Origin of the sequence: Novosphingobium aerophilum (assembly GCF_014230305.1) — a bacterium.
GTDB lineage: Bacteria > Pseudomonadota > Alphaproteobacteria > Sphingomonadales > Sphingomonadaceae > Novosphingobium > Novosphingobium aerophilum.
The window spans coordinates 57083-113109 of sequence record NZ_JACLAU010000009.1 but is presented as its reverse complement, the minus strand read 5'-3'; the positions used below and the strand labels follow the sequence as shown (position 1 = coordinate 113109).

Sequence of the window (56027 nt, the reverse complement as noted above, 5' to 3'; positions counted from 1 at the left end):
TGGCGACCATTTGCGGCGCAGCTTGCGCGATACTGTTCGTCGCAAGCCCGGGTGGCAAGCGAGCTTGCAGCGCTTCGGGCGCAGCGCACGATCCCAGGCCGCCTGATCCGATAGCGCGGCACGATACTGATCAACGCCGCCGTTACGGCCGACCTCTCGGCTAATCGTTGACGGCGCGCGGCCCAGCTGAACGGCAATCGCACGCAGCGAACGACCGGCGACCAGACCTCTGGATATCTCTTCGCGGTCGCTCAAACTGAGCGCACGACCGGATCGCTTCCGATCAGGTGGGCGGATCCCACCCGACGGCGAAAGCACCGAGAAGATCGACGAGCTCTCCCGCTCAAAACCGCGGCCGATCGAACTCATCGACTCTCCGCGCTGCCACCTGTCCCAGATCTCTGCCCGCTGGGCGGCCGAGTAATATATCCGACGACGCTGCTTCATCGCACCACTCCTCCTCATCTCGAGAATGATGCGTTGCGTCGACCCATTGAACCCACCCCTGATTGCGGACATCCAGATCCTCTCCGCACAGAGCACTCGACCACCGCCTTATCGTCGCCCCGGCCCTGAGCCGGGGCAGGGCTTGGTTCGCAACGGCCGGGTAAGAAGAGCCCTGTCCCGGGTCAAGCCCGGGACGACGATGATCTTTTTCGGGTTAGCACCGGGTTGGCCGGCCCCGTCCCCGTGCGCCCCATGGCAGCTCTCCACCCATGCCGGTCGTTCGTCCCACCCCACCCCACCCCACCCCGCCCCACTGCCACATCGATTGCCCTTCCCGCGGGCCCTTTCTGATTGTTACAAAGAGTGTTCGCGTCTTCCCTTTTTGGCGACGATGAATAGATTGAGGCCTTGGCCTTAGGGGGGGCGGCTGTCCGAACCAAACAGCCAGGGGATGGATCGCGCCTTGTACGATAACCAATTCGCCGTAACCCGCCTGATGCTGGTCGAGGATGATGGTCCCTTGCGGACCCTTATCACCCGTAACCTGCGCGAGCACGGCTTCGACATTTCGGCCGTGGCCACGGCTGCCGAATTGTGGGTGGTGCTCGAAAAGGAGCGCTTCGACCTGATCATCCTCGATATCATGCTCCCCGGGATGAACGGGCTGGACGTGCTGCGCCGGCTGCGCCGCACGCTCGATACACCGGTCATCTTCCTCAGCGCGCGGGGGAGCGAGGAGGACCGGATTGTCGGGCTCGAGCTGGGCGCGGACGATTTCCTGCCCAAGCCGTTCAACACCCGCGAACTGGTTGCGCGGATCGGGGCGGTCCTGCGCCGCCGCTCGGGCGAGGTCCTGTCCGAGCCGCGCGCCAGCACCGGAGACATCCTGTTCGACGGGTGGACGCTGGCGCGGGCCAGCCGTGAGCTGCGTTCGCCCAGCGGGGTCCTGGTCGATCTGACCACCGCCGAGTTCGATCTGCTCAACGCCTTCGTCAGCTATCCGCAGCGCGCCATTGGCCGCGAAAAGCTGATCGAGCTGTCGCGCACCCGGCTGGGCGATTCGTCCGACCGCAGCGTCGATGTGCTGGTCAGCCGGCTGCGGCGCAAGCTGTCCGGGCCGGACGGGTCCGCGCCGATCAAGACCGTGCGCGGCGTCGGCTACATGTTCACCGTGCCGGTGACCCGCCAGTGACGTCAGGCGAGGGCGCGCCCCGCTGGCGGCGCGAGTGGCGGGGGCTCAGCCTGACGGCGAGCCTGCTGGCGATCACCCTGCTGATCCTGATCGCCGATTTCGCCGCCAACTCGCTGATGTTCGAGCGGGCGCGGACCTTCGTGGTCAATTCCGAGGAGGTGGCCCATGCCGCCGAGCACCTCGTCGTGGCACGCCGCGTGCTGGCGGCGGAGGTTCCCGAACGGCGGCCGGCGGTAGCGCGCCAGTTGAGCACCAACCGGGTGCGCATTAGCTGGCATCCCCGCCGTCGGGCGGTCGACAGCCTGGCCGGGCTGCCTTCGCTGCGGGACGAGATCGTCCGGGCCCAGCGCGAGCTGGCGACGATGGACCTCCGGCTGGTGCTGGTTCCCCTGTCGCGGGGCGGCGGGATGGCCGGTTCGGTGCTCCTGCCCGACGGGTCGGAGCTGGAGTTCCGCTCGCGCCGCATGGTCTCGTGGTCGCTCAACTGGGATCTGCTGCTGCGCTTCTCGCTGCCCTCGCTGATTTTCTTTGCCGTGGCCTGGTGGCTGGTGCGGACCAGCATCGCTCCGCTGCAACGGCTGGTCGCCGCCATGCGCCAGGTCGGTACCGATGACATGGTGCTCCTGCCCGAGGCCGGGCAGAGCGAGGTGCGGCAGTTGATTGGCGCGTTCAACCGCATGCACGAACGGATCCGCCAACTCCTGGCCAACCGGACGCAGACCCTGCTGGCCGTGGGCCATGATCTGCGCACCCCGTTGGCGCGGCTGCAGCTGAGGGTCGACGGCGCAAACCTGGACGAGCAGACGCGGGAAGAGATGGGCGAGGATATCGCCGAGATGTCCGAGCTGCTGGCCTCGCTCCAGGCCTTCGTCGAATCCGGCCAGGAAAGCGGGCCGGCACGGGCCATCGATCTGGCCGCCATGGTTCGTTCGCAGGTCGACGGGGCGATCGATGGCGGTCTGGATGCGGTCTACATCGGCCCCGACTCGCTCGAGGTGCTGGCCCATCCGGCGGGCTTGCGCCGAGCCATCGCCAACCTGCTGCAGAACGCGCACCGCTATGCCGGATCGGCCGAGGTCAGCCTGCGGGCCAGTGGCGGGTGGGTGGAATTGACCGTGGCCGATCGCGGCCCGGGCATCCCGACCGAACGCCTCGATGATGTCCGCCAGCCATTCACCCGGCTCGACACCGCGCGGGGGCGCAACACCCGGGGCATGGGGCTGGGACTCGCGATCGTCGACCGGGTGATCCAGGCCGAAGGCGGGCGTCTGGACCTGGCCAATCGCGCCGGCGGCGGGCTGGCTGCCACGCTCTGGCTGCCCCAAAGGGCAAGCGACAGCAACAATTCGTAACAATCCCGTAACGCATTGGTCGCGTCCCTGCGGTACTCCGTTCACGTCCCGAGATACAGCGGACTTGCGGTGCTTGCCCTCACAGGTATCGCGGAGAGAACGGCGCTGGTCTCGGGACGCAGGAGGAACAACCCCAATAACCATGAGGGATTGTTCCATGAAGTCTATTGCTGCTGTCGCCGCCATTGCATGCGGCCTCGCCTTCGCCACGCCGGCCCTCGCTGAGGAAGCCGACGCGCCGAACGATATCACCATTTCCGGTTCGGTGACCCTCGCGAGCGATTACCGCTTCCGCGGCGTCTCGCAGTCGAACAAGGGCATGGCGATCCAGGGCGGTATGACCGCCAAGCACAAGAGCGGCGTCTATGCCGGCTTCTGGGCGTCCAACCTGGCCGGCTGGGGTACGTTCGGCGGCCCCAACGTCGAACTGGATCTGATCGCGGGTGTGGCTGTGCCGGTCGGCGGGCTGACACTCGACACCGGGGTCACCTGGTACAACTATCCCGGCGGTGCCGATCGCACCTCGTTTGCCGAGCCCTACGTCAAGCTGGGCGGTGCCTATGGCCCGGTCAACCTGCTGGCGGGCGTGGCCTACGCGCCCAAGCAGATCGCCCTGGGCAACTTCTCCAACACCACGATCAGCCGCGGCCAGAAGCAGGACAACCTCTATCTGTGGGCCGATGGCAGCACCGCGATCCCCGGAACCCCGGTGACCCTCAAGGCCCATGGCGGCTGGTCGAAGGGCAACCCGGGCCTGGGCCCGAACGGTACCAGCGTGGCGCCGACCGGCAAGTACTGGGACTGGTCGCTGGGCGCCGACGTGGCGGTGGCCGGACTGACCCTCGGCGTGTCTTACATCGACACCGACATCACCGACCGCGAGGCAGCCTATCTTCAGCCGAACTTCTCGTCGACCAAGAACGGCTCGTCGATCGCCGGCAGCACGGTGGTGGTCTCGATCACCGGTTCGTTCTGAGCCGATCTTGCTGACCAGTGGCGCTGACAGATCGGCGCCGACCGGCGGGACGGTCACCGGCCGTCTGCGCTGAATAAAGAACGGGGAGCCGCCATGCGGCTCCCCGTAGAGTGACTGAATCGAGGGTGGGACGTTCAGTCAGGGTGGCTGGCCCGCGCAAGAGGGTGGTCATCGGGCCTCAGCCAGGGCTGCCTCCTTCGGTGCCTTCTGCTCGATCAGCACCTCACGACAGCTCTTGGACTTGGTGGGATCAGGGTGGCAGCGCTTGCCGACGCGGATCGCGGTTCGCAGACGATCCTGCTCCGGCTGGCAGCCGGTGGCCTCGCCGGCCGCGCACCCGGCCAGCCCGGCGCCCCCGACCGGCGACAGCGTCGACGCGGTCACGGGCAGGGTCAGCAAGGCAACAAGCGTGGCAAGCATGGCAAGCTCCGGTGTGTTGGGATTGTTCTAACCCTCCGCAATTGCCCCGAACGCTCCGCTGCGTAAGGATTTGTTGCTGATCCGGGGGCCTGGCCTCCTGACAGTGTGGCCCGGCATCGCGTGTTTCGTTCACTTCGCCACTGGCTCTCTGTGGCAATCATTTGTAACACTGGGGTGGCTGACCTGAAATGCGGGCCTCCCTACCTGCGGTGCAGTGCAGCATAACCGCTGCCGGGTTGCTTCGGCGCCCGTTTTCGCCGTTTGGGCGGGCCCCAATCCGGGGTCTAAACCAGGAGAGCCGCAGATCATGGCACAGGACAGCGCAGGCCTGCGCGACGTGGCCGGGTGGATCAAGTTGATCCTCGGCCCCGATTCCGTGTTCGTGAAATTCGCGCTGGTCTATGGCGGCGCCATCTCGCTGCTGTCGCTGGCGACACCGATCTCGGTGCAGTTGCTGGTCAATTCGGTGGCCAATGTCGCGCTGAGTGCGCCGCTGTTCACGCTGGCGGGGATCCTGTTCGGCCTGCTGCTGATGGTCGGCCTGCTCAGCGCCTTGCGCATCCGCCTGATGTCGCTGTTCGAGCGGCGGTTGTTCGCCCGCATGGTGGCGGAGATCACGCTGCGCGCGGTCCACGCCAAGAACCCGTTCTTCGCCGATGCCGGCAACGGCCATCTGTTCAACCGCTTCTTCGATCTGATGACGGTCCAGAAGGCGCTGCCCAGCCTGCTGATCGGCGGCTTCACCATCCTGCTGCAAAGCGCGGTCGGCCTGGTGGTGACAAGTTTCTATCACCCGTTCTTCCTGGGCTTCAACCTGCTGCTGGTCACGGTGCTGGTGCTGATCCTGCAGTTGTGGACCCGGGGCGGGATCCGCACCGCGATCGCCAAGAGCCATGCCAAGCACGCCACGGCCTATTGGCTGGAAAGCGTCGGCGGATCGAACGGCTTCTACCAGTCGAGCCGTCACCTGGAATATGCGATCGACCGCAGCGAGGAATCGACCCGCGCCTACGTCAAGGCGCACGAGCGGCATTTCCGCTACACCTTCACCCAGACGGTCTGCCTGCTGTTCACCTATGCCCTGGCCAGCGCCAGCCTGCTCGCGCTGGGCGGCTGGTTGATCATCCAGGGCCAGCTTTCGATCGGTCAGTTGGTCGCCGCCGAGCTGATCCTGTCGGGCGTGTTCTATGGGATGTCGCAGCTCGGCAGCTATCTGGAATCGTTCTACGACCTGTCCGCCGGCGTCGAGGAGCTGGCGCTGTTCTGGGGCATTCCGCAGCAGGCCTCGACCGGGGACGAATGCCCGGCGGACGGAACGATCCGGATGAAGGGCGTGGAGATCGGGTCGCACCGGTTCAACTTCGCGATCGACAGCGGCAAGCAGATCGCGATCGTCGCCGCGCCGACCGCGCAGCAGGCGTTCATCATGTTGCTGAAGCGTCACGAGGCCCCGGAACAGGGCCTGGTGGTGGTGGGCGGTCAGGACATCAGCGCCTTCGACATGTTCCGCCTGCGCAGCGACATCCGCGTGCTTGACCGGCCGACCATGGTCGAAATGTCGATCCGCGACTACCTGCGCCTGGCCGCGGGAGGCGAGGAGCGTGATATCATGGCCGCGCTCGACGTGGTTGGCCTGACCTCGCGCCTGGTCGACCTGCGGGGCGGACTGGATGCCGTGGTCTCGGCGAGCGGCTATCCGCTGTCGGTGGGCGAGGTCATGGCGCTCAAGCTGGCCGCCGCGCTGCTGGCCCGGCCCAAGGTGTTGGTCCTGACCCCGCTGTATGATCTTCTGCCTCCCGCGCGGATGGAGGGCGCCCTGCGCCTGCTCCGCGACATGGGAACCACCGTGCTGCAGTTCACCCGCCGTCCCGAAGGGATCAAGCGGGATGGTTACCTCTGGTTCGGCCGCAGTGAACAGCGTTTCTGCATGAGCGAACCCGAAATGAGCGCCCTGGCGGCACAAGAGGAGAGCGTAAATGTCCGCCCGGCCTGAGCAACTGAGCCGCTTCGCGACGCTGCGCGCGCTCGAGCCGCCCCGCTTCGCTCGGGTGCTCTCGGCGATGATCCTGACCGGCTCGATTGCGGTGTTGATCATCCTGTTCGCCGTGCCCTGGGTCCAGACCACTTCGGGCTATGGCTCGGTGGTGGCGCTGAACCCGGAGGACCGGGTGCAGTCAGTGACCGCGCTGGTCCCGGGTCGGGTCGAGCAGTGGTACGTCCAGGATGGTGACACTGTTAACAAGGGCGATCCGATCGCCCGAGTGGTCGACAACGATCCCGATTTGCTGGCCCGTCTCGCTGCCGAACGCGCCCAGGTGGAAGCCGAGATCGGCGCTGCCGAGCAGGCCATGGCGGTGGCGCAGATCGACGTTGGCCGTTCGCGTCAGCTGCTCGCCGAAGGGCTGGTCGCCCGGCGGGAATACGAGGCGAGCCAGATCAAGGTGGCCGATTTCCGGGCCAAGCTGGCCGAATCCCGGGCCAAGCTCAATCGCGTCGATATCGCGCTCAACCGCCAGTCGGCGCAGGTGGTCCGCGCCCCGCGCGACGGGCGGATCCAGTCGATCAATGCCGCGGCGGGGGGGACCCTGGTCAGCGCGGGAGACGTGCTGGCCAACCTGGCGCCTGAACAGCCGATCCGAGCGGTGGAACTGCTGATCGACGGTCGTGACATTGCCCTGGTGCGGCGCGGGCGCACGGTGCGCATCGAGTTCGAGGGCTGGCCCGCCATCCAGTTCAGCGGCTGGCCGTCGGTCGCCTATGGCATGTTCGACGGCCAGGTCCGCTCGGTCGATCCCTCGGCCCGGCCCGACGGTCTGTTCCGCGTGCTGGTCGAGCCGCGTCCCGGCGCCCGCACCTGGCCGCGTGCCGACCAGATCCGGCTGGGCGCCAAGGCGCGGGGCTGGGTGCGGCTCGACACGGTCACGGTCGGGTACGAGCTGTGGCGTCAGCTCAACAACTTCCCGCCGGAGTTCGGCTCGCTGCGCAAGGAAACGGCCGAGGGCAAGAATGGCGATGAGCAGGCCAAGCCCCTGGTCAAGGTCAAGGCCCCCAAGGGTTCGGGCAAGTGATCCGCAGACTGGTCGTCCTGCTGCTGGTCTTGGTCGCGCCCGTGGCGGCCGGGGCCGCGCCGCTGACGCTGGACGAGGTCCTGCGATCTTCGGCGCAGCATTCCCCGGCCATCATCGAGGCGCTGGCGCGCGAGCGGGCGGCTTCGGGACGCGAGCTGTCGGCGAACGGCGCCTTCGACCTGGTGTTCGAGGCCGAGGCCCTGGCGCGGCCGCTCGGCTACTACGACGGGGTGGGCATCGAGGGAAAGGTCACCAGCCCGCTTCGTGACAACGGCGGCAATCTCTATGCCGGCTACCGGGTCTCGCGCGGGTCCTTCGCGCCCTATGACGGCAAGGGCTACACCAACGAACTCGGCGAGCTGAAGGTCGGTGCGCTGTTCTCGCTGATGCGTGATCGCCTGGTCGACGAACGCCGCACCGCGCTGGGGATCGCCGCCGCCGACGTCGAGCTGGCGCGGCTCGATCGCGAGCTGGTCGCGGTGGGCGTGCAGCGGCGCGCCATGGCGGCCTACCAGCAATGGGTCGCCGCCGGAAACCGCGTGGCGATCTACCGCGAGCTGCTGGGTCTGGCGACTGAGCGGCAGACCTCGATCGATCGCCAGATCGCGCTGGGCGCGCGGCCCGCGATCCTGGGGGTGGAGAACCGCCAGAACATCGTGCGCCGCAATGCCCTGCTGGTCCGGGCCGAACAGGACCTGGCCGTGGCGGCCAACGCGCTGTCGTTCTTCTGGCGCGACGACCTGGGCCAGCCCCGCGCGCCCGAGCCGGATCGCCTGCCCGACCGCCTGCCCAACCTGCGCCCGGTGGGGCTCGATCCGGCCAATCTGGTGCGACCGGATCGCCCCGACCTGGCCGCGATCTTCACCCGGCTCGACCAGCTCGACGCCCGTCTGCGCCTGGCCGAGAACCAGTACGAGCCCCGGCTGGACCTGCGGGTCGAGGCGTCGAAGGATATCGGGGCGGTGGGCCTGGGCGGTCCGACCCGTACCCCGACCGAGGGCTTCGTCGGCCTGCGCTTCGCGGTTCCGCTGCAGCGGCGTCAGGCGCAGGGCCGGATCGCCGAGGTCAAGGCCGAGCAGGAGGCGCTGCAGGCGCGGCGCCATCTGCTCGAGGATCAGATCCAGGTCGAGGTGAAGGGCCTGGCGGTTCAGGTCGAGGCCTCGGCCCGGCTGGTCACCCTGGCCGAGGAGGAATCCCGGCTGTCGGCCAGCATGGCCGATGCCGAGCGCCGTCGCTTCACCCTGGGGGCGAGCGACTTCATCGTGGTCAATCTGCGCGAGGAGGCTGCGGCCGACGCACGCCTGCGCCTGGTCGATGCCCAATTCCGCGAGAGCGCCGCGAACGCCGAACTGATCGCGGCCACGATCGACCTGCGCCAACTGGGGCTTTAGGCCGGGCGGGCAAGCCGAACGCCGACGAAGGGCAAGGTTGGGTGGGAAGCGGACAGGGGGCTATCGCAGCGCACGGAGTAGAAAGCGGACATCAATCGTGCAATGTTCGAAGAATGGACGATTTTGCTGCCCCTGCTTTTGGAGTGCTGTTGATGGCGGTGAGCGCGCCAGCCTTGGCCTATGCGTTGATCACCGGGCGGTTGTGGGTCGGCTTTTTTCCCCTCCCAGAGACTTTCTCGCCGGAGTTAATCAGGCGCTCAGATAATCCTCGCCGCTATCACTGGCACCTGTTCGGGCAGTGCGCCTGCCTCATGGCGGGACTTTACCTCTTGGCGGTTTGAACGCCAGATCCGGTGGCCAATCAGGGGAGACAGAAGACAGCCCCTGCTTGGCGACCTTTGGACGCAAAGTGCGGTGCGAACTTATCCGTACCGCCTCGTCCCGCAGCCCGTCGCTCCGGCGAGTCCCGGGACCTTTCTCCGGAATGGTTCTCGACGCCGGACTGGCTTGCCGTACCGGCCCGAGACGGCGGGTGAGGAGCGCTCATCCCACCATTGCGTCGGCGCCGCGTCTGTGGTCTCCGTGGGCCCGATGGGGGACACCTTGAGCGCAGCCACTCCGGCCGACCGGCCATTCGGCATCTGGACGGCCTCTTCGCTGGTCGTCGGACTGATGATCGGAGTGGGCATCTATGGCCTGCCGGCGCAGCTCGCCCCGTTCGGCTGGACCAGCCTCGCCGGTTGGGCGGTGGCCGCCATGGGCACGCTGGCCTGCGTGCTGGCGCTCAATGGCCTGGTTCTGGCCCGGCCCGGCGAGCACAGCCTGATGGCCATGTGCGGCGCCGTGCTGGGCGAGGGGGTGGGCGTGGCGATCGCCTGGTCCTACTGGGTCTCGCTGTGGTGCGGCAACGCGGTGATGGCCACGGTGATCGCGCAGTACGGCTCCAGCATGGTCCGCGGGTTCCAGCCGCCGCCGCTGAGCATAGGGGTGATCGGCAGCGCCGTCCTGCTGGTCAACTCTGCCGTCAACCTGCTCGGCGCGCGCGAGGCCGGGCGGATGCAGGTGCTGTTGACCGGGCTCAAGCTGATCCCACTGGCCGCCGTGGTGGTGATGCTGGCGCAACTGGCCTTGACCCCCGGTCGCCACTTCGCCGGGCTGCCCCTGGCGCCGCTGCACGTCGAGGGAATCGGCCCGGCGGTAACCCTCGCGTTCTTCTCGCTGCTCGGCTTCGAATGCGCCGGCATGGCCGCGGAACGGGTCCACGATCCGGCGCGGAACGTGGTGAGGGCGACCCTGCTGGGCATGGCCGCCACCACGCTGGTCTATGTGACGGCCTGCACCGGCCTGGTCATGGCCCTGCCGCGCGGGGTGCTGGAACAGGCGCCCGCGCCCTTCGCGCTGCTTGCCGGACAGGTCTGGGGACACTGGGCAGCCCTCTCGGTGGCGGTTTTCGCGGCGATCTCCGGACTGGGCGCGATGAACGCCCAGACCCTGCTGCTGGGCGAGGTCCCGCTCGGCCTGGTCCGCGCGGGCCAGCTTCCGGGCTGGGTCGCGCCGGTCAACCGCTTCGGCGTGGCCGGGCTGCCGCTGGTCCTGGGCAATGGTCTGGCCATCGCCCTGCTGCTCGGCTCGGCGACCGAGCTGGGTGCCGCGCTGCTGGCCTTCCTGCTCAAGCTGACCACTGTGGTCTCGATCTTCCTCTACCTTGGCACCTGTGCGGCGACCTGGCGCATCGGACGGGCGCGGGGATGGGCGGCGCTGGCGATCCTCTTCTGCCTGGCGGTGATCTATGGCGCGGGATGGGAGGCCGGAGGGCTGGGCCTGTTGCTGACGCTGGCCGGGCTGCCGCTCTATGCCCTGGCCCGCCGGATCGGGTCCGCTCAGTCCTCTGTGCCGTAGACCCGGGTCGGGATGCCCTGGTAGCGCTTGCCCGGCAGCAGGTGTTCCTGCTTCATGATCACGCTGTGCGGGCCGACATGGGTCCGCTCGCCGATCACCGCGCCATAGAGCGGCACGGTCCCGCGCCGAACCGTGGCGCCCTTGCCGATGCGCACATGGTCCACCTTCAGCACGCGGTCCTCGAAGGTGTGCGCCTGGAAGTTGGGGCTGGCGGTCGCGCCGTCCTCGATCGTGATCATGTCGGGATCGACCACCTGGGCGAATTCGGGCCCCAGCACCACGTTCCGGCCGATCCTCAGCCCGACCGCGCGCAGGTACCACGGCAGCAGCCAGGTTCCCTCCAGCCGCTGGAGGATCGCATTGGCCCACTTCTGCCAGGCGACATAGACGAAATCCCAGCGGCTGCACCAGCATGACCACAGGGCGTGCTGGCCCGGCTTGACCCGTCCGATCAGCAGCCACTTGAGCACGATCACCCCCAGGCACAGCGCGACCAGCGGCAACAGGGTGGCGGCGGGCAGGACGATCAGCGCATAGGCCAGCGGGCTGACCTCCTGGCCCAGGTTGACCACCGCGTACCAGGCCGCGCCCAGCAGCAGCGGCCACAGCGGCAGGGCGAAGCGCAGCAGTTCCCAGAACACGCGGTTGGCATAGCGGATCGCCGAAGGGTCGTGCGTCAGGCTGCGGTCGACTTCGACCACCTCGCGCCGCGGCAGGTCGAAGCTGGGCAGGCCGAAGCGCGCCCCGCCGGGCCGGATGTCCGCCCCTCGGGCGACCGTGGCGATGCCGAACAGGACGTTGTCGGGGAGGACCTCGCCCGCCGGGACCACAGCGTGATTGCCCAGGAAATTGCTGCGCCCCAGCGTGGTGTGGGCCAGGGTGACGACGCCGTCCTGCACCTCGGCGCAGCCCAGGTAGATGCCGTCGGCAAAGAAGGTCTCGGCGCCGATCGTGACCAGTTCGGGGACCACGTCGATGATCGTGCTGACCTCGCACTTCGGGCCGATATCCATGCCCGCCAGACGCAGCCACCGGGACCAGAACACCGTGCCGCTCAGCCACTCCCCGCACTGGCGCAGCATCGCGGTCTTGAGCCAGACCCGCAGGTGCACCGGGCTCCAGCGCGGGTAGGTACCGGGACGAACCCGTCCCATCCAGCGCGACAGCAGCGCGGTCCAGACCAGGGTGAGCGGCACCGAGACGAAGCTCAGCCCCAGCACCAGCAGCGCGACGCGGCCGGTGATCGTCGGGTGGTAGATCCAGCGCCACACCTCGGCGATCCCCACGCCGCCCAGGTGGCAGGCGAGGATCGTGAAGAGTTCGGCGGGCAGCGCGGCGATCAGGGCGAGGGCGGCCTCGGCGCCGAGCAGGGCGGTGTCGTAAGCCAGGGGGGACAGGCTGCGGCCCAGGCCGGCCACGGGTGGCGCCGGGGCCGGGCCGACCCGCTCCGCCGGAACCCCGCGCCACAGCTCTCCCGCGGGGACCGACTGCCCGGGATTGAGCACCGACAGCGCCGCCAGCCGCGCGCCCGCGCCCAGACTGGTCCCGCCCGACAGCCCGGCGCGGGTTTCCAGCACGGCCCCGGCGCCAACCGTCACCGGCGCGATCACCAGATCGCCGCGATCCAGCTCGATCAGGCCGAGCACGGCATCGGAATTGACCGCGGCGCCATCGCCCAGGGTCAGCAGGTCCCACCCGCCGCGCCGCAGCTCGACCCCGCGGGCGAGGTGGACCCGCTCGCCGATCGTCGCGCCCAGCGCGCGCAGCACAGCGATCTGCAGGCCGGTGCCCTGGATCACCGCCCAGGGGATCAGCCGGCTCGCCTGGAACACCAGCCAGTGCCGCGCGTAGAAGCTGCTGCCATAGGGCGTGCGGATCGCGCGGTAGCGGCCGATCAGCAGCCGCTTCATCCCCACCGCGAAGCCGACCGACAGCGGCAGGTAGAGCGCGAAGCCTGCGGCGGTCAGCACGGGCATCAGCAGGATGAAGCCGATCAGTCCCAGCCCGCTGAACAGGCGGGGCAGCAACTGGAAGGCCACCACCCAGCCGCCCCAGGCCGCGGCATAGATCATGGCGAGCAGCCACAGCGTCTGGATCGTGCCGGTCAGCAGGGGTTGCCGCCGGCCCTCCCGCTGCAGCGCGGGGCCGCTGTCTTCGCTGTCCGCACCCGCCGCGCGTTCGGCCAGGCGGGCGAGGGCCTGGACCGTGCGGGCTTCGTAGATGTCGCTGACGGTGATCCAGTCGGTCCGCGCATCCTGGCGCAGCCGGGTGACGAGCAGGGCGGCGGTCAGCGAATCCCCGCCCAGCGCCTCGAAGAAGTCGGCCGCTGCCGAAACCCCGTCGGGCCGTTTGAGGACCTGGGCCATGCCCTGCGCCAACAGGGTCGCGATCTCGCCGTCCGGCGTGACCATCTCGACCGTGGCGGCGGCGCGGGCCAGGGCCAGCTCGGGCAGGGCCTTGCGGTCCAGCTTGCCGCTGACCGTGGTCGGCAGCTCGGCCAGCACGCCGATGCCCTGCGGCACCATGTAGCGCGGCAGGGTCTGGCCCAGTTCGCTGCGGAGCCCGTCCAAGGCCGGCGGCACGGCCGGGTCTTCGGGCACGATCCAGGCGATCAGGTCCTGCGCCCCGTCCGGTCCCTGCAACCGGCACCCCGCCGCGCGCACCCCGGGCAGGCTCGCCAGCCGCGCCTCGATCTCGCCCAGCTCGATGCGATAGCCGCGCAGCTTGACCTGCGCGTCGATCCGGCCGTGGTAATGCAGATTTCCCGCCGGGTCGCGATGGACCAGATCGCCGGTGCGGTAGATCCGTCCCAGCGCGGGGTGATCGACGAACTTCTCCGCGGTCAGTTCGGGCCGGTTGCGATAGCCGCGGGCGACGCCGGCCCCGGCCATGCACAGCTCACCCCGTTCGCCCTCGGCCACCGGGTTGAGCGCCTCGTCCAGCACCAGCGCCCGCATGCCCGGCACGGCCCGGCCGATCGTCACCGGCTCATCCGCGCGCACGTCGCCGCGCACGCAGGTGACGGCGCATTCGGTCGGGCCATAGCCGTTGACCATCCGTCGTCCCGCGCTCCACAGGTCGGCCAGATCGCGCGGCAGGGCCTCTCCGCCGACATAGAGCAGGCGCAGCAGCGGCAGCGCGGCGGCCGGATTGCTGCACCCGCTGGTGCGCAGCAGGGTGGGTGGCGGGCAGAACACGGTGACGCGTTCGCGCTGCAGCCAGCCGATGATGTCCGGGCCCAGCCGCGCGGCATCATCGTCCATCACCACCAGCGTCGCCCCGCAGGCCAGGGCGAGCCAGGATTCCTCGATCGAACTGTCATAGGCCGAGGACGAACCCTGCACCACGCGGTCGCCGGGCCCCAGGCCGAACTCGGTCAGGTCGGAGGCGACAAGGTTGGCGATGTTGCGGTGCTCGACCATGACGCCCTTGGGCTTGCCGGTCGTCCCGCTGGTGTAGATCACATAGGCGAGGCGATCGGGCGCGACCCGGTCGGGCAGAGGGGCGGCCGGCGGCGCGACGGCGGCGAGCTGCGCGGCGTCCAGGATCAGGCCCTGCGGCAGGCCCAGCGCGTCCAGCTTGCCCGCGCCCGCCGCGTCGGTCAGCACGGCGACCGGATCGGCGTCCTCGATGATTTCGCCCATCCGCTCGGGCGGGAAGGCGGGGTCGAGGCAGGTGTAGGCCCCGCCGGCCTTCAGCACCCCCAGTTGCGCGGCGAAATGCAGCACCGAGGCGCGGGGCAGCAGCAGCGCGACAATCGCCTCGCCGGTGATCCGCCCCGCCAGATGGCGCGCGATCCGGTCCGACAGCGCGTCGAGTTCGGCATAAGTGATCGTCTCGCGCGCCGGGCGCCGCTTGCCGGGGGGCACGTCGATCGCCACAAGGTCGGGATGGTGCGCGGCGACCTCGCGCAGAAAGGCCTGCAGCGGCCAGACTGCCCGGTCTGCTGGCATTGCCTCCGTCATCGACCGCCTCCCGCCCCGCCGGGCCGCGCCTTATCCCGCGCGCGGCCGCAAACGGCGAAGGGGCGACCCTAAGGCCGCCCCTCCTGTCCGTCTCTGCCTCTGCCTCAGAAGTCCGCGCCGAAGCGCAGGCCGATGGTGCGGGGCTGGTTCGGCAGGATGTAGGGCCGGGCGGTGCACTGGCCGCACGAGATCGACCGGGTCAACTGCCCGCGCTCGTCGGTCACGTTCTGGACGAACAGCTCCATCATGTAGCCCTTCCAGTTCGCCCCCAGCGCGAGGTTGACCTGGCCGAAGGCCGGCAGATCGCCGATGGCCTGGGCGAACGAGACGCGCAGGTCGGACGTGGAGCGGCCCTGATAGGTGCCGTTCACCTGGGCATAGCCCTTGGCCTCGCCGATCGGGAAGGCATAGCGGGCGGTGCCGCTCATCTTCCACTGCGGGGTGATGGGCAGGCGCGTGCCGACCGGCGCATCGATGGCATTGCCGGCACCGGTGCAGGCAAAGGTCGGGTCGATCGCCTTGCACAGGTTGTTGCGCAGCTTCGCATCGGCATAGGCCCCGGCGAAGTTGATGGTCAGCGGATCGAGGTTGACCGTGGCGTCCACATCGAAGCCCTTGATCCGGGCGGTCGGGCCATTGACGATCACGGTGAAGCTGTTCGGCCCGAGGAAGCTGAACTGGAAGTTCTTCCAATCCTGCATGTAGAACGCGCCGTTCAGGCGGATCAAACCATCCGCTAGGGTGGTCTTGAAGCCCAGCTCGTAGTTCATCAGGTAGTCCGGCTGGTAAGCGCCGAAATCCCCCCGGCGGTTGATACCACCCGGGCGGAACCCGCGCGAGACCGTGCCGTACATCATCAGGCCGGGCCGGGGCTTCCAGGTGGCGTTGAAGCGATAGGTCGCGCCGTCCCCGGTGGCCTTGACCGGGTCCACCCCCGATCCGTTCCACACGCCCAGGTTGGTGCAGGGGCTGCCCGGGACCACGCCCGGCAGCAGCACCGCGGCACTGGTGCCCGTGACGTCGGTCAGCCGCTTGCCGCTCTGGGTGAAGCACTGGATCACGCCGGTTCGCGAACTGTAGGCCGCGTTGGACGGCGAGGCGGTGAACTGGCTACCCGGGTTGCGGCCGAAGCCGAAGAACCCGATCAGCGAGTTGTCGTAGCGGAACAGGCGGCCACCCGCCGTCAGCGTGACGGTGGGGGACAGATCGTAGCTGATTTCGCCGAACGCCGCATAGTCGCGGTCGATCCGGTGCTGCTGGGTCAGCCACAGCGTGCCGGGCGATCCGTTGACCGAAACCGCCGCTCCCAGGTTGGGGATCTTGTAGTCCTGGTGGATGTCGTTCGACTGGTACTGGTAGAACAGGCCGCCGACAAAGCGCAGCGGCGCGGTACCGGGCGAGGCGATCCGCACCTCCTGGCTGTTCTTCTTGAAGTGATCGCTGCCGATCACGTTCTGCCGCGGATCGATCGTCTTCCCGGTCGAATCGACATAGGCGAAGTAATAGGCCAGCCCACCCGCGCTCTCGTAGAGGCTGTCATAGGCTTCGGAGTAATCGGTGTAATCGCTCGACTGGCTGGCCTTGCGATCCAGGTAGGCGCCCGAATAGGTCAGGTCCCAGTTGCCGATCTTGCCCTCGATGGTCAGGGCCGCCTGGATGAAGCGGTCGCGCCGGAACTCGGGGTAGAAGCTCTGGACCTTCAGGTCGCCCACCTTGGGATCATAGAGGTAGCGGCCATGGCTGCGGGTATCCTGCACCATCAACTGCGGCGTGACCGTCCAGTTGTCGTCAAGGTCCACCTTCAACGCCGCGCGCCCGCCGGCGATCTCGGTGTCGTTGTAGTTCTGCTTCACGAACTGGTTGTTGGTGACCGAGATGCCGTCCTTGAGGCAGCCGATCGCCGATCCGCCGGCATTGAACAGGGTGGTGCCGCAGAAGGTCCGGCGACCGGCCACATTGTCGATGTAACCGGCGTCACGCTTGTAGTAGCCGACCACGCGCAGCGCGGCACGGTCCGACAGGGGGGCGTTGATGAAGCCTTCCAGTCGGCCACCCCAATCCCCGTTGGTGACCTTGTTCACCGTGCTGTCGACCCGGCCGTAGAAGCGGGTGGTATCCGGCTTGTTGGTGATGATGCGGATCGTGCCCGCTTCGGACGAGGCGCCGTACAGCGTGCCCTGCGGACCCGACAGGCTTTCGATCCGGGCGATGTCGTAGATGTGGACGTCCAGGTTGCCGCCCACCGTGGTCACCGGCTGCTCGTCCAGATAGACGCCGACCGAGGGCAGTGAGCCGGAGTGATTGCCGTCACCGCCCGAGGCGACGCCGCGCATGTAGATCACGTTGGTGCCGGGGCTGCCGAGCGACTGGAAGGTCACCGAAGGCAACTGCTGGGTATAGCTGTTGAAGTCGGTGACGTTGAGCTGGGACAGCTTGGCCGTGCCGAGCGCCTGGATCGAGATCGGGACGTTCTGGAGGTTTTCGCTGCGCTTCTGCGCCGTCACCACGATGACATTGGCATCGTCCAGCTCGGCCTCGGTGGCCTGCTGCGGTGCGGTCTGGGCCAGCGCGACGGCGGGAACCAGCGCGGTGGTGGCAAGCAGCGCGGCCGGAACGCTACGGCGGATAACATGGTGCATACGACCCCCCCTCTGGGAACGTTACTTAATGTTGCTAGCTGTGTTGTCCGGGCGCATCACGGTCAAGCGGAAATCGCCTGCAACCGATTAAACTTTCGTAGGGTGTTGCCTTGGTTCAGCACCCGGACGCCTTGCCCCGCCAATCCTCCAGCGCCGGGCCGAGCGCGGCGCGCAGCGGGTCCAGCCAGGCCGAAAACGGCTGCCAGCCGCTGGTGCCCTCGCGGTAGATCGGCTGGCGCACCTGCTCCGAACTGGCCGTGCGCACCGCCCGCTCGGTGCGGTGGAAGGCCAGGCAGGCCTCCTCGAACGGGAGGCCGCAATGGTCGAGCAGGGCCCGCACCTCGCGCTCGGTGTGCTCGACCATGTCCTCGTAGATCACGCGGTGGACCCGCCCGGGCATCACCCGGTCGAGGTGGTCCATCAGCCGCACATAGTCGCGATAATAGCGGCCCATGTCCTCCAGCGCATAGGAAAAGCCCTGGCCGCGCGCGAAGTGCTGCTTGAAGTTCGAGAAGCAGCAGCCCAGCGGGTGGCGCCGGGCATCGATGATCCGCGCGTTGGGCAGGATCAGCGCGATGAACACCGTGTGCGCCCAGTTGTTGGGCAGCTTGTCGATGAACAGGGGGCGCTCGGTCTTGCGCTGGATCCGCGTGCGCTGCAGGTATTCCTCGCCCAGGGCGGCGAGGTCGTCCCCCGTCAGGCCGGGCAGTCCGGCCGGATAGGCCTTGTCGCGCCGGGCCAGGATCGGAATGTCGGGCAGTTCGGACGTGCCTTCGACGGCCGAATGGCTGGCCAGGATCTGCTCCACCAGCGTCGAACCGGCGCGGGGCATGCCCAGGATGAACACCGGATCGCTGGCGGCAAACCCCAGGCCGGCCCGCGCCGCGAAGAATTCCGGCGTGGCCAGCGCAATGAGCTGGTCAACGAAGGCGGTCGTCTCGTCCGCGTCATAGTCCAGGCTCTGCCGCCGCAGCGCATTGCCTGCGGCATAGTGGGCGAAGGCCGCCTCGGCCTCGCCGCGATCCTCCAGCGCCTTGCCGAGCGCGAAATCGAGGTGGAAGCGATCGTCCGGCGCAATGTCGTCCCGGGCCAGTCCGGCGCGTATGGCCGCCAGATCGGCATCGTCGAAGCGCACGGTCTTGAGGTTGGCCAGGCTCCACCACGCCTCGCCCAGCGCGGGGGCGAAGTCGATCGCGCGGCGGTAGGCCGCGATCCCCTCGGCCTGGCGCCCGACGGTCTTGAGCATGTGGCCATAGCTCATCCACACGCGCGGCTGGGCCGGGGCCTGTTCCAGCACGCGCGGATAGAGCGCCAGGGCCTCGTCGAAATCGCCGGTCCGGCCATAGGCGGCCGCTTGAAGGTTGGCATGGCCCGGGTTGTCCGGGTCCTCGGCAATGACCCGGTCGAGTTCCTGGAGCGCTTCCTCCGCGCGGTTCTGGCGGTAGAGGACCAGCGCCAGGTTGGCCCGGGCCGGGGTGAAGGCCGGGGACAGCTCGAGCGCCCGGCGCAGCAGGTTCTCGGCATCGCGGTAGCGACCGATCCGCCCGGCCAGTTCGGCGAACATGCGGATTGCCGCGACATCGAACGGGTCCTCGCGCAGGTGCTCGCGCAGCAGGGGCTCGGCCCGGGGCAGGTCATTGTCGTTGAGCGCCAGGGCGGCCGCGATCAGGCGCGGGTGGTACTGCCCGGCACGGGCCAGCCAGGCGGTATCGGATCGGTCGAGGTGGACGCGGGCCATGGAGCCTAAGACCACGCGGCGCGATCGGGATCAAGCCGGGGATGGGACAACGGTTCGCCTCGCGTCCATCCACGGCCTAGTCCGCACGGGCCTTTCCTTTTGCGCCGAATTGGCTGATCTCGTCCCGGGGTATCGTACAGGTGGAGACACGATCGATGATTTCATTCCGTTCCGCGGTTCGCAGCACGCTGGCGCTCGCCGCGTCGAGCCTGGCCATCCAGGCCGTTGCCGCGCCTCCGCCGGTGACCCGCGATGCCGCCTTCGTCGACACCTTCCGCGAGATCGTCGAGACCGACAGCTCGATCACCACCGGCTCCTGCACGGCCGTGGCCGACAAGGTCGAGGCGCGGCTGCGCAAGGCGGGGTACACCGATGCCGAGATCACCCGCTTCGCCGTGCCGGACCACCCGAAGGAGGGCGGGATCGTGGTCGTGCTGAAGGGGTCGTCCAACACGGCCCGGCCGATCCTGCTACTGGGCCATATCGACGTGGTCACCGCCAAGCGCGAGGACTGGGTGCGCGATCCCTACACGCTGATCGAGGATGGCCGCCCGGGTTGGTCGCGGTCAGGGTAAGGCGGCTATTTCTACGGTCGCGGAACCAGCGACATGAAGTCGCTCGATGCGATCTGGATCGATACCATGGTCCGCCTCAAGGGGGAAAAGACCGGCCCCAAGCGCACGGTGAAGATGGCGCTGACCTGCGGCGAGGAGACCAGCGGATCGTTCAACGGGGCCGACTGGCTCAGCACCAACAAGCGCGACCTGATCGATGCCGAATTCGCGCTGAACGAGGGCGGGGGCGGCCTGACCGATGGCAAGGGGCTGTCCGAAGGCGGCAAGCTGACCGTGCTCGAGTTGCAGGTGGGTGAGAAGGCCTATCAGGACTTCACCCTGACCGCGACCAACCCGGGCGGCCATTCCAGCCAGCCGGTGCCCGAGAACGCGATCGTCTCGCTGGCGCGGGCGCTGGAGAAGGTTCACGCCTATCGCTTCCCGCTGCAGTTCAACGACACCACCCGCGCCTATTTCGCCCGTGCCGGGGCCATCCGCCAGGACGAGACCGGCAAGGCCATGGTGGCGCTTTCGGCCAATCCGAACGACGCTGCGGCCGAGGCGGTGGTCAACAAGGACAAGATGCTGCACTCGCTGCTGCGCACCACCTGCGTGCCGACCATGGTCGCCGCCGGGCACGCGCTCAACGCGCTGCCGCAGCGCGCCACGGCCAATGTCAACTGCCGCATGTTCCCCGGCAACAGCCCGGAACAGACCCGCGATGCCCTGGCCGCCGCGATCGGCGATCCGGGGGTCAGCGTCGAACTGGCCGTGCGCGACAAGCCGCTGGCCAAGTCGCCGCCGCTCGATCCGAAGATCACCGGCCCGATCGAGAAGCTGGCCGCGCGCTACTTTCCGGGCGTGCCGGTGCTGCCGTCCATGGCCACCGGAGCGAGCGATGCGGTCTACACCGGGGGCGCGGGCATCCCGACCTATGGCGTGCCCGGGGTCTGGGGCAACCCGGACGGGGACGGGGTCCACGGCCTCAACGAACGGATCGAGGTGCAGTCGCTGCTCACCGGGCGGGCCTATCTCTACGATCTGGTCAAGGCCTACAGCTACTGAGGCAGGCCACGCGGCGGCGAACCGGCGCGGCGGAACGGGGCCTGCCTGAGCAGAGCCTTTCCGCCGGGCCGCATTCGCCTTAGCATGGGCAGGCCAAGCGAGGAGAAGCCATGTCCGGACGGGTACTGGTGGTGGAGGACGATGACCGGCTGGCCGAGTATATCTCGCGCGGGTTGATCGAACAGAACTTCACGGTCGACCGTGCGGCGACCGGGCGGGACGGCCTGTTCCTGGCGACCGAGGCGCAGCATGACGTGGTCATCCTGGACCGGATGTTGCCCGGCATGGACGGCATGGCCGTGCTGAAGGCGATGCGCGCGGCCGGGGTCGGCACGCCGGTGATCGTCCTGTCGGCGCTGGCCGACACCAATGACCGCATCGAGGGACTGACCGCCGGGGCGGACGATTATCTGGGCAAGCCGTTCTCCTTCGCCGAGCTGCTGGCGCGGGTCCAGGCCCTTCTGCGACGCGACAAGGGCGGGGCGGCGCAGACCCAGGTTTCGGTCCTGCGCTGCGCCGATCTCGAGCTGGACCGCCTGACCCGCCAGGTCCGCCGCGGGTCGCGCAAGATCCCGATGCAGCCGCGCGAGTTCCGGCTGCTGGAATACCTGCTGCTCCATGCCGGCGAGGTGGTGACCCGCACCATGCTGCTCGAGGCGGTGTGGGACTATCACTTCGATCCCGGGACCAATGTCATCGATGTCCATGTCAGCCGCCTGCGCCGCAAGATCGACGACGGCGAAGTGGTGGCCCTGCTGCGCACCGTGCGCGGGGCCGGTTACATGATTTCGGCCGAATAGCCGGGCCGGGCGATGCTGCGCCGCCTGGCCTCGTCGACCGTGGCGCGGCTGATCGCCGCGATCTTCGTGCTGCAGGTGATCTCGGGCGGGGCGGCAATCGTGCTGCTTCGTGCCAAGATGCTGCAGGTGATCAACTCCGACCGCACGCGGCAGATCGTCGACCTGCGCAACGATCTGCTGTCGGCCTATTACGACGGTGGCTACCGTGAACTGGCCGCCTTCGTGGCCGAACGACGCGGAAGCGCGGCCGAACCGCTGATCTTCGTGGCCGTCTCGGGCCATGGCGCACCCGTGCTGAGCCATCTGGCCGAGGTCCCGAAAGTGGCGGCAAGCGAGCGGCCGGTGCGCGTCAGGGCCTTCCACGCCAGCGGTGGTCCCCCGTCCGAGGCGCTGGCCCTGGCTTCGGACCTGGCCGATGGCACCCACCTGGTGGTCGGCACCCTGACCACGCCCGACCGGCGCTTCGATCTGGCCTTTGCCGAGGCGCTGGCCCTGGTGGTGGTCCTGACCGCGCTGCTCGCCCTGGCCGGCGCGCTGCTGACCGGCCTGGTGGTCAGCCGCCGGGCCCATGCCATCGCCGAGACCGCCGAAGCCCTGGCCGCGGGCAACTTCTCGGCGCGGGTGGAGGGCAGCGGCTTCGGCGACGGCTTCGATCACCTCGGCAACCAGATCAACCTGATGGCCGAACGGATCGACCAACTGGTCAGCGAGCTGCAATCGGTGGCGGGCGGACTGGCGCATGACCTGCGCTCGCCCGTTGCGCGGTTGCGCGCCGCGATCGAGACCGCCCAGGCGAGCTTGACCGAGCGGGCCGCCGCCGAGGCGCTCCAGCTCGCCCAGTCCGATGCCGAGGTGCTCGAGGCCATGCTGGCCGCCGCGCTGGAGCTGGCGCGGCTGGAATCGGGAGCCATGCCGGATCGCCGGCAACAGCTCGACCTGCTGGACCTGGTCACCGACCTCGCCGAACTCTACGAACCACTGGCCGAGCAGAGCGGGGTGACCCTGGCGGCGAGCGGCCAGGCCGCCATGATCCTGGGCGATCGCGAGCTGCTGTCGCGGGCGCTGGCCAACCTGATCGACAATGCCCTGAAGTACGGCGGAACGGCCATTGCCGTGCGGACCGTGATCGATGACGGCATGGTGCTGCTCGAGGTGGAGGACGATGGCCCCGGCATCGCCGATGCGGACCGCGAGCGGGCGATGGTGCGCTTCACCCGGCTCGACAATGCCCGGACCCGTCCCGGGGCCGGGCTGGGGCTGGCCACCGTGGCGGCCATCGCCCGGTTGCACGGCGGCACGTTCGAGCTGGCGTCAGGCCAGGATGCCGGGCCGGGCCGGGGGCGGGGTCTGATCGCCCGGCTGCGCCTGCCGCGGGCCTGAGACCGGCGTGGCGGGGCCAGCCTCTCCGCCCGGGCTGGAGACCCGTCCGCTGCGCTCCAGCTTGCCCCAGCCGATCCCGACCCCGGCCCAGGCCGCGCCGACCGCACGGATCACCACGGTGTACATCACCTGGCGATAGACGAAGCGCTGGGCCAGCAGCAGCAGCGGTCGCAGCCGTTCCCCGCGCACGTCGAGCCGGTAGGCGACCCAGCCGCACAGCAGGTCGATCAGGGTGAAGGCCGCCCAGTAGAAGCCCATGCGCAGCACGTCGGTCTGCGTCTGGACCCAACCGTGCTGGAGCACCCGGATCGTCGTTCCGCCGATCGACACGGCCAGGGCCAGGTCGATCAGTGGCGAGACCACGGCAAAGGCGATCTGGAACAGCCAGGCTTGCGGCATGCCGACGAAGGCAAGGCCGCCGGGCTTGCCGCGAGCCAGGATGGCGCGGTGCTTCCACAGGCACTGCAGGGTGCCGTAGGACCAGCGGAAGCGCTGCTTGGCCAGCGCGGCGAAGCTCTCCGGCGCTTCGGTCCAGGCCACGGCCTGCTCGTCATGGGCGATCCGCCAGCCCCGGCGCTGGACCGCGATGGTCAGGTCCTGGTCCTCGGCCAGGGTATCCTCGGGATAGCCGCCCACCGCATCGAGCGCGGTCCGCCGCCAGGCCCCGACCGCGCCGGGCACGACCATGATCGCGTCGAACCGGGCGAGGGCCCGCCGTTCGATGTTCTGGGCCGTGACATATTCGACCGCCTGCCAGCGGGTCACCAGGTTGACCCGGTTGCCCACCTTGGCATTGCCCGCGACCGCCCCGATCCCGGGATCGGCGAACCAGCGCACCAGGCGGGCGATGCAGGCCCGCTCGAAATGGGTATCGGCATCGAGCGCGACGATGATCTCGCCCGAGGCCACGGCCAGGGCCCGGTTGAGCGCCGCGGCCTTGCCGCCGTTGACCAGGGTCAGCAGGCGGACCCGCGGTTCGTGCCCGAAGGCGGCGGACACGATCGCGCTGGTGCGATCGCGCGAGCCATCATCGGCTACGATGATCTCCAGGTCGGGATAATCGCTCTCCAGAACGCGGCGCACCGAAGCTTCGATCACGCGCTCCTCGTTGTAGGCCGGGATGATCACCGTGACCGTCGGCTGATAGGAGGCGTCGGGCGGGGCCGAGCGGTGGCGCTGGGGCAGCATGGCCAGCCCGGTCAGCAGCAGGGCCCGGGCCAGCCCCAGGGCGATGGCAAAGAAGAACATCCAGTTGAGCCCGGTCACGCCCGCCCCGATGGCGAGGAACAGGAAAACGTCGGCGCGCACCGCGGCCAGGTCCAGACCTTCCACCCGCGGCATCACCGTATCATGGTCGAGCCCGGCCAGGGTCGAGACCGGGACCAGCCGGTAACCGTCGCGCTCCAGCCGCTCGATGATGCGCGGCAGGGCGGCCACGGTCTGGGCGCGATCGCCGCCGCCGTCGTGCAGCAGCACCACATTGCCCGAGCGATCGGGTGCCGGATGTTCCACCGCGGCAATGGTCCGGTCGACGATGGCATCCACCCCGGGGCGCTGCCAGTCGTCCGGATCGACATGCAGGCCGACCACGGTGTAGCCGTGCTGCTGGGCGATCAACGCGGGCTGCAGCTCGTCGGCCGTGGTCGGTTCGGCGTCCCCGAAGTAGGGCGCGCGGAACAGCCGGGTCGAACGGCCGGTATAGGCCTCGATCAGTCGCTGCGTGGCGTTGAGTTCCAGCCCGATCCCGCTGTCCGCCTCGTCGGCCATGTTGGGATGCGTGTAGGAATGGTTGCCCAGCTCGTCGCCGTCATCGACGATCCGGCGCAGCAGCGAGCGTTGCGCCACCCCGTTCTCGCCCACCACGAAGAACGTCGCCGGAACGTGGTAGCGTTCCAGCACGTCGAGGATCTTCGGGGTCCAGGTCGGATCCGGTCCATCGTCGAAGGTCAGCGCCACCAGCCGCGGGCGAGCCCCGGTGCGTTGCACCTCGAAGGGGGTGGGCAGGGCGGTGAAGCGTTCGTCCGCCACCCGGTCGGTGCGCGGATCGTAAGTCACGGTGCGGTTGCCGGGGCGAGGCTCGGCGGCGACGCGCAGGATCTCGCCATTACCCTCGACGTCGACCGTCTGCTGCTGGCGGATCCGGCTGATCGCGGGATGGCCCAAGCCGTGCCGCCAGGCGGCCAGGGTCGGCCAGAAGCCGGGGTCCTCGGCACCGAGCCGCCACAACGCGACATTGCCGATCCCCAGGCGTTTCAGCACCTTCAGCTCGTTCCAGCTCGATGCGGCGTCGAGCATCCAGACATCGTGCCGCTCGGAGCCATCGGCATAGGAGAAGCCCGCGTTGCCGATCGCCGGGACGAAGGCCGGGCTGGTCTCGCTGTCCCGCGCCGCCAGCCAGGCCTCCTCGACGGTCATCGCATCGGCATGCCCCCCGTGCCAGTCGTAGGCATAGTTGCCCAGAGCGACGATCACCCGGTCGGCCGGAATCCCGGCGAGGCGCGCTTCCACCCGCCGGGCGAACCAGTTGTCCGAGGCGATCGGGCCGGGCTCTCCCCCCTGCCAATGCTCGTCATAGGCCATCAGCACCACCTTGTCGGCGGCGCGGGCCAGGGCGCGGACCGGCCAGTGCGGATCGTCCACCGGCAGGGTGACCGTCACCAGCTTGCCCAGCGGGGCCAGGCGATGGTGGGTGTCCTCGACCAGCCGGACCAGATCGGGCAGGGCCGGGGCAGGCAGGTTCTCCAGATCGAACATGATCCCGGCATCGCCGCTGGCGGTCAACTGGCGGGCAATCGCCTCCTCCAGGCGCCGACGCCGCGCGGGGTCGCGCAGCAGGCGGGCCGTGCCTGCGCCATCCCATGCCCCATCCCGGGCGTTCTGCAGCACCGGGACGATCAGCGGGCGATGGAGCGAGCCGCTGACCACGCGGCGCAGGGTCGGATCGTCATGGACCAGCAGGGTGCCATCAGGCGCCAGGTCCAGCAGCGTGGGGGCCACCCAGTCGAGCTGTTCGACATGGCGTTGCAGGGACGGTGCGCTGTCATCGCTCCAACTGGCGTAGAACCCCACCGTCAGCGGACGTCCCGTGGTCTGGGTGGACGCCACGGCGTGGGGGAGCAACTGGCCGACGCGGTGCTTGATCCGGCTCACCTGGGCGCGGAACGGCAGCGCGCTCATGCGCTCGTACCCGATGGGGAGGGGCAACGGCGTGGGCACCTCCAGCACGGTGCTGGCAAAGACCGCGCAACCGACGACGAGCAGCGCGAGGACCGCGAACAGCGTGTGCCGGGCCCGGCGCCGACGGCGACCGGACGGGTCGAAGAAGACCGGACGCGTCAAGGTCAGGTTCCTGCTGCTGGCTGAGGGGCGGTGCCGGGGTGACGGCCGGGCCCTGCCGCGCCGGGGCTGGTGCGCGACAGAACGCCGAACCGTCGCTGCCCGGTATGGCCGATGCCGGGCTGCCCCAGCGTGATCGAAGGGTTACGGTTTGGCAATGTGGGCCGCCGCAGTCCGGCGCGTCGGCCGGTCGCGGGCTTGCCTGGGGGGCCATTTCTTGGCAGGTCCACGTATATGCACGTAAATATGTGGCGATGGCTGGCACGAGCGCTGGCGCGGTTCGGCTGGCGGCTGCTCCTCGGCCCTCTGCTTGTCCTGGCGAGCACGGGAACGGCCTCGGCGGCCAACTGCAGCTACGCGACGGCGCAGGGCAGCACCGGTCCATCCAACTGGCAGACCTACTGCTGGATCGATTTCACCGGCTACAACGATGTCCAGGCCCGTTCGGCCAGCGGGCAGAGCTATGCCCTGACCCTGCAGGACGGCAGTGTGATGAGCTTTGTCCTGCGCGTGTCGGGCGCCGCCATCTTCGCGTCGGCCACCCCGACCTGGGGCGGGGCCGCCGTGGGCAACACGGCCTTTCTGGGGATTCCCGGGCGACCCGCGTTGTACCAGTCGTCCGCCGGGACGACCACCGTCAGCTTCACCGGCATCACGATCACGCCGCCCGCCGGCGTGGCGGCGGTGTCCAACTACATGTTCGTCGCGGGCGACGCGGAATCGAGCAACGAGACCGAATCGTTGTCGTTCCAGAGCAACGGTGGCGGCTGGGTGCTGCTCGACCAGATCGGGCCGATCAGCGGCGCGACCTATCCGACCGTGAGCGGCGCCGGCACGGCCACCTTCACCACCACCGGGGTGCCCGGCACGGTCGGCGCCTATATCGCCGGGTCGACCACGCCCACCACTGTGACCGCCACGATCGTCGGGGGCGGGCTGCAGGGGGCGATGTTCGCCGTGCGCTTCGCCTCGATCCGGCTCAACACCCAGATCAGCGGGACGAGGGCCAATCCGTCCGACCAGTTCACCTTCTCGATCAATGCCACATCGGGCGGGACCGTGCTGGCCTCGGGCACGAGTTCGGGCAGCGGGCTGGGCCCCTTCGCGGCCGCCGCCCTGTCCGTCGCGGCCTCGGTTCCGGTCACGGTCAACCAGACCATGGCCGCGGGCAGCACCAGCACGCTGGCGCGCTATCGCACGACCCTGACCTGCACCAACAGCAACGCCGGATCGGGCACCAGCCTGCCCAGCGGCCTGGTGACCACGTCCTATGGCTTTGCCGCACTGCAATTCGGCGATGCGGTGCAGTGCACCTTCACCGAGACCCCGTTCCCGCAGTTGACCCTGGGCAAGGCGCTCGCCGCTTCGGGGCGGCAGTTTGCCGGTGACCAGTTCGTCATGAGGATCGAGCAGGGCGGCAGCGTCGTCGCCAGCGCGACCACGACGGGCACCGGGGCGACCGTGACCACCGGCACCACCCCGCAGTTCCAGGCGAGCCCTGGCAACACCTATCGCTTCAACGAGACCGCGGCGGGCACCACCGTGCTCACCCAGTACACTTCCGCGCTCGCCTGCAGCAATGCCAACGCCGGGTCGGCAACGGCGCTGCCGGGCACGGTCGGCGGCACGATCACTCCGGCCATGGGCGACGTGGTGACCTGCACGATCACCAACACGCGGATCGCCGCCAATGCGCGCCTGACCATCGCCAAGGATGCGGCACCGGTCTCCGATCCGGTCAACGGCACGACCAATCCCAAGCTGATCCCCGGGGCCGTGGTCCGCTACACCTTCGCGGTCACCAACACCGGGCCGAGCGCGGTGGATGCCAATGCGGTCTGGCTGATCGATGCGGTGCCGCCGCAGCTCAGCATCGGCACGGCGGCCAGCCCGGTCTTCACCGACGGGTCGCCGGCCAGCGGGCTGACCTTCACCCCGGGCACCGACATCCGCTTCTCCAACGCCGCGACCGCCCCGACCAGCTTTGCCGGCTGCACCTACACCCCGGTCGCCGCCTACGATCCGGCGGTGCGGTTCGTCTGCCTCAATCCCAAAGGGATCATGGCCGGTTCGACCGGCACCCCGCCGGGCTTCACGCTGAGCATCCAGGCCCAGGTGCGGTAAGGGGGGCTCGGGTTGTCCGCAGGATGACCACGGACGCCGGGGTGGCGTGATGTCTGGTTCGCGGTGGGAAGCGGACGTTCTTCGATCCTCCCCCAGCGGGGGAGGGGGACCATCCGCAGGATGGTGGAGGGGCACCCCGCCTTGACCAGCTGCCGTGCCCCAAGGAGAGTGCCCCTCCACCACCTTCGGTGGTCCCCCTCCCCGTACCGGGGAGGAAACAAAGGTCCGACTTCGGGCAAAACCGGCCTTTCAACCCTCCCCACTAGCGCCGACCCAGCCCCAGGAACCCCAGTCCGTCGGCATCGAACTTCATCCGCAGGCTGGCGAACACGCCCTGGCGCGTCGATCGGGTCTCGGCGAAGTCGCGGTCGCGGTAGCCGGACAGGGTGTAGCCCAGGCTCAGCACCATGTCCTTCGTCGGGCTGATCGAGACTTGCGGGCCATAGGCCACGCGGGTGGTGCCATCGCCCAGGTTGCTGCGCAGCGTGGCGCTGCCGCCGATCGACAGGCGCGGGGTCAGGCCGATCCGCAGGTCGAGCCCGGTGAGCAGGGTGGTCCCGGCGATGCGCTGGTCGTCGAACCCGTCGAGCTTGGCCCGGACCGCCCCGAACAGGCCCAGCTCGAAGCGCTGGACCGCGTCCTCGCCGCGCCCTCGCCAGGGTGACCAGTTGGTCGAGACGCTGGCGATCACCCGGCGAGACCGACCGGCGGAACCGGCGCTGAACAGATCGCCGAGGGCGAGACGGTCCGCACCGGAGGCTGAGCCTGTCCCCGTCACGGCGGTATCGGCGCGCAGCTCCAGCCGCGACAGCACCGCCACGCGCGAATCCGCCGGGCGCCAGGCGAGGGCCACGGTTCCGTCGAGCAGTTCGCTGCGGCTGCCGTCGGCGCCGGTCGCCCGGGTCCAGGTCGCCCCGGCGCCCAGCATACGGCCCTCGCCGAGCTGGCGGATCGCCCCGAAGGTCAGGCCGCGGCGGCGGGCCAGTTCCCCGTCGCGCCATTCGCCGCGCCCGGTCACCGTCCAGCGCTCGGCACGCCAACTCGCGCCGAGGGTGAGCGCGGTGAAGCCTTCGGCCAGGGTGCCATCCCCGCCCAGGTGCCCGCCGCTCGACAGCGGCTGGGCCGGATTGAGCACCTTGGCCGGGGCAAAGCCCGACAGCACGCGGTTGGCATCGAGCGAGGCATCCAGGCTCAGGCGGCGGTTGACCTGCCAGGCCTGGGCCAGGCCGAAGGCGGCGAAGGTGCGCTGGCCGTTCTCGCCGATCCGCTGCCGGGCGAGGCCGCTCGTCGCCCGTCCGCCGCGCCACGGCTGGACCTCGAACCCGGCCCGCGCGGTCTGGGCGCGAACCGTGCCGAGCGCGATCTCGTAAGTGCCCATCAGCTTGAGCCAGGGGGTCACCGCATAGCCGGCCGAGAGCTGGTGGCGCGAGGGCAGGTCGGCGGCGGCGTTGCGGCCGAGGGCCAGGCTGGTGCCGGCGTCGACCTGCAGCTTGCCCCCCAGGTAGCGCCGCCCGACCCCGGCCTCGAGCTGGACCGAGGAGGCGCTGGTGCCGTCGGCCAGATGGTCCTGCAGCGCGCTGGCACCGATCCAGGCGGTGGTCGGGCGGGTGCGGTACTCGCCGCGCAGGCGCAGGGCCTCGCGGTGGCTGCCGTCAGTCAGGCTGCGATCGGCCCAGGCGCTGGCGCCGAGCGAGAGCGTGCCGCTCAGGGCGACCCGCGCATCGGCGCCCAGCTTGCGCCGGCCGGCCTCGGCGCCGTTGAGCTGGCCCAGCCCGAAGGCCGCATCGGCCGAGCGCGCATAGGCCAGCAGCGAGACCTGCCCGTCGCGCCGTTCGGCCTCGACCAGCCAGGCCGAAGCGGTCGCGCCCGCCCGGGCCGAGACCGCGCCCTCGGCCCGGACTTCGGTCCGGGCATCGGGCCGGAACCGCAGGTCGGTGGCGCCCAGCGTGGTCCGGGCGGCGTCGCCCTGGTCGGTCACCGCGGTTGCCCCAACCCGCAGGCGCCCGTCGCGGGTGGTCCAGTCGGTGCGCAGACCGGCGTTGAGGGCCCCGCTGGCCGAGCTGCCGGGATCGATGTCGTAATCGACCACGATGAACTGCGGATTGAGCGCCGGGTCGCGGCTCAGCACCGGCTGCTTGAAGGTGAGCGTGCCGGCCAGGAGGTCCACGTCGTAATCGAGGAAGCGGGCCAGGGTCCGGCGTTCGAGGATCACCTCGGAACGCAGGCGATCGCGCACCTCAAGCGTGACGATCTCGCTGTTGGGGATCACCGGTTCGCGACCGAGGCGGTAAGGGCCGGTGATGCCCGCGCCCTGCAGCTCGACCCGCCGGTGGCGTCCGGCGACGCGCGTCGCGAAGGCCTGGGCATGGAGCCGGCCATTGTTGAATTCGGCTTTTGCCCCCGTTGCAATGCGGTTGTACCGCGCGAGCAGGGTCTGGGCGAAGCCGGTTTCGAAATCGCCGAACAGCGCGGTGAAGGCGCGCCCCTCGATCCGCACGTAGAGCCGCTCACGGCTGGCCGCGTCGAAGCGCCGGGCCGAGGCATCGGCATAGACCGTGTAGTAGGCGCGCGGATCGATCGCGCCGAGCAGCGCCTGGTCACTGCGCTGCTTGGCGCTGTCATAGGCGAGGGTCAGCAGCGTCGCGCCCTTCAGCCGGCCCTTGGCATAGAAGGCGACCCGTGCGTTCCGGCCGAGATCGCTCGACAGCCGTCCGGTCCGCTCCATCTCGTCCGCCAGGCTGCGGGCGCCGACCGTGCCTTCGGCGAGGCCGACCAGGGTCCACGGCACCTCGCCGGGGACGATCCAGCTTTGCAGGGTGCGGCGGCGCGGGGCCTGCTGCTGCTGGCTGTCGGGGAAGACGAAATCCAGTTGCAGCGCCCCGCTGACCATGGTCGGCGCCAGCTCGACATAGGCCACGCCGTCGTCGCCCTTGACGGTCCAGTGCGGCGCGACGGCAGCAGCGCCCGACAGGGCCCGGGTCTGCCGGGCATCGGCCGCGTCGGCCGTTTCATAGGGGGCGGACAGCACGAACTGGCCCGACAGGCCGGCATGGACCGGACGGCCATGACGATCGACCAGCCGCAATGCCACGATCGGGCGGGTCCGCCCGTCGGCGACCAGCCGCGACCGCTCGGGCAGGAGCTGCACGTCGGCGGGCGTCTCGGTGAAATGCACCTCGCGCGACAGGTCGGCCGCCAGTGTGCCGTCGGCATTGCGGACCTCGGCGCGCAGCAAGGTGGTCTCCCCGGTCAGGGGCACGCCGCGCCACAGGCTGACTGCCCGGGTCCGGCCGGCATCGAGCTTCAGCCCGTCGAAGGCCACCGGGTCGACCGGCTTGCCGTCGCTCGAAAGGGTCACGGTCTGGTCGGCACGGTGGCGGATCGCGACCCGGATCGACGGGGCGCGGGGGTTGTGGTCAGGGGCGGGGAAGAGGATCGCGGGTGGCCCTTCGGCCTTGGCCAGCCAGTCGATCTCGGCACCGGCCGCAGTCTTGTCGCTGGGCGGTTCGGGCATCGGATCCGCCGTGATCCGGGCCGGCGTCCCGGCGGGCAGGCGCGCGCGGAAGTCGGCGACCACCAGACTGCCGCCCTGGCCCCGCACGAAGCGCGAGGTGGCGCTGCCCGCCGCGGCGGTCGAGCGCTCGCAGTCGACGAAGCGCCCGCCCTCGGGCAGGGTCGAGGCGGCGACCTGCACCACGTGACTGCCGGGAACCAGGCCCTCGAAATGGTATCGCCCATCGGCGTCGGTGACCGCGAAGCTGCCGTCCTCCAGCGTGACCCGCACGCCCGGAATGCCGGCTCCGGCACCGCGCGCCGCGCATCCGCCATCGGTCACCCGGCCGACCAGGGTCATCCTTGCGGTGAGCCCGTCCTCCTCCACCTGGACCACGGCTCCCGCGGCGGCGATCAGCCCGCGCGAATCGGTCGCCGTCGCCCGGTTCTGGGCGGCGCCGGGGTTGGCATCGGGACGCACCGAGGCGGCGTAAGTGATCTTGCGGCGAGCCCCGCCGGGCAGGGTGCCAAGCTGCAGGTCGAAGCTCGATCCGTCAGCGGCGATGCGGAGCGCGTCGCCGGGCAGTCCCCCGTCGATCCGCAGCGATCCGGGACGCAGGCGCAGGGCCGCGTCGGGCGCGTCACGCAGGCGCACCTCGCGCTTCGCGCGGCGAGCATCGGGATTGCCGACCACAATGGTGTAGAACACCAGATCGCCCGGCTGGACGCGCTGGCGCGACACGCTTTTGCTCAGCGTCACGGGTTTGCCGGGCCGGTCCACCGGAACGTCGACCCGCACCGCATCGGGCGAGTCGCGTGCAAAGGTTCCGCCGGTCGAGGCCGGACTGAGCGTGAGCGGCGAGCCGTCGGGTCGCAGCACTCCGGCAAGCTGCGTCGCCGTCGCGGTCGATGGGCTGACATAGGGGCCGGGAGGTTCGACGATCAGGCGGTACTGGCCGCGCGGGGCCAGCGGGAAGCGATACTCGCCTGGAGGCATGGGGTAGCGGTTCCCCGCGGCGTCGACGATGGGCTGGCCGGTGATGACCGTTGCCGGCCACCTTGTCTGGCCGTCGAAGGCGAAGACCCGGGCGGGCTGTCCCGTGTCGGCATCGACCAGCGTCACGCGCGCCCCGTCGATCGGGCTGCCATCCTCGCTGTCGAAGACATAGCCGAACGGATCGGCCAGAACGTCGAGATGGGCCGTGGCCAGGACGGCCTTGTCGTTGCTCTGGCGGTACACGATCGAGATCGAGTCCCCCTTGGCCACGCTGAGCTGGCAATCCTCCGCGCGCGCATCCGGCGGGATCGGCGCCGTGGGAACGCCACCGGCGAAAACCCCGCTGTTGGGAGCGGTTTCGAAGATTTCCATCGTCTCGCGATCGCCGCTGGTGGTCTCCAGCGTGGTTTCCAGCCGGTCGATGGCGCGGGGATCGAGGTTGGCCGCCGGGGCCGTGACGCGGAAGTAAAAGGGTTCCCCGATCCGCACCTTGGTGGCAGGCGTCACCCCGGCGCTGATGGGGATCTCGGCCGCCCCGTTGCCCGCGAGCATCGGCGTGTTGCCGCAGCGGGTGGGGGTATAGCTCAGCGACACCAGGCTTTGCGCCGAGGCGAAGGTCTCGACCGTCACCACCGATGACGTGACCTCGAAGGTCACGGTGTTGGACAGGGCGGAAAAGCTATCCCCGCCCTGGTTCCAGCTCGCCCGCGCGGTGTTGCTGATCGCCTGCGCGTGCGCCGGCGCCGCGAACCCCGCGAGGAGGCCACAGAACAGGGCACACAACAGGGCGCAGCAAAGCGCTCCCGCCGCCCGCAAGGGATGGCTGGCTGGCATGATCGCGGGCATGGCGCGGGCGATGCGCGGGTCCGGCGTCGCCGGACCCGGCACGCGGCGTCAGTTGATCGTCACGCGGAACCGCAGCGCCGACGACGTTCCGGCAGCAAGGTTGGTCAGCGTGCCGCTCACCGTCGGGGTCGGGGTGGCGGCGAAGGTGCCGCCGGCTGTCCCGCCGGAGCAGGTCGTGCCGGTGACCGTGGCGTTCACGAAGATCCCGAACGCGCTGTTGTACGTCACGGTCGAGGGCAGGGGATCGCTCAGGGTCAGGCCGGTCGCGGTCGCCGCGCCGGTGCCGTTCGCCACGGCCAGGCAGTATTCCAGCACAGCGCCGGGAATGGCCTTGGGGTTGGTCGTGCCGTTGATCGGATCGCTGATGATCGTGGCGTACTTGTTGACGCTGAGCACCGCCGCCGCAACCGTGTAGCTGCCCCGGGCCGAGAAGGCGCCGTCGCTGGCGGCGTCGGTCGCCCCGGCGGCATCGCCAAACACGGTATCGACCCCGGCGGTGTTGGCCGTGGTCGTGGCGGTCAGCAGGGCACCCTGGGTCCCGGCCGTCCCGGCGGCCGAGGCCCGCGCGGTCAGCACGATACCCGAAGCCTGGGTGTTGGTTGCGTTGGCGGGCAGGTCGCCATGGACGAACACGGTCCGGGTCGTGTCGGGCGCGATCTCATCGAGGTAGGTGATCTGGGCGTCGACCCCGGCGTCGTAGACCCCGTTGCTGTTGGAATCGAGGAAGTAGGCGAAGTTCGCCACGTCGATCACGTCGGTGGCGCCGTGGACCGTCGTGCCGCCGGCCTGGTTGACCGCGGCCAGTTGCATGTCGAGCGTGTCGTTCGAGCTGTTGGTCACCTGGAAAGCCGTCACCGCGTCGATCTGCCCGGGGGCGGATGTGGTGGTGGCCGGCGCACCGGTGATCGTCAGGACCACCCGGCGGTCGACCGTGACCGCATTGGTCCCGGTCTGTGCGGTCTGGGTCACGCCGCCCACCTGGAAGTTGACGGTCACCGTGTTGGTGATGGTCTGCCCGGCCAGAGTCCCCGCCGCCTGGGCGGAACCCGAGCCAAGCCCGGCGCCCAGCGCGCACAGGCCCGCCGTCGCCAGAAGTCTGGTAGAGTTCTTCATTGACTTGTCCTTGATTTACAGGGTGTCCGCTCCCCACCGGCGGACGCAGCAAGGGGCGGTTCAGCGAACCGTGGCGTGATATTCGACCGTACCCGAAGCGCCGGGTGCGATCTGCGGAATGGTCCAGCGCAGGTGCGTGACGTCGGCGCCCGTGGCCGGACGCGAGCCGCCCTTGCCGTCAGCGACAGTCAGGCTGGCAAGGGGACCCCAGTGGGCCCCGCCGTCGACCGAGACCAGGTAGTCGCCCGAGCCGGTCTCGGCGAGGGCCACGGCCGGAGGCAGCGGGTTCGTCACCACGAAGTTCTGGATCGGCCGGGTCCCGCTGTTGCGATAGCTGGTCGTGAACACCAGCCGTTCGCCCGGGACGACCTTGTCCGGCTGGACCAGCACGTGGCGGGTCTGGCCGTTCTCGGTCACCGTCCGGTCGACCTTGACGTCGCCCGACAGCGAGACCGGGCCGGCAGCCGGTTCGGCCACGGCCTGGGTCGCCGCGGCGGGCAGGGCAGTGAATGCGGCCAGGGCCGCGGCAGTAGCAAGCAGAGTCTGTCGGATCATGGCGGTCTTCCTCAGTTGATTTTCACGGTGAAGGTGATGGTGCGATCGGCGCTTCCGGAGAGTAGTGTGCCGAGCGCGACGGAAATTCCGGCCGTGCCGGCCGAACCGGCATCGCTGTCCGCGGCATCGGTCAGGGCCGCGCCGTCCAGCTTCATGGTGCCGGGCTGGTAAGTGGTTCCGGTCGGCACGCCGTCGCTGACCACGACGCCTTCGGCCGAGCCCGAGCCGACGATCCGGGCCACCAGGCTGTAAGTCACCAGCGCGCCGGGGAGGGGGCGGGTGCCGCCGAACGGATCGACGATGGCCGCCGACTTGGTGAGGGACACGGCACCGATCCGGGTGATCACCGCGGCCAGCGCGGCGGAGCGGGCGGTGGTCGCTCCCACCACGGCATCGACGCCGCCCTCGCCGCGACCGGCGAAGGCCGTGCCGGGAGTGCCCGCGCCGGTGACGGCGGCGGCGGTCAGGCGCACCTGGCTGGTCGCCGCGTCCGCGACCCCGGCCGGCAGGCCGACCAGCACGAAAACCCGGGCGGCGGCATCGGCGGCCAGGGCGGGGGTCGCGGCACCGGGGGCGAGCGGGGTGTCGACCCCGGGATCATAAGTGCCGTTGTCATTGCTATCGACGACGATGCCCTGGACGGTGGGGGTGAAAGGATTGCCTGCCACGGCGGCCTCGGCCGTCAGGGCAAAGGCTTCGGGGCCGTTGCCGCTGTTGGTCACCGCATAGGGTAGCGCTGCCGTGCCCGCCGCGATCGGCACCGGCGCTGAGGCCAGCCCGGCTACCGCCACGTCGAGCAGTTCATCCACCCGCAGGCTGACCTTGTTCGATTGGACCGAGGCGGTGCCCGAGCCGTTGCTGTAGCTGGCCGTCGCGACGTTCTCGATCACCGTTCCGGCCGGCACGCCCGTCGCTCCGGCCGGCGGCGCGCAGAGCGGCGCCAGCAGGCCAGCCGGCAGGAGAGCGGTGCGAAGAAGGGTCCTCGGCATGGTCCCGTCTTGCGCGCAACGTGGTTAAATAAGGGCAAAGACGTACGTAAACTCACCTATAACAGAGTCGGGGCTGGCCTTGCCCTGTCCGGCGGGTCGCGGCCGACCACGTTACCCTGCTGCCGGCGCGCCCCCTGACGGCTGTCCCGTGTGCCGAATTGTAAAGACTGTGCGCCAGGCTCGCCGCCGAGTTGCTCCCTTGATCCGCCTTGTCTAACGCCAGGCCATGACGATGCTGCGCTGCTCCATCCTGACCGGCCTGATCCTGCCGCTGGCCGCCTGTGCCACGCTGCCCCCGCAGCAGGTGGTCGTGTCCGGTGCCCTACCGGGCGGTCCCTATGCTGTGGTCCAGCCCGACAAGGACGCGCCGGCACCGCCGGCCCTCGCCGGGCTCGAAGCTTGCCTGCAGGCGGCCGGGTTGGCGCCCGGCAAGCCGGCCGCGACCCTGGTCCAGGTCTCCCACGCGGTGCGGCCGGCCCCCGCCGCCGTGCTGCGCGCCGGCGAGGAGCCGCCCCGCAGCCGGGGTTCGCGCAGCCGCGACCGCGAGGAGCTGACCCTGGCCCTGACCGATCGTGTCACAGGTGAGCTCCGCTGGCGCGGGTCCGTGCTGGCTGTGCTGGGCAAGCGCGAGAGCCCGGGCGACGGGACGGCCCTGGTTGCCCCGCTCTGCGCGGCGCTCAAGGGCGGGCTTACGGCCGGGCCAGCGGCAGCTCGACGCTGAAGCCGGTCTCGCCGTCCTGGCTGCGGCAGTCGACGCGGCCGCCATGGCGGGTGGCCACGGTCTGCACAAACGCCAGCCCCAGCCCGAAGCCATCGGCGCGACGGTTCGCATCGGGAGCGCGGGCGAAGCGCTCGAAGATCTGCTCAAGCTGGTCAGGGGGAATGTCCGGCCCGTGGTTCGTGATGTCGATCCGGGCCTGGTCGGGTGCGGTCGCGATCCGCAGGATCACGTCGGTCCCGGCCTCGCCATACTTCACCGCGTTGTCGACCAGATTGACCAGCATGCGGGTGAGCAGCGAACGGTCGCCGCGCACCAGCATCTCGTCCTGAGGCTCTATCACGCGGATCATCATGGTGCGGGCCCGGGCCTGGGCCCAAAGCGTGTCCGCTGCGTCCAGTGCGATATCGGTAAGTGATATCAGTTCGGCGCCGAGTTCGACCAGCTGCGCGCGCGACAGGCTGACGAACCCGTCGGCCAGATCGAGCGTGCGGTGGGCATGGCTGCGCAGGCGCGCGGCCAGCTCCGGCGGGCAGTCGCCATTGCTGTCGAGCAGGGCCAGGATCGCACTCTGCGGCGCCCGCATGTCGTGCGAGAGCAGGCGGATCACCGCATCATGCTCGTGCCGCAGTTCCCGCTCGCGCGCGGTGATGTCGGCCAGCAGGGCGAGTTGTCGGTCCAGCACGCCGCCGGTCGCCTCGGGCGGGCCCTGGGCCAGCAGCCCGGCCTCGCGGCTGGCACGCTCAAGCTCACGTGAGACGAGGTGGCTTGCCACGGCCAGACGGCGCCAGGACCACACGGCGTAGCTGGCCACCAGGGCCACCATGGCGGTGGCTGGCGGCAGCCAGAGGTTGGCCAGCATCAGCAGCGCGGCACTGGCCGCCAGGGTGGCCAGGGTCAGCGCCAGGGCGGCCAGCAATCCGCGCCGCGTGGGCAGGGCGGCCAGGGCGAGGACCAGCAGCAGCACGGGAGCGAGGGAAAAGCCGAGGCGCTCCACGGGGGTGCCCGGAACCAGATGCCGGTCCGACAGCAGGGTGGCGAGCAGGCTGCCCTGGATCTCGACCCCGGGCATCAGCGGGCCTGCGCCGGCCATGGGCGTGGCATGCATGTCGCCCAGGCCGCTGGCCGTCATGCCGACCAGCACATACTTGCCGGCGATCAGTTCGGGCGGCACCTCGCCGCGCAGCACGCTCGCGGCCGAGACCGTCGCAAGGGTGCCCGCCGGTCCGGGAAAATCGATCATGACCGGGCTTGATCGGGTTACCCCCGGCTCGATCGGGACCGGGCCGGGGCGCTGGCCCAGCATGGCTGCGGGCAGGGCCGACCATCTTGCGCCGCCCGCGCCATAGGTCAGCCAGGCGCTGCGGGTGACGCCGTCGGCATCGGGCGACAGGTTGACATGGCCGGTCCCGGCGCTGGCCCGGGCGATTGCGGGAATGGCCCGCTCGAGGTCGACCGGCCGGCCATTGCGTCCGGGCACGGTGAAAGCCAGCGGCAGGTACACGTTGCCGGCGGCAGCGATGGCCTCGGCCAGGGCCCGGTCGCCGGCGGCGTCTCGTGGTTCGCTGAGCAGAACATCCAGCCCGATCGCCCGAGGCCGGGCGGCGGCCAGGCGTCGGACCAGTTGGGCCTGCGCCGACCGCGGCCAGGGCCAGGGGCCGACGCTCGTCAGGCTGCGCTCGTCCAGCGCGACGATCAGGATACGCCCGGTCGCAGGGGCAGGGCGCCGGGAGAGCAGCGCATCATAGACGATGTGATCGAGCCGCGCGGTCAGCCCGCTGCGATCCAGCGCGGCCGCACCGATCAGGCAGATCGCCGCCAGGAGCCACCATTCGCGGCGCAGCGGCGAGCGGGGCGCGCTCACTTGCGCGCCGTCACCTCGAAGCCCTGCTCGGCCGACCAGGTGGCAATCACCTTGTCACCGAAGGGGACCAGCGACAGCACGCGCCAGGTGTATTCGCCCGGGCGCAAGGCGGTGACGGCGATTTCCTTGGCGCTGCCCATGGCCTCGTCGACCAGCGGCAGGTCAGGACGATCCTTGCGCGCCAGCCGGAAGCGGAACTGCGGCGTGCCCGCGGCGACGCTGGTCCACTTGAAGCGATAGCGCCGCCCTTCGGCCGTGGCTGCACCCGACACGGCGTTCAGCACCCGGTCGAAGGCATAGGTGCGGCCGCGACCCTCGGCGCCCTGATCGTCGAGGGCGGCCACGCGAACGAAATAGGTCCCGGTCGGCAGGCCGGCCAGGGTGAAACTCGGCTCGGCCCCGCTCGCCTCGTCGACCAGGTCGAGCAATCCCGCGTCGCGGCCGATCTGGACCCGGTAACCGGCGGCCGCCGCATCCGGTGCGACCGCGAAGGACAGGTCCGCCGCGGTTTGCGGCCGATCCGGATCGACCAGCCGAGGCGCTTCCAGCAGGGCCCGGGCCTGGCCCACTCCGCTCCGTCCGGCCACGGCACCGAAGCCCGGCGCCAGCAGCGCGCCGCGCGGGGCATCGGCTGCCGTCGCCGCGACCGGAGTCACCGGGCCAGGAGTCGCCGGCTCAGCGGCCGTCTCGGTCTCGAACTGGACCTTGCCTTCCTCCACCTCGGTCAGGGCCCGGGCGGTCAGCGGATCATAGGACACGCGGAACTCGGTGCCGCGCACCGCCGAGACGGTGATCGGGGTGGTGACGCGAAAGCTGCTGGCCGGATCGGTCATCGGCGTCACCCGCGCCCGGACGCGCCCGCCCAGCGTGGCGAATTCGCGCTCGACCGCCTGATTGATCAGCACGCGGCGGAGACGAGCGACGCGCACCGTGCTTTGCGAGGGAATGGTCACCGTGCTGTCGTCGGCCAGACGCAGCGACAGGAACCCGCGTCGGCCGGTCTCGATCACCGTGCCTTCGCCCAGGTCCGCACCCACCCGTGGCGGGCTTGCCGCGCCGCCTCCGCTGCGCAGCACCACCTCGCCGCTGAAACTGTCGACCCTCGCGGTGACCGGCTCGTCCCGCAGCAGGCTGCGCGGCAGGCGCAAGGTCCGCCCGGAGATGATCAGGTTGTTGGCCGGAATGCGGTTCAGCCGCCGCACCCGGTCGAGGCTGCGCGGGCCGGTGAGGTAGTTCAGGCTCAGGCGGTACAGCGTATCGCCGGACTTGACCGGATAGGCCACCTCGGGCTCGGCAGGGGGCTGCGGCGCCGCGCTGGTCCTGGTCCCCGGCGTTCTGATCCCGGCCGGCCCACCCGCCCGCTTGGCAAGGCCCGCGGCGTCAGCCGGGTGCGCGGGAACAAGCGACAGGGCCACCGCAGCGGCAGCCGCGCCTCGCACCACCAGGGAATGGATCACGCCAGGTATTCCTCCAGCCGGTAACCGTAACCGTAGACCGGGGTCAGGCGGTATCCCGATTCCGGGCGGAGGGCCAGCTTGGAGCGGATCTTGGAGATGTGGATATCCAGGGTCCGCGTCGACAGATCGGGGTCCATGCCCCAGATCGTCTCGAAAATGTACGCCCGTGAGACCGCCCGGTTGAGGTTCCGGAACAGCAGCAGGGCGAGGTTGAATTCCTTGGGCGTCAGGTGAACCACCTCGCCGCCATTGCGCAGGGTCTTGCTGGTCAGTTCGAAATCGAGCTTGCCGTAAGTCTCGGTCGTCCGGCTGAGATTCATCGTCGACCGCCGCGCCAGGGCCTCGACCCGGGCCAGCAGCACGGCCGGCTGATAGGGCTTGGTGACAAAATCGTCGGCCCCGGCACGCAGCCCGGCCACCATATCTTCATCCGAGACCCGGTTGGTCAGCAGCAGGACCGGCGGCTGCGCGCCGATCTGGTTGCGGATCCATTCCAGCACGTTCAGGCCGGGGAGATCGGGCAGGTTCCAGTCGATCACGAACAGGTCGAACGTGTCGCGATGCAGCGCCCGCACCAATTGCCGGCCATTGTCGAAAGTCGAGCAATGGAACCCCGCGCCTCCCAGCAAGCTGGAGACGGTTTCGAGTACCACCTTGTCATCGTCGAGAAGAGCGACTTTCATATCTGGGCGCCTGTGTGGACCGGCGCATCTCTCCATCGCCTAGTTTTGAATTACAATCGATCGATAGCAGACAATTTCACGACTTGTGCAAACCTCCGCAGGCGAATTTACAATTGTTCACAAGTGGGACAGTTCGGGTGAGCCCGACTCACCTCAATTGAGCCGGATAAAACATTAAAATAAAACGATAAAAATCGTCATTCGGCCATCAGGTCAAGATAGGCGACCACGTCGTTGTCGGTGGCCAGAAACAATTCGCTCTGAATCTCCTCCGGAAAACCGGCCGCCAGGGCCAGGGCCTCGTCGAGCGGACCATAGAGCAGGGTCTCGGCCATTCCTCCGCCCCCGGCATGATCGACCAGGCGATAGAGCCTTACGGTGGCGCTGCCGAAGGTGGTGCGCATCAGTCGGTCGGGTCGCGCCGGGCGCCGTCGAGCTGGCGGGCGGCGCGGGTGGCCTCGGCTTCGGCAGCCAGGCGTTCGGCGCGTGATCGACCGAACTTGGCGCGATTTTCGGCAGCGCCGCGCGCGGCGGCGTCCCGTTGACGGGCCTTGCGGGCCATGCGCAGATTGATGATCTCGGCCATGGGCTGGGGTTTAGCGGTCCCGGCGACGGTTTGCCACTGTCTCGCGTCGCCACCCTCGCGTCGCCACCGTGGATAAGCCGGTGCCGTGCCGTTGAGCCCGCGGGGGGGATCGGCAACAGCACCGCGGGTGAGCGCTTCGGTTGTCATCGGTTCGGATCCTGCAGGCGCACCCGTGCGCGTGGATATCGAGGAGCTGCTGGCCACCCGGCTGCTGGTCCAGGGCAATTCGGGATCGGGCAAATCGCACCTGCTGCGCCGCCTGCTGGAAGAAAGCGCCGCGGTGGTCCAGCAGGTGGTGATCGATCCGGAAGGGGATTTCGTCACCCTGGCCGAGCCCTTCGGTCATGTCGTGATCGATGGCAGCGCCTATGCCAACGACGAGATCGCCCGGCTTGCCGCGCGGATCCGGCGCCACCGGGCGTCGGTCGTGCTGGCGCTCGACGGGCTGGAGCTGGAAGCACAGATGCGCTGTGCGGCGACCTTTCTGTCCACCCTGTTCGATGCCCCGCGTGAAGAGTGGTATCCGGCCCTGGTCGTGGTGGACGAGGCGCAGATGTTCGCCCCGGCGGCCGCGGGCGATGTCTCGGACGAAGTGCGGCGGATCAGCCTGGCGGCGATGACCAACCTCATGTGTCGCGGGCGCAAACGCGGGCTGGCCGGGATCATCGCCACCCAGCGCCTCGCCAAGCTGGCCAAGAATGTTGCGGCGGAGGCGTCCAATTTCCTGATGGGCCGGACCTTCCTGGACATCGACATGGTCCGCGCGGCCGATCTGCTGGGGATGGAGCGGCGCCAGGCGGAACAGATCCGCGATCTGGCGCGCGGCCATTTCCTGGGCCTGGGTCCGGCGATCAGCCGGCGTCCGGTCTCGGTGCGGATCGGCGAAGTGCGGACCCGCGCGCGCAATGTGGTGCAGGGCCTGATGCCGCTGCCCAGTGCCTCCAGCGAGGACATGGAGAGCCTGCTGCTCGCCGAGATGGCCGAACCCGTGAGCACGCCGGCTCAGGTCCTGCCGACCCGTCCCGAGCCTGAGCCGCTCGACAGCGCCGTCTTGCTCGACTTGATCGAAACGGCAGGCCCGCCCGGGGACGAGCCGCCGCCGCCTGCCGCGCCGAGCCTGTTCCAGCAGGAAGACGAGGCCCGCGCGGTGACCGAGACCCTGTTCGAGCTGGCCGCCGAGCCCGACTGCACCTTCCAGCCGGTCGCCTCGCTCTACCAGGATTTCACCGTGCGCTGCCGGATGAAGCGGATCGGCACCGGCGGGCTCGACATGGCCGCCTTCCGCCGCCGCTTCGCCCTTGCCGTGGCGGGCTGCGACCCCGATGCGTCGGACTGGGCGGAGATCCTGCAGGTGGCACGCGACGTCGCCGACGATCTGCTCGCCCCGTTCCTGGTGATCGCCCGTGCCGCCCAGCAGGGCCACGCCTGCCCCGACGACGAGGACCTCGCGCGGATCTATGGCACGCAATCTTCGGGACGCATCCGGCGCCTGCTCGAGCACTACGAAAAGGCCGGGTTGATCGTGGTGCGGACCGATTTCGGCGGGCGCCGTTCCATCGGCGTGCCCGCCCTAGGGGCGACGACCGCGGCGGTCGAGTAGGGTCGGATACCGGGGGCTGCCGGCACAGGTCCTGGGTCGCCTGGACAAACCCCTGGCCGATGAATGGCAAGGTGGGGTGGGGCGGCCATAAGCCCTCTCCCCTTCAGGGGAGAGGGTTGGGAGAGGGGCCGGCGCGCATGACCTGCCCCAATCCCCTCTCAACTTCGGCTAGTCCCGTTGGGACAAGCCTCCGTATCTGTCCCCTGAAGGGGAGAGAGCGAGGGGCCGCAACCAGGTGCAAAAGGTCATTGCAGTTGATCCCCCCTTCTTTCCATCGTCATCCCGGGCTTGCCCCGGGATTCCGCATCTGCCGTCGGATATCTACCCCAACCCATCCCGGAACACCGCCAGCCGCCGTACCCCTTCGGCCAGCACGGCTTCGTCCTTGCAGTGGCACAGCCGCACCACGCCGGTCGGGGCTCCGTCCTCCACGAAAGCCGAGAGCGGGATCGTCGCCACACCGCCTTCGTGCACGGCCCGGCGGCTGAACTCGGCGTCGTCCAGCGCGATCCCCGAAGCGGCGAGGTCGATGCAGGCGAACCAGGTGGCGGGGGCGGGGAGCACGGCGAAACCGGCATCGGCCAGAAGGCGCAGCAGGGCCTCGCGGGTCCGGGCCCAACCGGCGTGCTGGCGGGCGAGCACATCATCGCGGGCCAGACCCTCCGCCACGGCATATTGCGTCGCGGGCATGGTGGTGAAGGTCAGGAACTGGTGCGCCCGCGCGACCAGCCGGGCCATGGCCGGCGCGGCGCAGAGCCAGCCGATCTTCCACCCGGTCAGCCCGAACAGCTTGCCGGCCGAGCCGATCTTGATCGTGCGCTCGGCCATGCCGGGCAGGCTCAGCAGCGAGCGGTGCGGCACACCATCGAAGCGCACGCCCTCCCACACCTCGTCGCAGATCGCGACCAGATCGTGATCGGAGCAGAGCGCGGCGAGGTCGGCCAGTTCGGCCGCGCTCGCCACCGATCCGGTCGGGTTGAGCGGATCGTTGACGATGATCGCGGTGGTGCGCGGGGTGATGGCCGCAGCAATGGCGGCCCTGTCATAGCGCCAGGCCGGCGGGGTCAGGGCCACGAAGACCGGAGTGCCCCCGGCGCGGCGGACCATCGGCGCATAAAGGTCATAGCTGGGCGCGAAGACCAGCACCTCGTCGCCGGGCGCGACCACGCTGAGGATCGCGGCGGTCAGCGCCTCGGTCGCGCCCGAAGTGACGATTACGCCGTCGCGCGTCAGGTCGAGGCCCTGGGTGCGGCGATAGAAGGCCGCCACGGCGTCGCGCAGTTCGGGCACGCCGGCCATCGGCGGGTACTGGTTGGACCGCGAGGCCAGGGCGCGGGCCGCCGCATCGCGCAGTTCGGGCGGGCCGTTGTCGTCGGGGAAACCCTGGCCGAGGTTGACGCGGCTGCCATCGCGGCACAGCGCCGACATCGCTTCGAAGATCGTCTCGCCCATGGCGGCATAGACCGGGTGGGCGTGCGGGGCGGGGGACTGGGTGGCCATCTTCGCCGAACATGCCGCAGGCCGCGCGCCACGGCCAGAGCGAAGCTGCGTACAGGCTACTTGGCGGCGAAGAGCAGCCGGCCTTCGCCCAGCAGTTCGAGCACGTCGTCGATTTCGCGGCGGGACACAGCGAAGCAGCCCTGGCTGCGGCCGACGCGGCCCTGGCTGACCGCCATGTTCGGATCGACGTAAGCGGCGCCATGGATGACGATGGCGCGGGGTTCGGCCATGTCGTTCTGGGGTTCCAGCCCGATCAGCCGGCGCGAGCGGCCATGTTCGCCCACATAGGTCTGGCTGGTCATGAAGGACCCTTCGCTCGACGCGAAGGACCCGGGCCGGTTCGAGAACCGCTCCACCCAGCCGCTGTTCGCCGGGTCGGAGCCCTTGCCATGGGCGACGAGGTGGGTCGAGATGACCTGCCCTTCCTCCATGTCGAGCAGATAGAACCGTGCGGCGCGCGAGGGGGCCGAGAAGTCGACCAGCCCGGCGATGTCCCGTCGCGTGACAACGGCGGAGTGGCGGTCCAGCGCGGCGCGGACCTGCGGCAGGAGCACCTCGCGGAAGCGGTTATGGCCAAGCGCGGTGGCGCCAAGGTCCAGCGGACGCGGGTCCGCCACCTGCGCCAGGGCGCGTTCCGAGGTCAGATTGCGGGGTAGGCCCAGTGCCGTAGCGCCCACCGCCATGGCGCCGATGAGGCGCCTGCGCGAAGTGATCATGTGCCGTCCGTGCGATCCCGTCGGTGCGCGGCGGGACCGTGATCCCGTCCGTCGCGTCGTCACCCCGACAGTGCGGTGGCCGGCGGCGATGTTCAAGCCCGGCGCCTGACGAGGCCCGACGATGCGTGACGAGGATGCGGCGAGGCGTGTTGCCCCTAGGGAAACCCCTGAGGTCTTCGGCCTCTCAACAGCTCAGGCGGCGAGCTTCAGTTCCATCCGGTCCCAGATCTCCACCAGCGCGCGGGTCAGTTCGACCATCATCGCCTCGGTGTGCGAGGGGCCGGGGGTGAAGCGCAGCCGCTCGGTCCCGCGCGGGACCGTGGGGAAATTGATCGGCTGGACGTAGACACCATATTCGGCGAGCAGGATGTCGCTGATCCGCTTGGCCTTGACCGGATCGCCCACCATCAGCGGCACGATGTGAGTGGTCGTCGCCATCACGGGCAGACCGGCTTCGGTGAACAGCTGCTTCAGCGTGGCGGCAGCGGCCTGCTGGCCGTCCCGCTCGACACTCGATTCCTTCAGGTGGCGGACCGAGGCGAGCACGCCCGCGACCAGCACCGGCGAGAGCGAGGTGGTGAAGATGAAGCCCGGCGCATAGGACCGGATCACGTCGATGATCCGGGTATCGGCGGCGATGTAGCCGCCCATCACGCCGAAGGCCTTGCCCAGTGTGCCCTCGATGATGTCGATCCGGTGGGCCGCCTCGTCGCGGTCGGTGATCCCGCCGCCGCGCGGGCCGTACATGCCCACGGCATGGACCTCGTCGATGTAGGTCAGCGCATTGTACTTCTCGGCCAGGTCGCAGATCGCGTGGATCGGGGCGACATCGCCATCCATCGAATAGACCGATTCGAAGGCGATCAGCTTGGGCAGGGCCGGGTCGGTCTCGGCCAGCAGCTCTTCCAGGTGGGCCACATCGTTGTGGCGGAACACCTTCTTCTCCGCGCCCGAATTGCGGATGCCGGCGATCATGCTGGCGTGGTTGAGCTCGTCCGAGAAGATCACGCAGCCCGGCAGGATGCGGGCCAGGGTGGAGAGCGTGGCGTCATTGCTGACATAGCCGGAGGTGAACAGCAGGGCGCCGTCCTTGCCGTGCAGGTCGGCCAGCTCGCGTTCCAGTTCCACGTGGTAATGGGTGTTGCCGCCGATGTTGCGGGTGCCGCCCGATCCGGCTCCGACGTTGTGGAGCGCTTCCTCCATCGCCGCGATCACCTTGGGGTGCTGCCCCATGGCCAGATAGTCGTTCGAACACCACACGGTGATCGGCTTGGGCCCGTTGTGCCCGGCAAAGCAGCGCGCGTTGGGATAGGCGCCCTTGTTACGCAGGATGTCGATGAACACCCGGTAACGCCCCTCCGAATGGAGACGGTCGATCGCGGCGTCGAAAATCTGGTCGTAGTTCACGTCTGCCAACGTCCCTTGCCGGACCTCTCGCACCGGTCGAGGCCATGCGCCCGTTGCGGCTGCCGCGATCCCGTCCCGGCGGCCGTCGCGGGCGCTCTACCGCATCGGGCGGCCGCTTTCTACTGTTTAGAGGGGGAATGTCGCCCCGGGACCAAAGGGCAGGTGGGGGACTGGCCGGTGTCAGAACAGGGCGCGGCGGGTCAGGCCATAGCGGTCGAGCGCGGGCTGCAGCGCGGCCAGGCCCGGCTCGTCCCCGGTGAACAGCGCCAGATCGGGCTCGCGCCGGGCGAAGGTCTGGCCCTGCAGCAGGTGGGCGATGCGCCGGGCGATCCCCGCCGATCCGTCAACGAAGTCCACCGTCGGACCGAACGCGGCGGCCAGGTCCTCGGCGATCAGCGGGAAGTGCGTGCAGGCCAGCACCACCGTGTCGATCCGGTCGCCCCCGGGCTGGTCCCGCAGGCCGGCGGCGGCGCGGGCGAAGACTGCCGGGTCCACCGGCTCGCCGCGCAACCGGGCCTCGGCCGCGCTGACCAGTTCGGGCGCGGCGAAGCGCAGCAGGGTCTTGCCGCCGGCGAATTCGGCCTCGAGCCGGTCGACATAGCCCTGGCGGATCGTCGCCGCCGTGCCGAGCAGCCCGATCACGCCCGATCGGGTCTGCGCGGCGGCGGGCTTGATTGCGGGAACCGTGCCGACGATAGGCACCTCCAGCACGTCGCGCACCATGGCCAGGGCGATGGTGGACGCGGTGTTGCAGGCGATGCAGACCAGCCGCGGGCGCAGCCGCTCGGTCATCCGGCCGAGCAGCCCGGCGACCCGCGCGGCGATCTCCGCCTCGGTCTTTTCGCCATACGGCAGGCCGGCATTGTCCGCCGCATAGATCACCGGCGCATCGGGCAGCAGCGCGCGCACCGCGCCCAGCACCGAAAGCCCGCCCACGCCCGAATCGAACAGCAGCACAGGGGCGGCGGGATCGACGGCAGCCGGACCGGCCGCGGGGGAAGGGGTTTGCGCCATATTGGCGGCATCCCTATTTTTTCCCTGCGCGAATGCAAGGACTCTGGTTAAGCAGGCGGCGTCGAGGGCGCGGAAAGGGACGGGTGCGGTGGACAAGACGATGCTGGCGGCGCTGGGGCTGGGCTACCTGCTGGGCTCGGTGCCGTTCGGCCTGATCCTCACCCGGTTGACCGGCGCGGGCGATCTGCGGGCGATCGGATCGGGCAACATCGGCGCCACCAACGTGCTGCGCACGGGGCGCAAGGGCCTGGCCGCCGCCACCCTGCTGCTCGATCTGGGCAAGGGTTTCGCGGCTGCATGGCTGGGGCGCCTGTTCGCGCCCGACTTCGTGGCGCTGGCCGGAGGCGCGGCGGTGATCGGGCACTGCTTCCCGTTGTGGCTGCGCTTCAGGGGAGGCAAGGGCGTGGCGACGCTGATGGGCGTTTCGCTCGGCTTCGCCGTGGCGATTGGCGGAGTCTATGCCGCGGTCTGGCTGGGCATGCTGGCCCTCACCCGGCTGTCCTCGCTCAGCGGCATGACCGCCGCCGTGGCCGCCCCGATCGCCGCCTGGCTGCTGGGCTATCCTGCCTACGCCCCGGTACTTGCGGCACTCGCCGTGCTGGTGCTGTGGCTGCACCGCGCCAACATAGGCCGGCTGATCGCCGGAACCGAACCGAAGGTCGGCAGCAAGACATGACCACCGCGGAGGCCCCCGCGCTGTCCCGCGACGAGGCCTTCGCCCGCATCCGCCTGCTGCGTTCGCCCAATGTCGGGCCGGTGTCCTATGCGCAGCTCCTCGCCCGCTTCGGTACGGCCGCGGCCGCGCTGGAGGCGCTGCCCGATCTGGTCGGCAGGACCGGCCGCCCCTACCAGCCCGCGCTGCCCGCCCGGGTCGAGGCCGAGCTGGCCGCCGTGCGCCGCGCCGGGGCGCGCTACCTGTTCCACGATTCGCCCGACTATCCGGCGCTGCTGGGCCAGGCCGAAGGCGCGCCGCCGATCCTGATCGCGCGGGGGGAGGGCGCGCTGGTCCACCGGCCAGCCGTCGCCATGGTCGGCGCGCGCAACGCCTCGGCCGCGGCGGTGCGGATCGCGCGCGACTTTGCCGCCGCCCTGGCCGATGCGGGCTATGCCGTGGTCTCGGGCCTTGCCCGGGGGATCGATGGCGCGGTCCATCAGGGCGCGCTGGCGGCAACCGTGGCGGGCGGGGGCGGAACCATCGGGGTGATCGCCAGCGGCATCGACGTGACGTATCCGCCGGAACACGCCGCGCTGCAGGAAGAGGTCGCCACCCGCGGCCTGCTGCTGACCGAACAGCCCCCGGGCACCGAACCGCTCGCCCGCCACTTTCCGGCGCGCAACCGCATCATCGCCGGGATTGCCGCCGGCACCGTGGTGGTCGAGGCGACGCCCAACTCGGGCTCGCTGATCACCGCGCGGCTGGCGGGCGAGATGGGACGCGAGGTGATGGGGGTGCCTGGCTCGCCGCTGGACAGCCGGTCGCGTGGTTGCAACCAGTTGATCCGCGACGGCGCGGTGCTGGTCCAGTCGGCCGAGGACGTGATCGAACTGCTCTCGGGCTTTGACGGAACGCCACGGGCGCCGCTGCGCGAACCCTCGGCCCCGTTCCTGCTGGCCGAGCCTGCGGACCGGCCCGCGGACGTGACCGCGCTGCTCACCACGGCCCCGGTCGCCGTCGACGAACTTGTGCGCCAGTCGGGCGAGAGCGCGGCGGCGGTGCAACTGGCGCTGCTCGAGCTGGAGCTGGCGGGCAGCCTGGTGCGCCACGCCGGGGGACGGGTGTCGCGGTCGGCGTAGCATCCCACGATCGAACCGGGTGCCTGTCCGGGCACTTCCGCCCTTGACGCCCCGGCCCCGCCATCCCCACCCTCGCGCACGTACACACGTAAGGGCGTTCATTCCCATCATGCAGCTTGTCATCGTCGAGTCCCCGGCCAAGGCCAAGACCATCGAGAAGTACCTCGGCAAGGGCTACAAGGTCCTGGCTTCCTATGGCCACATCCGCGACCTGCCCCCCAAGGACGGCTCGGTCCGTCCGGACGAGGCGTTCGCGATGGACTGGGAGCTCTATGGCGACAAGGCAAGCCGGGTGAAGGCGATCACCGATGCCGCCAAGGAGGCCGACCGGCTGATCCTGGCGACCGACCCCGATCGCGAGGGCGAGGCGATTTCGTGGCACGTGCGCGAACTGCTGGCCAAGCGCCGCGCCCTGCCCAAGGAGGTCGAACGGGTCACCTTCAACGCCATCACCAAGGACACGATCCTGGCGGCGATGCAGGCCCCGCGTGAGCTCGACCAGGACCTGATCGACGCCTATCTGGCGCGGCGCGCGCTCGATTACCTGTTCGGCTTCACCCTGTCCCCCGTGCTGTGGCGCAAGCTGCCGGGGGCCAAGAGCGCGGGGCGCGTCCAGTCGGTCGCGCTGCGCCTGATCGTCGAGCGGGAGCGCGAGATCGAGCTGTTCCGTGCCCAGGAATACTGGTCGGTCATCGCCCGGCTGGAACAGGGCGGCACCGAGTTCCCGGCCCGGCTGGTCAAGTTCGCGGGCGAAAAGCTGGAGCGGCTGAGCCTGGGCGACGAGGGCACGGCGATGAAGGCCAAGGCCCTGGTCGAAAGCGCCACGTTCCGCGTCGAGGAGGTCGAGACCAAGCCGACCCGCCGCAATCCCTATCCGCCGTTCACCACCTCCACCCTGCAGCAGGAGGCCGCGCGCAAGCTGGGCTTTTCGGCCAGCCACACGATGCGCGTGGCCCAGACGCTGTATGAGGCGGGTGCGATCACGTACATGCGGACCGACGGCGTGCAGATGGACCCCAGCGCCATCTCCGCCGCGCGCAAGGCCATCGCCGATCGCTATTCGGGGCATTACCTGCCCGAAAAGCCGCGACACTATGAAACCAAGGCCAAGAACGCGCAGGAAGCCCACGAGGCGATCCGTCCGACCGACTTCGCCAAGGACCGCTATGGTTCGGGTGACGAGGCGCGGCTCTATGATCTGATCTACAAGCGCGCCATGGCCAGCCAGATGGCCTCGGCCAATATCGAGCGGACCACGGTCACCCTGCGGGACGGCACCGGCCAGCACGAGTTGCGCGCCACCGGCCAGGTGGTGAAATTCCCGGGATTCCTGGCGGTTTACGAGGAAGGACGCGACCACAGGGCCGACGGCGAGGACGAGGACGGCGCGCTGCTGCCGGCGCTGAAGCAGGGCGATACCCCGGCCAAGCGCGGGGTTGATGCTGCGCAGCATTTCACCCAGCCGCCGCCCCGCTATTCGGAGGCCTCGCTGGTCAAGCGGCTGGAGGAACTGGGCATCGGCCGGCCCTCCACCTATGCCGCCACGCTGCAGGTGCTGAAGGACCGCAACTACGTCCGCACCGAGAAGAACCGCTTCTTCGCCGAGGAGTCCGGGCGGCTGCTGACCGCCTTCCTGGAACGCTTCTTCGATCGCTACGTCGCCTATGACTTCACCGCCGGGATGGAGGATGAGCTGGACGACGTGTCGGGCGGCCGTGCCGCATGGAAGGACGTGCTCGCCGCGTTCTGGCGCGACTTCAAGCCGAAGTCCGACGAGGTGATGGAGCGCAAGCCCTCCGAGGTGACCGAGGCGCTCGACGCGTTCCTGTCGGACTACCTGTTCCCGCCCCGCGAGGACGGCAGCGATCCGCGGCTGTGCCCCAAGTGCGGGGCCGGGCGACTGTCGCTGCGCGGCGGGCGGTTCGGGGCCTTCGTCGCCTGTTCCAACTATCCGGACTGCAAGTTCACCCGCAAGTTCGCCCAGCCGGGCGGCGAGGGCGCCGAGGGTGGCGACGACGCCCCGCTCGGCACCGATCCTGCGACCGGGCTGGAGATCACCCGCCGCGCCGGGCGCTTCGGGCCCTATATCCAGTTGGGCGAAGGCAAGGAGGCCAAGCGCGCCTCGATCCCCAAGGACATTCCCGAGATCGACCTGGACTGGGCGGTGAAGCTGCTGTCACTCCCCCGCGAGGTGGGGAACCATCCGGAGAGCGGCCTGCCGATCACCGCCAGCATCGGCCGTTACGGTCCCTATCTGATGCATGACGGCAAGTACGCCCGGCTGCGTTCCACTGCCGAGGTGTTCGAAACCGGCATGAACGCGGCGGTGATGAAGCTGGCCGAAGCCGCTGCGGGCGCCGGGGCGCGGGGCCGCGGGGCTGCTGCCGAACCGCTCAAGACCTTCGGCGCGCATCCCACGTCGGGCGGGGTGATCAAGCTGATGGCCGGGCGCTATGGTCCCTATGTCACCGACGGGACCACCAATGCCACCCTACCGCGCGACCAGAAGCCCGAGGACCTGACCGAGGAAGCCGCCGTCGCCCTGATCGACGCACGCGCCGCGAAGGGCCCGGCCAAGGGCAAGAAGAAGGCCGCGCCGAAGAAGGCTGCGGCGAAGAAGCCTGCGGCAGCGAAGGCGGGGGCGAAGAAGGCTCCGGCCAAGAAAGCGCCAGCGAAGAAGAAGGCTGCGGAATGAGCGAGAAGCTTGCCCGCCACAAGCAGCCCTGGAAGCCGGAGGAGCTCCAGAAGCTGCAGGTCCTCGCCGGCAAGGGCAAGGGGCTGAAGGAGATCGCCAAGGCGCTTAACCGCACCGAGGAATCGACCAAGGACGCGGCCCGGCAGCATGGGTTCGCGATCGCCAAGCTGCGGTAGGCGGAAGGAGGGGGAAGATGCTCTGGGCCTTGGTGATGGCGGCGGGAATGTCCGACGATGCCTTTGCCCGGGTGCTGCGCCAGGCTCCGCCCGACCTGCGCGCCGTGGTCGAACGGCGCCTGGGCTGCAATCACTGGGGCGGCGAGGAGCCCTACGACGCCGAACGCGCCGCCCAGATCCGCGATGCCGCGGCCAGGCTGAAGTGCCGCTCGCTCGAACGGGATGAGGCGCGGATGCGATCCCGTTATGCCCGTCGTCCGGCATGGCTGAAGCTGTTGCGTGCAGCAGCCGACCGCGACGGCTGACGGCACACTGTCAGCGCGGCACCCCGAACCAGATCGTGTGCTTCGGCCCCTTGCCGTTGCTGCGGGCCGCCACGCGGATTTCCTCCACCGTGAAGCCGTTCTTCTCGAGCCGCCGGGTGAAGGCCGGATCGGGCCCGGCCGACCACACCGCCAGCACACCGCCCGGGCGCAGCGCGTTGCGCGCGGCTCTCAGCCCCGACGCAGTGTAGAGCCCGTCGTTGCCGTCGCGGACGATCCCGTCGGGGCCGTTGTCGACATCCAGCAGGATCGCGTCGTACTCGTCGCGGGCTCCGTCGATGGTGATCCCCACGTCGCCCATCAGCAGCCGCACGCGCGGATCGTCGAGGCAGCCGGCGGCCAGGTCGGCCATCGGGCCCCGGGCCCAGGCGATGATCTCGGGCACCAGTTCGGCGACGACCAGTTCGGCCTTCGGGCCCAGCGCGGCCAGCGCGGCGCGCAGGGTGAAACCCATGCCATAGCCGCCGATCAGCAGGCGCGGGGCGGGGCGGTCCCGCAGCCGCTTGATCGTCTCGGTGGCGAGGGCGACCTCCGAACCGCTCATCCGGCTGCTCATCAGCTCGTTGTGGCCCATCACGATCATGAAATCGCGATCGTGGCGGAACAGGCGCAGCTCGGTCCCGCCCGGGACCTGGGCTGTGCCGAGCAGTTCGCGCTGGATCATCGGCCGGCCGCGAGCCTGGCGACCAGGGTTTCGGCGATGGCCGCATGGGCCTTGGGGCCCGGATGGACGGGAACGCTGCCCTGCGGTGCCGTGCTGCCGAAGCTCCACGGATCGGCATCGCAGGGCCCATGGCCTGCGGTCAGCCGGGACGCCGTCAGCAGCAGCGCGCCTTCCTGGCGGGCGACCCGCGCGGTCAGGGCGGCCAGTCGCAGCGCATCCTTGCGGCTGGCATCCAGATCGGCCGGGGCTCCCTGCAACGCAGCGCACCCACCCCGCGCCGGCAGAATCGTGGCATAGTCGACGAACACCAGTCGGGCCCGGGGCGCGCGACGCCGGACTTCCGCGGCGATGCGATGCATCCGCGCCTCGAGCGCGGTCCAATCCGCCGCGGTCGGCCGCTGGGCCGTCGGACACTGCGCCGGGCGACCGTCGGCCGGCATCGTCGCGCAGGCGGCAGCGAAGAGATTGCGGACAAAGCCGATGTCGTTGCCGCCCGAGGTGATCGTGACCAACCGGGTCTCGGCATCGACCGCATCGATCTGCGGCGGCAGCTCGCCCCACGGGCCCAGCACGTGTTCGGTGGTCGATCCGCTGCAGGTCGCATCGACCAGCGTCAGCGACAGGGCCGCCGCCACCAGGTGCGGATAGCTGAGCTGCCCACGGCCGCAGCGCGCCGGCCCTTCTGCCGCCGTGCCCACCCCGGGGCCCGCGGCGTAGGAACTGCCCATCGCGACATAGCGGTCGCCCGCCGCCAGCGCCGGGAGAGCCCGATCCCTGGCAATCGCGGGGGAGCCGGCTGTCGCCAGGGCGAAGGCCATCGCCAGCAGGCGCGCGCGCCCGGTCACTTGGTCCACTCCAGCCCGATCTCCTCGTAGATCTCGCGGCTGTCGGCCCAGCCTTCCTCGACGCGGACGTGGAGGAACAGGTGGACCTTCACGCCCAGCAGATCGGCCAGCTCCTTGCGAGCGGCCTCGCCGATCGCCTTGAGCTTGCTGCCCTTCTTGCCCAGCACGATCGCCTTCTGGCTGTCGCGGGCGATCACGATCTGCTGGTGGATCTCGATCGATCCGTCCTTGCGGTGGCTATAGCTCTCGGGCCGCACCGCGCTGTCATAGGGCAGCTCGTCATGCAACTGGCGGTAGAGCTGCTCGCGGGTGATCTCGGTGGCGAGCAGCCGCTCGCTGGCGTCGGAGACCTGATCCTCGGGATAGTGCCAGGGCCCCTCCGGCATCAGCGCCGCCAGCCGGGTCTTGAGCTCGGGCACGCCATCGCCGGTCAGGGCCGAGACGAAGAACACCTCGTCGAAGCCGACCAGCGCGGTCAATTGTTCGGCCAGAGCCAGCAGCGGCTCCTTCACGCACTGATCGACCTTGTTGAGCACCAGCAGCTTGCGCTCGGGCCGGTCCTTCAGGGCGTTGAGAATCGGTTCGAGCAGATCGATCTTCTTCTTGCGGGCATCCACCACCAGCAGGATGGCGTCGGCCTCCTGCGCGCCGTCCCAGGCGGCGTTGACCATGGCCCGGTCCAGCCGGCGGCGCGGCTCGAAAATCCCCGGCGTATCGGCCAGGATGATCTGCGCGGGCCCTTCCAACGCGATCCCCATCAGCCGGGCGCGCGTGGTCTGCGCCTTGGCCGAGACGATCGCCACCTTCTGGCCGACCAGTTGGTTGACCAGGGTCGACTTGCCGGCATTCGGCGCGCCCAGCACGGCGACGAGGCCGCAGGACTGGGGCGAGGGGGGCGCGTGGCCTTCGACAGGCTCAGGCTGAGCGGGTGTGGGTGAGTGGGGCAATCGGCAATCCCGTCAGAAAATGGCCCGCTCGGTCCGGGCCTGTCGCAGGCCGAGTTGGGCGGGTGTGGGTGAGTGGGGCAATCGGCAATCCTGTCAGAACATGGCCCGCCCCGGCCTGAGCCTGTCGCAGGCCCGGCGCAACGGTTGGGCAGGGTGCTTAGCCGAACTGCTGCAGAAAGGCAGCAGCTGCGGCGGTTTCGGCTTCCTGCTTGCTTGAGCCCTCGGCCTCGACCTCGCCGACCCCGTGGACCTCCACCGCGACGCGGAAGTGGGCGGCATGGTCGGGCCCGGTGCGCTCGATCAGCTTGTAATGCGGCATGCGCCGGCGGTTGCCCGCGGCCCATTCCTGCAGGGCCGACTTGGGGTGCTTGCTCTGGCCGACCCGGCCCTCGACGGGATCCGACCACAGCCGGCGGACCAGCGCCCGGGTCGCCTCGAACCCGCGGGTGACGAAGCTGGCACCGAGCAGGGCCTCGAGCACGTCGCCCAGGATATTGTCGCTGTCGGCCCCGCCATCGTCGCGCGCCTGCTTGCCCAGGCGCATGTGCGGCCCCAGCCCGATGGTCCGCGCGATGGCGGCGTTCATGTCGCGGCTGACCAGGGCATTGAGCCGCTGCGAAAGCTTGCCCTCGTTGCCGGTGCCGCGTTCGTGCAGCCATTCGGCAATGACCAGGCCCAGCACGCGATCGCCCAGGAACTC

General features: G+C 69.7%; 42 protein-coding genes and 1 pseudogene (1 of these 43 cut by a window edge). 20 read left to right on the top strand and 23 right to left on the bottom strand.

Annotated elements, in window-relative coordinates; translation table 11 throughout:
- On the bottom strand, positions 1-447 hold a 447-nt coding region (locus tag H7F49_RS08585), incomplete at its 3' end, for a helix-turn-helix domain-containing protein (RefSeq protein WP_185683172.1).
- Positions 448-943: 496 nt separating this feature from the next.
- Between H7F49_RS08585 and H7F49_RS08580 the strand changes: the two genes are divergently transcribed.
- The 3 genes from H7F49_RS08580 (at position 944) to H7F49_RS08570 (ending at position 3967) form a co-directional block, all read left to right on the top strand.
- Complete coding sequence (locus H7F49_RS08580) at positions 944-1639, top strand: response regulator (protein ID WP_235982036.1); 696 nt, start codon at positions 944-946, stop codon at positions 1637-1639.
- Complete coding sequence (locus tag H7F49_RS19515) at positions 1636-2991, top strand: ATP-binding protein (protein ID WP_185683170.1); 1356 nt, start codon at positions 1636-1638, stop codon at positions 2989-2991. The genes H7F49_RS08580 and H7F49_RS19515 overlap by 4 nt, the downstream gene beginning before the upstream one ends.
- A gap of 157 nt (positions 2992-3148) precedes the next feature.
- Positions 3149-3967, top strand: coding sequence for a TorF family putative porin (locus H7F49_RS08570; RefSeq protein ID WP_185683169.1), 819 nt, complete (start codon positions 3149-3151; stop codon positions 3965-3967).
- A gap of 168 nt (positions 3968-4135) precedes the next feature.
- Here the strand turns inward: H7F49_RS08570 and H7F49_RS08565 are convergent, their stop codons facing one another.
- Positions 4136-4387, bottom strand: coding sequence for a hypothetical protein (locus H7F49_RS08565; RefSeq protein ID WP_185683168.1), 252 nt, complete (start codon positions 4385-4387; stop codon positions 4136-4138).
- A gap of 307 nt (positions 4388-4694) precedes the next feature.
- Here H7F49_RS08565 and H7F49_RS08560 point away from each other — a divergent pair, with 307 nt between their 5' ends.
- The 5 genes from H7F49_RS08560 to H7F49_RS08540 all read left to right on the top strand — a co-directional run bounded on the left by H7F49_RS08560 (position 4695) and on the right by H7F49_RS08540 (position 10745).
- Positions 4695-6380, top strand: a complete 1686-nt coding sequence (locus H7F49_RS08560) for an ABC transporter transmembrane domain-containing protein (protein WP_185683167.1) — start codon at positions 4695-4697, stop codon at positions 6378-6380.
- Positions 6364-7455, top strand: coding sequence for an efflux RND transporter periplasmic adaptor subunit (locus H7F49_RS08555; RefSeq protein ID WP_185683166.1), 1092 nt, complete (start codon positions 6364-6366; stop codon positions 7453-7455). Before H7F49_RS08560 ends, H7F49_RS08555 begins: the two co-directional genes overlap by 17 nt.
- Positions 7452-8846, top strand: a complete 1395-nt coding sequence (locus H7F49_RS08550) for a TolC family protein (RefSeq protein WP_185683165.1) — start codon at positions 7452-7454, stop codon at positions 8844-8846. The genes H7F49_RS08555 and H7F49_RS08550 overlap by 4 nt, the downstream gene beginning before the upstream one ends.
- A gap of 113 nt (positions 8847-8959) precedes the next feature.
- Complete coding sequence (locus H7F49_RS08545; RefSeq protein WP_185683164.1) at positions 8960-9187, top strand: hypothetical protein; 228 nt, start codon at positions 8960-8962, stop codon at positions 9185-9187.
- A 250-nt stretch (positions 9188-9437) separates the two neighbouring features.
- Positions 9438-10745: an APC family permease gene (locus tag H7F49_RS08540; protein ID WP_185683163.1), complete on the top strand. Its 1308-nt coding sequence runs from the start codon at positions 9438-9440 to the stop codon at positions 10743-10745.
- Here the strand turns inward: H7F49_RS08540 and H7F49_RS08535 are convergent.
- From H7F49_RS08535 to H7F49_RS08525, 3 genes are all read right to left on the bottom strand, one after another.
- The gene (locus H7F49_RS08535; protein ID WP_185683162.1) at positions 10727-14710 is read right to left on the bottom strand and encodes a non-ribosomal peptide synthetase; all 3984 of its coding nucleotides are present in this window, start codon (positions 14708-14710) and stop codon (positions 10727-10729) included. The genes H7F49_RS08540 and H7F49_RS08535 overlap by 19 nt on opposite strands.
- Before the next feature lie 104 nt (positions 14711-14814).
- A complete protein-coding gene (locus H7F49_RS08530; RefSeq protein WP_185683161.1) occupies positions 14815-17349 on the bottom strand; it encodes a TonB-dependent receptor in 2535 nt (844 codons plus the stop codon).
- Positions 17350-17464: 115 nt separating this feature from the next.
- A complete protein-coding gene (locus tag H7F49_RS08525; RefSeq protein ID WP_185683160.1) occupies positions 17465-19087 on the bottom strand; it encodes a tetratricopeptide repeat-containing sulfotransferase family protein in 1623 nt (540 codons plus the stop codon).
- Positions 19088-19242: 155 nt separating this feature from the next.
- Here H7F49_RS08525 and H7F49_RS19875 point away from each other — a divergent pair, with 155 nt between their 5' ends.
- From H7F49_RS19875 to H7F49_RS08510, 4 genes and pseudogenes are all read left to right on the top strand, one after another.
- Positions 19243-19662, top strand: coding sequence for a hypothetical protein (locus H7F49_RS19875; RefSeq protein WP_328806615.1), 420 nt, complete (start codon positions 19243-19245; stop codon positions 19660-19662).
- A 12-nt stretch (positions 19663-19674) separates the two neighbouring features.
- Positions 19675-20706: pseudogene (locus H7F49_RS08520) on the top strand (M20/M25/M40 family metallo-hydrolase); the annotation flags it as partial.
- Between the two features lie 110 nt (positions 20707-20816).
- The gene (locus H7F49_RS08515; protein WP_185683159.1) at positions 20817-21506 is read left to right on the top strand and encodes a response regulator transcription factor; all 690 of its coding nucleotides are present in this window, start codon (positions 20817-20819) and stop codon (positions 21504-21506) included.
- Between the two features lie 12 nt (positions 21507-21518).
- The gene (locus tag H7F49_RS08510; protein ID WP_185683158.1) at positions 21519-22886 is read left to right on the top strand and encodes a sensor histidine kinase; all 1368 of its coding nucleotides are present in this window, start codon (positions 21519-21521) and stop codon (positions 22884-22886) included.
- Here H7F49_RS08510 and H7F49_RS08505 read toward each other — a convergent pair.
- Positions 22818-26225, bottom strand: a complete 3408-nt coding sequence (locus H7F49_RS08505; RefSeq protein ID WP_185683157.1) for a glycosyltransferase — start codon at positions 26223-26225, stop codon at positions 22818-22820. The two genes, H7F49_RS08510 and H7F49_RS08505, sit on opposite strands and share 69 nt — an antisense overlap.
- A gap of 231 nt (positions 26226-26456) precedes the next feature.
- On the opposite strand from H7F49_RS08505, the gene H7F49_RS08500 reads away from it, so the two are divergent.
- The gene (locus tag H7F49_RS08500) at positions 26457-28346 is read left to right on the top strand and encodes a CshA/CshB family fibrillar adhesin-related protein (protein ID WP_235982025.1); all 1890 of its coding nucleotides are present in this window, start codon (positions 26457-26459) and stop codon (positions 28344-28346) included.
- A gap of 262 nt (positions 28347-28608) precedes the next feature.
- Here H7F49_RS08500 and H7F49_RS08495 read toward each other — a convergent pair whose 3' ends face one another.
- From H7F49_RS08495 to H7F49_RS08480, 4 genes are read right to left on the bottom strand one after another with little or no spacing between them, the layout of a single operon-like run.
- Positions 28609-33681, bottom strand: coding sequence for a carboxypeptidase-like regulatory domain-containing protein (locus H7F49_RS08495; protein WP_235982024.1), 5073 nt, complete (start codon positions 33679-33681; stop codon positions 28609-28611).
- Positions 33682-33729: 48 nt separating this feature from the next.
- Positions 33730-34794: a hypothetical protein gene (locus tag H7F49_RS08490; protein WP_185683156.1), complete on the bottom strand. Its 1065-nt coding sequence runs from the start codon at positions 34792-34794 to the stop codon at positions 33730-33732.
- A gap of 60 nt (positions 34795-34854) precedes the next feature.
- Entirely contained in the window at positions 34855-35349 is a 495-nt protein-coding gene (locus tag H7F49_RS08485; RefSeq protein ID WP_185683155.1) for a DUF11 domain-containing protein, read from the bottom strand.
- A gap of 11 nt (positions 35350-35360) precedes the next feature.
- Positions 35361-36338, bottom strand: coding sequence for a hypothetical protein (locus H7F49_RS08480; RefSeq protein ID WP_185683154.1), 978 nt, complete (start codon positions 36336-36338; stop codon positions 35361-35363).
- Between the two features lie 226 nt (positions 36339-36564).
- Here H7F49_RS08480 and H7F49_RS08475 point away from each other — a divergent pair, with 226 nt between their 5' ends.
- Entirely contained in the window at positions 36565-37059 is a 495-nt protein-coding gene (locus H7F49_RS08475; RefSeq protein WP_185683153.1) for a hypothetical protein, read from the top strand.
- Here the strand turns inward: H7F49_RS08475 and H7F49_RS08470 are convergent.
- The 5 genes from H7F49_RS08470 to H7F49_RS08450 all read right to left on the bottom strand — a co-directional run bounded on the left by H7F49_RS08470 (position 37028) and on the right by H7F49_RS08450 (position 41646).
- On the bottom strand, positions 37028-38920 hold the full coding sequence (locus H7F49_RS08470) for a CHASE2 domain-containing protein (protein ID WP_185683152.1): 1893 nt from the start codon (positions 38918-38920) through the stop codon (positions 37028-37030). The two genes, H7F49_RS08475 and H7F49_RS08470, sit on opposite strands and share 32 nt — an antisense overlap.
- Positions 38917-40377: a FecR domain-containing protein gene (locus H7F49_RS08465; RefSeq protein ID WP_185683151.1), complete on the bottom strand. Its 1461-nt coding sequence runs from the start codon at positions 40375-40377 to the stop codon at positions 38917-38919. The genes H7F49_RS08470 and H7F49_RS08465 overlap by 4 nt, the downstream gene beginning before the upstream one ends.
- Complete coding sequence (locus tag H7F49_RS08460; RefSeq protein WP_185683150.1) at positions 40374-41060, bottom strand: response regulator transcription factor; 687 nt, start codon at positions 41058-41060, stop codon at positions 40374-40376. The genes H7F49_RS08465 and H7F49_RS08460 overlap by 4 nt, the downstream gene beginning before the upstream one ends.
- Positions 41061-41257: 197 nt before the next feature.
- On the bottom strand, positions 41258-41464 hold the full coding sequence (locus H7F49_RS08455) for a hypothetical protein (protein ID WP_185683149.1): 207 nt from the start codon (positions 41462-41464) through the stop codon (positions 41258-41260).
- Complete coding sequence (locus H7F49_RS08450) at positions 41464-41646, bottom strand: DUF4169 family protein (protein ID WP_185683148.1); 183 nt, start codon at positions 41644-41646, stop codon at positions 41464-41466. Before H7F49_RS08450 ends, H7F49_RS08455 begins: the two co-directional genes overlap by 1 nt.
- Positions 41647-41773: 127 nt before the next feature.
- Here H7F49_RS08450 and H7F49_RS08445 point away from each other — a divergent pair, with 127 nt between their 5' ends.
- Complete coding sequence (locus H7F49_RS08445) at positions 41774-43246, top strand: helicase HerA domain-containing protein (RefSeq protein ID WP_185683147.1); 1473 nt, start codon at positions 41774-41776, stop codon at positions 43244-43246.
- Positions 43247-43567: 321 nt separating this feature from the next.
- On the opposite strand, the gene H7F49_RS08440 is transcribed toward H7F49_RS08445, so the two are convergent.
- From H7F49_RS08440 to murI, 4 genes are all read right to left on the bottom strand, one after another.
- Positions 43568-44746, bottom strand: a complete 1179-nt coding sequence (locus H7F49_RS08440) for an aminotransferase (RefSeq protein WP_185683146.1) — start codon at positions 44744-44746, stop codon at positions 43568-43570.
- 56 nt (positions 44747-44802) lie between these two features.
- Positions 44803-45462 (bottom strand): murein L,D-transpeptidase catalytic domain family protein, encoded by a 660-nt coding sequence (locus H7F49_RS08435; RefSeq protein ID WP_185683145.1) that lies wholly within the window; start codon positions 45460-45462, stop codon positions 44803-44805.
- 192 nt (positions 45463-45654) lie between these two features.
- The gene (gene hemA, locus H7F49_RS08430; protein ID WP_185683144.1) at positions 45655-46869 is read right to left on the bottom strand and encodes a 5-aminolevulinate synthase; all 1215 of its coding nucleotides are present in this window, start codon (positions 46867-46869) and stop codon (positions 45655-45657) included.
- A 180-nt stretch (positions 46870-47049) separates the two neighbouring features.
- Positions 47050-47883: a glutamate racemase gene (gene murI / locus H7F49_RS08425; protein ID WP_185683143.1), complete on the bottom strand. Its 834-nt coding sequence runs from the start codon at positions 47881-47883 to the stop codon at positions 47050-47052.
- 100 nt (positions 47884-47983) lie between these two features.
- Between murI and plsY the strand changes: the two genes are divergently transcribed.
- From plsY to H7F49_RS08400, 5 genes are all read left to right on the top strand, one after another.
- Entirely contained in the window at positions 47984-48559 is a 576-nt protein-coding gene (gene plsY / locus H7F49_RS08420; RefSeq protein WP_185683178.1) for a glycerol-3-phosphate 1-O-acyltransferase PlsY, read from the top strand.
- Entirely contained in the window at positions 48556-49677 is a 1122-nt protein-coding gene (gene dprA, locus H7F49_RS08415) for a DNA-processing protein DprA (protein WP_185683142.1), read from the top strand. The genes plsY and dprA overlap by 4 nt, the downstream gene beginning before the upstream one ends.
- 109 nt (positions 49678-49786) lie before the next feature.
- On the top strand, positions 49787-52372 hold the full coding sequence (gene topA, locus H7F49_RS08410; RefSeq protein WP_185683141.1) for a type I DNA topoisomerase: 2586 nt from the start codon (positions 49787-49789) through the stop codon (positions 52370-52372).
- Positions 52369-52548: a hypothetical protein gene (locus H7F49_RS08405; RefSeq protein ID WP_185683140.1), complete on the top strand. Its 180-nt coding sequence runs from the start codon at positions 52369-52371 to the stop codon at positions 52546-52548. The genes topA and H7F49_RS08405 overlap by 4 nt, the downstream gene beginning before the upstream one ends.
- 17 nt (positions 52549-52565) lie before the next feature.
- On the top strand, positions 52566-52853 hold the full coding sequence (locus H7F49_RS08400) for a hypothetical protein (RefSeq protein ID WP_185683139.1): 288 nt from the start codon (positions 52566-52568) through the stop codon (positions 52851-52853).
- A gap of 10 nt (positions 52854-52863) precedes the next feature.
- Here H7F49_RS08400 and H7F49_RS08395 read toward each other — a convergent pair whose 3' ends face one another.
- The 4 genes from H7F49_RS08395 to rnc all read right to left on the bottom strand — a co-directional run.
- Positions 52864-53535 (bottom strand): spermidine synthase, encoded by a 672-nt coding sequence (locus H7F49_RS08395; protein WP_185683138.1) that lies wholly within the window; start codon positions 53533-53535, stop codon positions 52864-52866.
- On the bottom strand, positions 53532-54389 hold the full coding sequence (locus tag H7F49_RS08390; protein ID WP_185683137.1) for an SGNH/GDSL hydrolase family protein: 858 nt from the start codon (positions 54387-54389) through the stop codon (positions 53532-53534). Before H7F49_RS08390 ends, H7F49_RS08395 begins: the two co-directional genes overlap by 4 nt.
- Positions 54377-55327, bottom strand: coding sequence for a GTPase Era (era, locus tag H7F49_RS08385; protein ID WP_185683136.1), 951 nt, complete (start codon positions 55325-55327; stop codon positions 54377-54379). Before era ends, H7F49_RS08390 begins: the two co-directional genes overlap by 13 nt.
- 157 nt (positions 55328-55484) lie before the next feature.
- Positions 55485-56027 carry the 3' portion of a ribonuclease III gene (rnc, locus tag H7F49_RS08380; RefSeq protein ID WP_185683135.1) on the bottom strand. It continues 141 nt past the right edge of the window, so the window shows 543 of its 684 coding nt (coding positions 142-684); its start codon lies off the right edge, out of view; it ends in the stop codon at positions 55485-55487.

Bases quoted from the DNA above. Each gene is read 5' to 3' on its own strand.
- H7F49_RS08400 (WP_185683139.1), top strand. From the start codon at position 52,566: ATGCTCTGGGCCTTGGTGATGGCGGCGGGAATGTCCGACGATGCCTTT.
- H7F49_RS08540 (WP_185683163.1), top strand. From the start codon at position 9,438: ATGGGGGACACCTTGAGCGCAGCCACTCCGGCCGACCGGCCATTCGGC.
- H7F49_RS08440 (WP_185683146.1), bottom strand. From the start codon at position 44,746: ATGGCCACCCAGTCCCCCGCCCCGCACGCCCACCCGGTCTATGCCGCC.
- H7F49_RS08460 (WP_185683150.1), bottom strand. From the start codon at position 41,060: ATGAAAGTCGCTCTTCTCGACGATGACAAGGTGGTACTCGAAACCGTC.
- H7F49_RS08405 (WP_185683140.1), top strand. From the start codon at position 52,369: ATGAGCGAGAAGCTTGCCCGCCACAAGCAGCCCTGGAAGCCGGAGGAG.
- H7F49_RS08475 (WP_185683153.1), top strand. From the start codon at position 36,565: ATGACGATGCTGCGCTGCTCCATCCTGACCGGCCTGATCCTGCCGCTG.
- H7F49_RS08500 (WP_235982025.1), top strand. From the start codon at position 26,457: ATGCACGTAAATATGTGGCGATGGCTGGCACGAGCGCTGGCGCGGTTC.
- dprA (WP_185683142.1), top strand. From the start codon at position 48,556: ATGACCACCGCGGAGGCCCCCGCGCTGTCCCGCGACGAGGCCTTCGCC.
- H7F49_RS08530 (WP_185683161.1), bottom strand. From the start codon at position 17,349: ATGCACCATGTTATCCGCCGTAGCGTTCCGGCCGCGCTGCTTGCCACC.
- H7F49_RS08450 (WP_185683148.1), bottom strand. From the start codon at position 41,646: ATGGCCGAGATCATCAATCTGCGCATGGCCCGCAAGGCCCGTCAACGG.
- H7F49_RS08570 (WP_185683169.1), top strand. From the start codon at position 3,149: ATGAAGTCTATTGCTGCTGTCGCCGCCATTGCATGCGGCCTCGCCTTC.
- H7F49_RS08455 (WP_185683149.1), bottom strand. From the start codon at position 41,464: ATGCGCACCACCTTCGGCAGCGCCACCGTAAGGCTCTATCGCCTGGTC.
- H7F49_RS08480 (WP_185683154.1), bottom strand. From the start codon at position 36,338: ATGCCGAGGACCCTTCTTCGCACCGCTCTCCTGCCGGCTGGCCTGCTG.
- topA (WP_185683141.1), top strand. From the start codon at position 49,787: ATGCAGCTTGTCATCGTCGAGTCCCCGGCCAAGGCCAAGACCATCGAG.
- H7F49_RS08485 (WP_185683155.1), bottom strand. From the start codon at position 35,349: ATGATCCGACAGACTCTGCTTGCTACTGCCGCGGCCCTGGCCGCATTC.
- H7F49_RS08490 (WP_185683156.1), bottom strand. From the start codon at position 34,794: ATGAAGAACTCTACCAGACTTCTGGCGACGGCGGGCCTGTGCGCGCTG.
- H7F49_RS08580 (WP_235982036.1), top strand. From the start codon at position 944: ATGCTGGTCGAGGATGATGGTCCCTTGCGGACCCTTATCACCCGTAAC.
- H7F49_RS08435 (WP_185683145.1), bottom strand. From the start codon at position 45,462: ATGATCACTTCGCGCAGGCGCCTCATCGGCGCCATGGCGGTGGGCGCT.
- murI (WP_185683143.1), bottom strand. From the start codon at position 47,883: ATGGCGCAAACCCCTTCCCCCGCGGCCGGTCCGGCTGCCGTCGATCCC.
- H7F49_RS08555 (WP_185683166.1), top strand. From the start codon at position 6,364: ATGTCCGCCCGGCCTGAGCAACTGAGCCGCTTCGCGACGCTGCGCGCG.
- H7F49_RS19875 (WP_328806615.1), top strand. From the start codon at position 19,243: ATGATTTCATTCCGTTCCGCGGTTCGCAGCACGCTGGCGCTCGCCGCG.
- H7F49_RS08565 (WP_185683168.1), bottom strand. From the start codon at position 4,387: ATGCTTGCCACGCTTGTTGCCTTGCTGACCCTGCCCGTGACCGCGTCG.
- H7F49_RS08525 (WP_185683160.1), bottom strand. From the start codon at position 19,087: ATGGCCCGCGTCCACCTCGACCGATCCGATACCGCCTGGCTGGCCCGT.
- H7F49_RS08510 (WP_185683158.1), top strand. From the start codon at position 21,519: ATGCTGCGCCGCCTGGCCTCGTCGACCGTGGCGCGGCTGATCGCCGCG.
- H7F49_RS08560 (WP_185683167.1), top strand. From the start codon at position 4,695: ATGGCACAGGACAGCGCAGGCCTGCGCGACGTGGCCGGGTGGATCAAG.
- H7F49_RS08535 (WP_185683162.1), bottom strand. From the start codon at position 14,710: ATGACGGAGGCAATGCCAGCAGACCGGGCAGTCTGGCCGCTGCAGGCC.
- H7F49_RS08515 (WP_185683159.1), top strand. From the start codon at position 20,817: ATGTCCGGACGGGTACTGGTGGTGGAGGACGATGACCGGCTGGCCGAG.
- H7F49_RS08495 (WP_235982024.1), bottom strand. From the start codon at position 33,681: ATGCCCGCGATCATGCCAGCCAGCCATCCCTTGCGGGCGGCGGGAGCG.
- H7F49_RS08545 (WP_185683164.1), top strand. From the start codon at position 8,960: ATGGACGATTTTGCTGCCCCTGCTTTTGGAGTGCTGTTGATGGCGGTG.
- plsY (WP_185683178.1), top strand. From the start codon at position 47,984: ATGCTGGCGGCGCTGGGGCTGGGCTACCTGCTGGGCTCGGTGCCGTTC.
- H7F49_RS08395 (WP_185683138.1), bottom strand. From the start codon at position 53,535: ATGATCCAGCGCGAACTGCTCGGCACAGCCCAGGTCCCGGGCGGGACC.